This window comes from Streptomyces sp. NPDC016459, from assembly GCF_040632845.1.
In the GTDB taxonomy this organism is placed as follows: domain Bacteria; phylum Actinomycetota; class Actinomycetes; order Streptomycetales; family Streptomycetaceae; genus Streptomyces.
This window is the reverse complement of sequence record NZ_JBEYCR010000003.1, coordinates 335,555-393,225: the sequence shown is the minus strand read 5'-3', so window position 1 is coordinate 393,225 and position 57,671 is coordinate 335,555. Positions and strand designations below refer to the sequence as shown.

Sequence of the window (57,671 nt, the reverse complement as noted above, 5' to 3'; positions counted from 1 at the left end):
GGTTCACGGCACCCTGCGCGGCCCAGGAATGGAACAGATGGGCCCGGTCGTCGGCGACGACGCGCGCGCCTGCCTCCGGGTCGGGCAGACCGGCGGGGACGGGGGCGGCGGAGCCGGATGCGGTGCTCGTCATGGGTACCTCGATCGGTGGTTGGGAGAACGATGTGCGAGAGGGGTCGGGGGGCGGGAGCCGGCGGTCGGCGGTCTGCGGCCGGCCGGGGAACAGGGATCTCTCCTTGCCGACGAAGTGGTGGATGTCGGCGTGGACCGCCGCCATCCGGCTGCGCGGCGGGGTCCCCTCGGCCTCGCGCAGCAGCGCGGCCTGGCGGCGCAGTACCGGCCCGGAGAAGGGCAGGTTCCCGCTGCTTCCGTACCGGACCGCGCCGTGGGCGTCGCGGCGCGGCACGATCGCGGAATGGGCGTGGACGCTGGCGCTGAACGGGATGTCGAGCCTGCCGTCACGGAAGGCCCGCTCGATCCCCTCGAAGAGGGCGTCGGCCGCGAGGACCGGCTCGACGAGTTCGGCCACCTCGCGCTCGATCCAGTGCTGTTCCTCCGCCACGCGGTCCTCGTCCACGCGGACGAAGTCCAGCAGGTCCGACGCTCCGAGGATCGCGGTGCGCAGTCCGGAGGCGTTCGCGGCGGCGTCGGGGATCCCCCGCGCCTCCTGCACCGTCTTGGTGATCACCTTGGTGGCGCCGCCGAGCCGGGCGGTCAGACCACCCAGCAGGATCAGCCCGCCCGCGAACTCGTGGGTGGTGGGGAACACGCCCATGAACTCGTGGAGGACGGGATACACCTCCACGTCGGGGCCGAGGTAGCGGCGGGCCAGGGTGCGCGTCGCCCGCAGGGCCGCGATGTCCTGGTGGGCCTCCCCGCTCTGGGGATAGGCGATCGACAGGCAGCGGACGCCTTCCGCGACGGCGGCGATCCCTTCCAGGAGCGTCATGGCGAGGCTCACCGACGGCGGGACGAGCACGGCGGTGAGCGTCCCGAAGAGCTCCCGGTCGACGACGACCCCGGAGCGGGCAAGCGCGCCGCACACGGCGTCGACCCGCTGCCACGCGCGCAGGGATCGGGCCAGCGGGACGTCCTTGGAGTAGGGCAGGTTGTAGCCGATGCCGCCGCCCTCGAACGAGGTGATGCCCGACGCCAGGGAGACGGCGAACAGTTCGCGCGGGTCGGGTGAACCGTGGCGCACCTCCAGGGGCACGCCCACCGTCTCGACGAGCTGCCGGCCCCGCAGCCACCCGTGGGTGACCAGCGGATAGCCGTTGAGTTCGGCCGGGTCGCGGAGCAGGACGTCACGGGCCGCGCGGAACTTCCGCAGCCGGGTGTGCGAGTCGATGGTGACGGACAGGATGTCCGGTCCCGCGCCCTCCAGTTCGCGCAGGAGCTCCCTCATCGGCGTGTGCCCGCCCACCCCGCAGCGTGGCTGCACGGCGGGGCGCCCCCGGGCCTCCGCGGCACGCAGCACGTCGACCACCCGCGGCAGGAGCGGAGAGGCGAGGTGGGCCAGGACGTCGGACCAGTCGGGCAGCGAGGCGGCGACGTCCGGGGCGAGTTCGAGTGCGTCGAGCTCAGTCATGCTGGAGTTCGGCCGCCTTGCCCGTGCTCCGCAGCCGGTCCAGCAGCAGCACGATCTCGTTGCCGTCGGTCAGGATGTGGTCGACCCCCAGGTCCCGGAGGCGCCGCAGGTCCGTGTCGGTCGTGCGGCTGCCGACGGACAGGTTGCCCCCGACGACGACGGGCGGGTGGAGCCGGCCCGCGGCCCGCAGTGCCGGCAGCTCGCGGAGGTCGTGGTGGGCGTGACCGTTGAGGCTGCCGATGAGCACGGCCTCGGCCTGCGGGTGTGCGTCCACCGCGTCGGCGAAGTCGCCGAGCGGGGTGCAGACGCCGAGGTTGACCACGATGAAGCCGTAGTCCCGCAGTTGGAGGGCGATGAGCTGGTTGGCGACGGCGTGGGCGTCGCTCTCGGCGACGCCGAGGACGACGAGGCGTTCGCCCCGGCCTGGCAGCGCGTGCATCGGCAGTTTCCTCTCGGATTCCGGTGTCCTTGGGACCCGTGGGTGGTCGGTCAGTCCTCGAACGCCATGAACAGCGCCCGGTGGTTGACCTCGGCGAGGCGTTCGGGGTCGAACTCCTCGGGATCGGCCGTCCGCAGCGAGTCGAGGACGTGGTCGATGGCCGGGACAAGACCCCACACCTCGTGGTACGGGGGCCAGCCGGGCGCTCCGCGGCGGTGGTCCTCCTCCCTCGCGAAGAGGTACGAGGCCCATTCCCGGCTCATGGGATGGCGGTGGTGGTAGTCGTGCACGACCGTGTCCCCGGTGAGGACCAGGTAGCGGGTGGGGAAGTGGACGAACAGCAGGCGGAACCACCAGCGCGCCCAGGCGGCGTGGCGCCGCAGCACGGGGAGCCGCCGCGAGGGCGCTGCCTCCCCGACGAAGATCGCGTTGGTGAGGCTCGCGAAGTACTCCCTGCCGCGGCGGGGGGCCTGGCCCGGTTGCGGGAAGCTGTGCTTCACACAGAGCCGGAAGACGTTGCTGATCTGGAAGAACAGGGTCATCGGCAGGACCCAGGCGACGAGGACCGGCACCCACAGGTCGAGCCGGGTGACGAGCGCGGCGAGGAGCGCGTACCCCAGGGTGGTGCCGACCCGCCAGGCGGGCGGGGCGTAGGTGTAGTACGAGCGGATCCGGGCGACCAGGAAGCGGGCGTGGAACCAGGGGGAGACGCAGGCGCCCAGCACCCTGCGCCACATCCGGCCGCGGCTCATGCCGGGCCGCAGCTTCAGTGTCACCAGGAAGGCCTGGACGGTCGGGTCCCGGGTCGTCATGTGGTGCAGGGCGTGGTGGTCGCCGACGTGCTCGGCGCTGTAGCGGTCGAAGTCCTGGATCACCAGCGCGGCGGCGATGAGCCGACCCACCAGTACGTCGCGCTGCCGTTTGCGCCACATGTTCTGGTGGGCGCACTGGTGGTAGATCATCATCCGCAGGTTGCGGGCGCCGTGCAGGGCCGCGGCCCAGCCGGGCACCAGCAGCACGAGGAGCGCGCCGCCTGCGGCGAGCCCGGTCGCGCCGAGGGCCACGCCGAGCACGCAGGAGACGAGGGCGTTCACCAGGTGCCGGGTGGGCGTGTGGCGGACGGGGCGCTGCCCCGCGTACGGCCGGCCGGTCAGCAGGGTGAGCGGCGCGGCGAACACTCGCGGCAGCACCTGCATGGATTCGCGTACGGGGTCCGGCTCGCCGGAGCCGGCCGCGGGCACCGTACGCGGGGCGTTCACCTCGGACATGGCCGGTCTCTCTCCACTGGTCTCTCCCGGGGCGTGCGGCGCGGTGTCACGCGTGCTCTCCGGTCCGCAGCTCCTCGGCGGCGGCGAGGAGGTCGTCCAGGACGTGGTCGAGCTGCTCCGGGGTGGTCTCCGGGTTGAGCAGCATCAGCTTCAGGTAGACGCGGCTGACGCCGTCCTCGCCGGTGAGGTGGGTGCGGGCGATGAGGGAGCGGCCCTGCTCCATGAGGCGGCGGCGCAGGCGCCCGTTGAACGCGTCGGCCTCCGCGTCGCCGCCCTGCGGCGGGAGGTGGCGGAAGAGCACCGAGGTGAGCGGCGGCTCGGCGAAGAGCTCCAGGCGGGCCTCGCGGTCGATCCGCTCCGCCGCGTACCGGGCGAGGTCGTGGCACGTGTCCACCATGGCCGCCATGGTCCTGGCGCCGAGGGTGCGCATGGTGACCGCGATCTTCAGCGCGTCGGACCGGCGGGTGGTCTGCAGGGAACTGCCCTGGAGGCCGATGAAGCCGGCGCAGGTGTCGTCGTCCGCGCTGAGACAGGTGGTGGGCTGGAGCCCGAAGGACAGCAGCGTCTCGGCCCGGCGGACCAGGAGCACGGCCGAGGACGCCGGGGACCAGCCGAACTTGTGCAGGTCGACCGTGATCGAGTCGGCCTCGGCCAGGCCGTCGAGGAGGCCACGGAGCCGGGGGGAGAAGAGGGCGCCGGCCCCGTACGCCGCGTCGGCGTGCAGCCAGACGCCGTGGCGGCGTGCGATGGCCGCGAGTTCCGGCAGCGGGTCGACGATGCCGAGGTCGGTGGAGCCCGCCACGGCGACCATGGCGACGGCGATCCTGTCGTCGGGCAGCTCCCGGAGGATGCGGTCGGCCTCCTCGGGGATCATCCGGCCGGCCTTGTCCACCGGCACGGTGACGATGTTCTCCTCGCCTATGCCGAGGAGGCGCACCGCCCGCTCGATGGAGAAGTGGACGCCGACGGGGCAGAGCACCACGGGCTGGCCGGCGCAGGCGCGCATGCCGCCGAGGAAGGGGTACTTGCCGGTCTTCTCCGCGAGGACGGTGTCGCGGGCCATGGTCATCGCCATGAGGTTGGACACGCTGCCGCCGGGCGTGAGGGTGCCTCCCGCCTCCTCGGGGTCGTAACCGGCCAGCTCTGCCAGCCGGGCGACGACCCAGCGGTCGAGCTCCAGGGCGAAGGGGCCGCTCTCCCAGGCGTGGAGGGACTGGTTGAGCACGGCGGCGACCAGTTCGGCGACGGCGGCGGCGTCGATCGGGGGCGGCTGCATACGGGCGAGGGCGGCCGGGTGGGTGAGGTCGGCGGACCACTGCGCGTACGGGCGGATCAGGTCGGACAGGACCGTCTCGGGAGCGCTGCCGTCCTCCGGGAGGAGGGGGCCGGTCAGTGCCTTCCGGGCGGCGGCTCTGGCGCCCTCGGGGCCGCCGGGCGCCACCGGTCCTGTGCGCTGTGCCGACACTTCCTGGAGGATGTCGAGGGCCGCGTTCATCAGGGTCCGGACGCTCTCCAGACCGGCGGCGGTACCTGCGGTCCGGAACTGGGGTCCGGGTGCGGACGTGGACACGAGGGGTCTCCTCTGCGATGGGGGTGTGCCGCGCTCGGGACGAGGACGGCGTACGGCGGTGTCGGAGCCGGGCGGGGCTCCCGCGCGGGCGGGGCGCCCGGGAGCGGTGGGGAGAACGGGGCGGGTCACGCGCTCTCGTCGACCGGCTCCCCGATCGGCTGGGCCGGGAAGTCCTTCAGGCGTGGCACGGGCGAGAAGACGATCCACAGCATCGCGGTCAGGAAGGCGAAGGCCGTCGCGTACAGGGTGCTGCGCAGGCCGATCGCGTCGCCGAGGAGTCCGCCGGCCAGGGCGCCGAGCGGCAGCGGTCCCCATGCGATGAACCGGCAGCCGGCGTTCACCCGGCCGAGGAGGCGGTCGGGGGTGATCGCCTGGCGCAGGCTCACGACGTGGATGGTGGACATCGTGGAGCCGATGCCGCAGCAGGCGAAGGCCGTCACGTACATCGCGTACGACAGCGGTCCCGTCCCGGGGGCCAGCGGGATGAGGAGCGGGGCCGCGCAGCACAGCGCCAGTTCGGCGACGACGGCACGGCCGAGGCCGAGCCGGTTCTTCAGCCAGGTCGCGGCGACCGCTCCCACCAGCGAGCCAATGGCGCCCACGCCCAGGACGAGGCCGATGGTGCCGGGGCTCATCCCCAGCTCCCTTGCCGCGTACAGCACGAAGACGGTCTGGAGGGACATCCAGCAGAAGTTGTAGGTGCCGGCTTCAAGGGCGATGGCCCGGATGGAGCCGTTGCGCAGCACCACGCGCAGTCCCTCGGCGATGCTCCGGGCGGTGGAGGTCTTCTCGGCGGGGACCTCCGGGGCGGGCTCCGGCTGCCGGATGGCGAGCAGGCTCGCCACGGAGACGGCGTACGAGAAGGCGTTGGCGAGCAGGGCGACCGGGGCCGTCAGCCAGCCGACGAGCAGACCGGCGAAGCCGGGTCCGCCGATCTGCGCCAGGGAGTTGCTGGCCTGGAGCTTGCTGTTGCCCTCCACCAGGTGCTCCCGCTTGATGAGCGAGGGCAGGTAGGACTGGTAGGAGACGTCGAACAGCACGGTCAGCACGCCGACGAGCAGCGCCGTCACGTACAGGTACTCGATCCTCAGCAGGTCCAGGTAGGCGCACAGCGGGACGCTTCCCACCAGCAGGCCCCGCCCGACGTTGCTCCAGATCATGAGGGGCTTGCGGCGGCGGCGGTCGACCCAGACCCCGATGAACAGGGTCGCCCCGAGGAAGGGGGCGAAGCCGGCCGCGTTGAGCAGTCCCAGCTGGGTCGACGACGCCTGGAACTGGTAGACCGCCGCCAGCGGGAGCGCCAGCTGGGTGATCTGGGCCCCCATCAGCGAGACGGACTCGCCGCCCCACAGCTTGAGGAACTCGCCGTCCCGCCACAGGCCGCCGGGTCGCCCGGCCTTCACGCCTCGCTCCCCGGTTCGTCGGTGACGTGGTAGCAGCAGCCGATCTGGGCCCCGTTGGACATGCTGACGATGCCGACCCGCGGGTCGGGCGTGCCGCGCACCAGCATGCCGGAGTAGGCGCCGCCGACCATGAGCACGCCGTAGGCGACGACCATGCGCTCGAAGCCGAGGCCGTCCTCGGCGAGGAAGCGTTCGGCGACGGGCAGGACCCGCTCCTGGACGACGAACGGTCCGCCGACCGCGCCCCTGATGTGCTTCTCCCATTCCTCCTGGGTGACGGACCAGCCCGGTATGACGCCGACCCCGCCGTACAGCAGGGTGGGCTTGAGCGCGAGGGAGTCCTTGTGCGCGAGGACGTACGGGAGCAGGTCGACGGTGTCGCCGTCGTGGTGCACGGGCTCGTCGCGCAGGAAGCGGGTCCAGGGCAGGATCCGTTCCACCAGGTCGAGTTCGTCGGCGGTGAAGGCGTCGCGGTTGCGCTCGTCGCTGAGCATGGCGAGGCTGCCCTTGTTGCCGTACAGCTCGCAGTCGAGGCCGGCGAACAGGAAGGTGTCCCCGGCGTGGAGCGCGTCGAGCAGGGGGTCGACCAGGTCGCGGCTGCGCTGCTCGTCGGCCATCTCCCCGGGCAGGAAGATCCGGTACACCACGTCCACCTTGCGTCCGTGGACGTGGGGGACGCCGTCGCGGTAGTCGAACTCGGCGAGGCTGCACACGACGGCGTCGAAGCCGTGGCGGAGCCAGTCGGGGACGACGAAGTCCAGCCACGGCTTGGTGTACGCGTATCCGTCGGGCCATTCGGTGAGGGCGAGGACCGGGCGTACGGGCAGTTCGAACCCCGCGTCGGCGGCCTCCGCGCGCAGCACGTCGGCGATGCGCCCGATGGGGTCGGGGTGGGTCAGGCGCTCCTGGTGGGCGAAGTCCTGGAACGCCCTGTTGCGGTCCGCCGGGCGGGAGAACTCGCCCATCTGCCAACCGCCGAGCGAGCTGCCGGTGTTGAGCTCCATCAGCTTGAAGCCGCCCGGCTCGCGGTACATGTCCGCCCGGGACATGGCGGGCATCCGGCGGCCCGCGCCCCGCATCACCAGGTCGACCTGGGTGTCGGTCATGCCGACGGCGCGGGCGAAGGCACGGCGGTCGCCGTCGAAGAGCCGGTCGGGGATGGTGGTCAGCAGCTCGAACAGGCCGTTGAGGTCGGCTTCGAGCCGGACGCGGTGCGAGGAGTCGAGGAACACCGGCCGGTTCAGGGCCTTGCCGCCGCCCGCCCCGTAGCTGTTCCAGTCGTTGCGCAGCTCCGGGACGACCATGTGCGCCGTCTCCCGCTCCGTCGCCAAATAGCGCCGGGTCACCGGGTTCTCCAGGAGCGCCCCGAGGCCGTCGAGGGGGGACCCGCCGAGGACCGGCAGGATCTCGGCCTCCGCCCGGTCGAGCGCGGTGGTGAGGGACGTCTCGTCGTCACCGGTCGCGATGACGGCGGCGGTCCGGGGGGTGAGCGCCCGCGGCGGCAGCAGCAGTGCGTCTCCCGGCGCGGCCAGCGGCACCACGTCGGTCACACCGGGGACCTCGTCCGCCCGTCCGAGGTCCAGGCGCTCCAGGACGCCGTCGTGCGGCGGGTACAGGAACCGCACCTCGGCGTAGCGGTCGTGCCGGGGGGTCAGGTCCGGGGTGCGGCCCGACGCCAGCGCCGCGCCGGCGAGCGTGAGGTCGATGCCGCGGGCCAGGGTGCCGACGTACGGGATGAGGTCGCCGCCGAGCCGGCCGTTGAGCTCGATGAGGCGGCAGCCGGAGGGGGTCAGGCGGATCTCGGTGTGGGTGAGGCCCCGGTCGACACCGAGGGCCCGGTGGGCCGCCCTGACGAGGGCGTCGACCTCGTCGGCCCACGGCTCGTGGCGCCAGGGGCCGACCAGGTGGCCGACCTCCTCGAAGGCCGGGTCGTAGCCGAGGCGCTTGTGGGCGACGAACACCGGTTCCGCCTCGCCGTCGACGACGCAGCTGTCCACGCTGATCTCCGGCCCGGTCAGGTACTCCTCGACCAGGACGCCCCGCTCCGTGCGGATGCCGGGGAAGGTGGTGTCCGCCACCCGGGCGTAGGCGTCGGCCAGTTCGGACGCGGCACGCACGAGCGTCACCCCCATGCTCCCGGCGAGGGAGCGGGGCTTGAGCACGACCGGGTAGCCGATCTCGGCCGCGGCGGCGGACGCCTCCTCGGCGCTGTCCACGAGACGGTGCCGTACGCCGGGCAGGCCGGCCCGGTCCAGCAGGGTCCTGGTGATGAACTTGTCCCGGCAGGCCTCGGCTGCCGCGGTGGAGAGGTGCGGCAGCCCGAGCTGCTCGGCTACCCGGGCCGTGGCGATCAGCGAGAGTTCGTCCCAGGTGAACAGACCGGCCGGGGAGCCGGTCCCGTCGGTCTCCTTCGCCTCCGCGTGCAGCTCCTCGACCGCCTCGCGCAGGGTCTCCGCCCGGGTGGTGTCGGCGATGCGGAAGGACGCGACGTAGGGCTTCTCCCAGGTGAGTTCCTGGGAGGTCACCAGCGAGATCTCGTATTCACGGGCCAGGGAGGCCATCGCGTACTCGCGGTAGGCCTTCAGTCGGCTGCCCACGACGACGAGTCGGGGTCGGCGCTCTTGCATCCGGGTTTCACACTTTCTGTCGTGGGGGGTTCAGCAGGGCCGGGGTCGGCAGCTCATGGCGAAGGACTCCGCGGTCTTGCGGATCGCCGCCTCCACCGAGCGGCTGGACGTTCCGCGGAAGCGGAACCGCGCGGCGACGTGTTCGTAGCCGCCCACGGCGGGCAGCACGTGGCCCGGCTCGGGCACCACCCGCGCGTACGGGCCGTCCTCGCCGTCTCCCGCGGCCCAGCTGACGGCCGTCACCTCGCACGGGGGCGGGACGGGGAGCGGCAACAGCAGCCAGCCGGCGGTCGTGTACCGGTCCGCGCCCGTCGTGTCCGGTGCGGACGCCGCTGACGGAACGGACGGAGCGGACGGAGCGGCGGGCTCCCGGTCGACCGCGGGCACGGTCGGCGGGCGCCCCAACTGGATGTCCGCGGCCGCGGACATGAGGTCGAGACCGTGCACCTCACGCCACACGAACGGTATCTCCCCTCCCCCGACCCGGGCCCCCGCCTCCAGGAAGACCGGCCGGGGCGAGCCGTCGGGGTCCCTGCCGAGGAACACCTCCAGGTGGAACACCCAGGGGCGCCCGTCGCCGAGCGCCTCGGCCGCCGCGGCGGTGAAGTCGGCCAGCGGTCCGAGGACTTCCGGATCGTCGACCTCGACCGATCCCAGGAAGCTGCCCTTGGTGAACTCCTCGCAGTTGTTCACGTAGCGCGAGACGCGCCAGGCGCCGAGCGTGCCGCCGGTCCAGAGTCCGTCGACGTGCAAGACGGGGTCGGCCACGAAGGACTGCACGATGCGCGGCTCGTGCCGGTCCGGCAGGAAGATCCCGGCGTGGGCGTCGAGTTCGTCCTCGGCGTGCAGCAGGAGCACGCCCCTGCTGGCCGTGCCGCGCCGTGGCTTGACCACCACCGGCCAGCCGTGGTGCCCGGCGAAGACCCGTACGTCCTCGGCGGTGTCGGCGTCGGCGTACTCGGGGACCCGTACACCTGCGGCGTCGACCAGACGGACCATGGTCAGCTTGTCGCGGAAGCGCTCCAGCTCCGCCGGGGTCTGCCCCGGCAGCCCGAAGGCGACGCGCAGCTCGGCCGCGGTGTCGAGGTCTCCCTCGTTGAGTGCCACCAGGCGGGTCACCGGACCGAACCGCTCGGCCAGCTCGGCGACCGCGGCCCGCGTCTCGACGGGGTCGTCGGTGGCGCGGACGATCCGCACCGCCGCCGCCTCCTCGGGGACCGAGGACCGGCCGAGGTCCGTCGTGACGTAGGTGACGCGGTGGGCCCGGTGGTCGAGGTAGGCGGCGTACCGGGCGTGCCGGTCCCGCCAGCGGTGCAGGACCACCACGTGCTGCGGACCCGTCCCGTCGCGTCCGCTCGTCCGCTCGCGTCCGTTCATCCTCGCGGCTCCTCGTCGGGCGCCGTGAGCCGGGCGTGGGCCACCATGATCTGCCCCAGCGCGATGCCCCCGTCGTTGGTGGGCACCTGCTGCTGGCAGTACGCGCGGAATCCGGCGCGCCGCAACTCCACCAGGCAGTTCACGAGCAGGAACTCGTTGAGGAAGACGCCGCCGGAGAGCACCACCTGGTCGAAGGCGCCCGTGCCCTCGGTCTCGTGGACGGCCCGGCAGCGGTCGACGACCATGTCGACGACACCCGAGTGGAAGCGCCTGCTGATCTCCGCGCGGTCCACGCCGTCGGCGAGGTCGCGGGCCAGGGCACGCACCACGGGCCTGGGGTCGATCTCGACGGTCTCCGTGGTGGTGCCGAGGGCGAAGCGGTAGCGCCGGTCCGGGGCCGTCATGGAGAGGTCCCGGGCGAGGAGGCCCTCCAGCTCGATCGGCCCCTGCGCCTCGTACTCGGCGTGGGTGGTGACGTCGAGCAGCGCGGCGACGCCGTCGAACAGCCGGCCCATGCTGGAGGCGAGCGGCGCGTTGATCCCGCGCCGGGCCATGGTGGCGAAGACGTGCAGCTGCTGCTCGTCCCACTGCCCGAGGACCGGGAAGGCGCTCACGGCGGCCTCCGGATCGCCCAGCGCGTCCAGGGCCAGGGCGAAGCCCGTCCTGACGGGTTCCTTCACCGCGCGGTCGCCGCCCAGCAGGGGAACGGTGCGCAGGTGCGCGACCCGGCGGGCCTCCCGGTAGCTCCCGAGGAGGAACTCACCGCCCCAGGTGGTGCCGTCCGGGCCGTAGCCGGCCCCGTCGAACACGACGCCGAGGGTGGGTCCGGTCAGCCGGTTCTCGGCCATGCAGGAGGCCATGTGCGCGTGGTGGTGCTGCACCTGGACGACCCGGTCGTAGCCCGCCCCCTCCTCCTTGAGAGCCAGCCGCGTCGCCCGGAACTGCGGGTGCAGGTCGACGGCCGCGTTCTGGGGCGTCAGCGCGTGCAGGGCGGCCAGATGGCGTGCCGTCTGCTGGTGGGACTCCCAGGTCTCGTCGTTCTTCAGGTCGCCGATGTGTTGGCTCAGGTAGACCCGGGTGCCCCGGGAGAGCGCCACGGTGGTCTTGAGCTCGGCGCCGAAGGCGACCATCGGGGCGAGCTCGACGCCGACCTCGACGGGGTAGGGGGCGTAGCCGCGGGCCCGGCGCAGGAAACTGACCAGGGGACCGTCCAGCTCCGGGTGGGCGGAGCACCGTACGAGCGAGTCGTCGACCCTGGTCTCGATGGCGCGGTCGTTGTACAGGATCAGGTCCGCGATGGCGAAGAGGTGCTCCAGCGCGTCCTCGTCGCGGTACGCGATCGGGTACCCGGAGATGTTCCCGCTGGTCATGACCAGCGTGTCCAGCCCCTCCTCGGCCAGCAGCAGGTGGTGCTGGGGGGCGGAGGGCAGCATCACGCCGATGTTCGGGTTGCGGGGTGCGATCGCCTCGAGCAGTCCGCCCCGCTTCTTGCGGACGAGCACGATGGGCCGCGAGGACGAGGCGAGCAGTTCCGCCTCGGCCGGTCCGATCTCGGCGAAGCCCGTCGCGGTCTCCAGGTCACGGGCCATGACGGCGAACGGTTTGGAGTCGCGGCGCTTGCCGGCCCTCAGGCCGCGTACGGCCGCCTCGTCGCGGGCGTCCACCGCCAGGTGGAAGCCGCCGACGCTCTTGACGGCGACGATCCTCCCCTCGCGCAGTGCCGCCACCGCGGCCGCCAGCGCCTCCTCGCCCTGGAGGGCGTGTCCCGCCGCGTCGGCCGACAGGAGCCGGGGGCCGCAGTCCCGGCAGGCGTTGGGCTGGGCGTGGTAGCGCCGGTCGAGCGGGTCGCCGTACTCGCCCGCGCAGGCGGCGCACATGGTGAAGTCGGACATGGTGGTCTGCGCCCGGTCGTACGGCAGCGCCTGCACGATCGAGTAACGCGGTCCGCAGTTGGTGCAGTTGATGAACGGGTAGCGGTACCTGCGGTCCGCCGGGTCGCGCAGTTCGGCGAGGCAGTCCGCGCACACGTGGCCGTCGGCGGGGACGATGGTGTTCTTGCTACCCGTGTGGACGCTGGTCCGGATGACGAACTCGGTCGGCGGGTCGGCCGGTACGGGCAGTTCCTCGACGTGCACTCCGGTGACCCGTGCCTGCGGCGGCGCCTGGTCGGTGAGTTCGGCCAGGAAGGCCTCCACGGCGGCGAGGGGGCCGGTGACCTCGGTGAGCACGCCCTCCGGGTCGTTGAGGACCCATCCCGTCAGACCGTGCGCGAGTGCCGCCTTGTAGACGAAGGGCCGGTATCCGACGCCCTGGACCACTCCGGTGACACGGGCGAGGCGGCGTACGGGCGTCGCGCCGGGGTCTCCGGCGGTCCCGCTCGCGGTCGTGGCGGAGTCACCCCGTGGAGGGCCTCCGCGCACGTCCTGTTCGGTGGCGGTCATGGGTCAGCAGAGCCGGGGGAGTTCGGCGCCGAGCAGTTCCTCGACCACGGAGTCGCGGCCTTCGGCGTCCCGCATCAGGACGAGTGCGCCGTCCTGCTCGGTGACCTCGCCGATGGCGACGGCGCCGGTTCCGTAGGTGTGGGCGCGCAGGGCGTCCAGGACCTTCTGCTCGGCGGAGGGGTCGACGAACAGGCAGACGCATCCCTCGTTCGCCGAGTGGATCGGGTCGATGCCCAGCATGTCCGTGGCCATGAGGGTCTCGAACTGGATCGGCAGCGCGTCCTTCTCGATGCGGATGGTGTGGTCGACCGCCTCCGCGTACTCGTGCAGGACCGCGGCGAGGCCTCCGCGGGTGACGTCGCGCACGGAGCGCACGTCGCCCTCGTCGACGGCGGCGAACAGTTCGTCGAGCATGCCGTTGATCGGGGCGCAGTCGCTCAGGACCCGCTGCTCGAAGCCCAGTCCCTCACGGATCGAGAGGAGGTGCACGGTGTGGTTGCCGATCGGGCCGCTGAGGATCACCCGGTCGCCAGGCCTGACGTTGCGCATCCTCAGCGGGGTCCGCTCGAACACCCCCACCCCGGCGGTGTTGAGGTAGATCTGGTCGGCTTCGCCCTTGCGGACGACCTTGGTGTCGCCGCAGACGATCTGGACGCCGGCCTCGCGGGCGGTCTCCCGGATCGAGGTGAGGACCTGCACGAGGCGGGCGATCGGCAGGCCCGTCTCCAGGATCATGCCGAGGGTGAGGTAGAGCGGCCTGGAGCCCACCACCGCAAGGTCGTTGACGGTTCCGCAGACCGCGATCTTGCCGATGTCCCCGTTGCCGAAGAAGGGCGGGTCGACCACGAACGAGTCGGTGGTCATGGCTATCTGCCCGGTGGTGATGGGCAGCATCGCGCTGTCCTCCATCTCGCCGATGTAGACATCGCCGAGAGTCTCCACGATCAGTGCGAGCAGTTCGTGGCTGAGCTGGGTGCCACTGCCGTGGTCCAGGACGACTTCACCGAGTTCGGTTGCCGGGGTGGTCATCGGGTTTCCCTTCGGGGCGTAGGGGGTGGGGTGTGTCCGCGCGGTGGAAGGGAGGTGTTACGGGAGGATCTTGACGACCTTGCGGGGCAGTTCGCCCTCGCTGTCCAGCGTGGCGAGGATCTCCTCGGAGTCCGCGACGGTGGCGCAGTAGCCGCTGAGCCACTCGAGGGACCGGTCGCGGGCCTCGGGGTCGCCGGACACCACGCAGTCGGAGGGGACCCAGATGTTGTAGCCGCGGAAGAAGGCGTCGGCGGCGGTCGTCTGGACGCAGATCTGCGTCTGCAGGCCGGTGACGAGGACGGTGTCCACACCGTCCTTCTGCAGCAGGTCGTGCAGCTCCGTCTCGTAGAAACCGCTGTCCTTGTTCTTCTCGACGACGGCGTCGGAGGGGTCGAGGAAGTCCTGCAGGATGGCCGCGCCCTCGCTGCCGCGCTGCAGCGGGAGGGTTCCGTCGAAGTCCCGCTCCACGTTGGGGTCGTCGGGCAGGTTCACCAGCTGGAGGTGGTAGATGCCGTGCCCACGACGGCGCATCTCCTCCAGGAAGTTGACGAAGCGGGGCTGCGCCTCGGCCATGGCGGCGGTCCGCTCGGGCGTCTTGTGGACGACGTCGTGCTGCAGGTCGTTGGTGAGTACAGCGATCTTGCCCATGCGATTCCCTCGTGTGGTTCGGAGCACGACTGAGCGCGGCCGGCGCGTCCCCGGGTGACGGAGGGCAGGCTGGCGCAGTCGATGAGTGCTGCTGGAGAATGGGGGGGTGACGCTCTTCCAAGAGCGTTCTGGACACTGCTGGTTGAGAGGGGCGGCCCTTCCCGGCGCAAAGTGTGGTCGGTCACGTGCGACCCGAGGCGGAGTGTCGGAGATCCTCAGGCGGGCCGAGATTTGCACACCCTCCATGAACCCGTCAACAACAACACGCATTTGGGGATTCTGTGAAGCTTTCGCGAGCGCCCCGATGTCGGCGTCACGGCGACGGACGAGGGCCGGATTCCGGGCCGGGCACCCGCGCGCACGGAGCGTCGTGAGGGCATCGCCCGTCGCCACCAAGGGGCTTGACCTGCGGGCCTGCGCCGCGTGATGATCTCGATCGGTTCGGCGCGCGTCGTGTCCGGCCCTCGTCCTCGCACCGTTCTGCCGCGCACTCGCCCGGGGGAAGCCCTCACCTACCACCGGAAAGCGTGTCCACGCTTGTTACCTGCTCCGAGCGAGTCGCCACCCACGATCTCCTCGGTCCCTGACTCCGTGTCGGTGCTCCATGGCTCCGCCAGGCTTCCGAGAACGATCGAGGGGCCGTTCCGGATTTCTCCGGAACGGCCCCTGATCCGCGACGTCGACCGGTCTCAACCTCTGTTCGGGTGGAGGGTGGCCTCACCGGTCAGACGGATGCCGACCCTCCGGCCGAGGCCGACGCCGAGCGGGCCGGGGGCGCGGACGTCGACCGTCCGGTCCAGACCGTCCACGGCGACGGTGACCATGGCGTCGTGACCGAAGAAGCGCACGTCGGTGACGACGCCTTCGGTCATGACACCTCCGGCGCCGAGGCCTTCGGCGTCGGAGGCGCCCGGCTCGGCGAGCCGGAGCTGCTCGGGCCGCAGGAGCACGAGACCCTCGCGCAGGCCCTCCGGAGCGGCGGCGAGGGGGACACGCCCGAGCGCGGTGGTGGCCGTGCCCCTGTCGGCCGTTCCGGGTACGAGTACGGCGTCCCCGACGAACGACGCCAGCCAGGGGTCGACGGGCCGGTGGTAGAGGTCCTCCGGGGTGGCGCACTGGGCGACGCGCCCCTCGCGGAGGACGGCGACGAGGTCGGCCGTGGAGAGCGCCTCCTGCTGGTCGTGGGTGACGAGCAGGCCGGTCGCGCCGCTCTCCCGCAGCACGGCACGGACCTCCGCCCGTACGGCTCCGCGTAGCCCGCTGTCGAGCGCGCTGAACGGCTCGTCGAGCAGCACGAGATGGGGCCGGGGGGCGAGCGCGCGGGCGAGGGCCACGCGCTGCTGCTGGCCGCCGGAGAGCTCGTGCGGCATGCGGTCGCCGTAGCCGGGCAGCCCCACCAGGTCCAGCATCTCCCCCACGCGGGCGCGCCGGATCGCCCGGTCGCGGTCCGTGATGCCGAAGGCGATGTTGCGGGCCACGCTCAGGTGCGGGAAGAGCGCGCCCTCCTGGGGCACGATCCCGATGCGCCGCCGCTCGGGCGCCAGGTGGACTCCGGGGCCGCCGAGGAGCCGGCCGGCCACGGTCACGGTGCCGGCGTCGGCCTTGAGGAAGCCGGCGATGACCCGCAGCAGGGTGGTCTTGCCGCAGCCGGAGGGGCCGAGGACCGCGGCGAGGGCGCCTCCGGGAACGGTGAGGTCGAGGCCGTCGAGGACGGGCCCCGCGGCGCCGCCGTACGCCTTGACGACCCCGCTGACCAGAAGGTCGTCCATGTCCTGATCGCTCATGTGCGGTGCCTTCCGAGGAGGTACGAGGGGACGGCGGCCAGCAGGATCAGCGCGGCGGCGTAGGGCGCGGCCGCCGCGAACGATCCGGTGCCGGTCTCGGTCCACAGCCGGGTCGCGAGCGTGTCCATGCCGGTGGGGCGCAGGAGCAGCGTGGCGGGGAGTTCCTTCATGCAGACCACGAAGGTGAGGGCGGCGCCGGCGGCGACACCGGGGGCGGCCAGCGGCAGGGTGACCTCGCGCAGTACGCCGAGGGGGGTGCGGCCGAGGGAGCGGGCGATGTCGTCCAGGACGGGCGGCGCCTGGAGGACGGCGGCGCGGGTGGCGGCGACCGCGACGGGCAGGAACAGCACCGCGTAGGCGCAGATGAGGAGCGGGGTCTCCTGGTAGAGGGGGCGCGCGTAGCGGACGGCGAAGAAGACCAGGGCGAGTGCGACGGTGATGCCCGGCACGGCGTGGCCCGCGTAGGCGGCCTGTTCGAGGAGGTGGGCGAGCCGGCCGCGGTGGCGGGCGGCGATGACGCCCACCGGCAGCGCGAGCAGAGTGGTGAGGGCGGCGCCTCCGGCGGCGACGCCCAGCGTGGTGAGGGCGGTGGTCGTCAGTGTGGCGGGGTCCCAGGTCGCGGAGGTGCCGACGGCGAGCCAGTACCCGAGGGTGGCGAGCGGGAAGACGACGGCGAGGGCCACGATGGCGCCGCACCAGCTCAGGGCGAGGGTCCGGAGCCGCCCGAGGGCGACGGGGACGGCCCGTCGGGCGGTGCCGGTGCCGGTGCGGGCGTAGTCGGCACGGCCGCGGGTGCGTGTCTCGGCGGTCACGAGCAGCACCGTCATCAGGACCAGGACGGCGCTCAGCGCGGCGGCCGGGGTGCGGTCGAAGCTGGCCCGGTAGGAGGTGTAGATGCCCCGGGTGAAGGTGTCGTACCGCATGAGGGAGACGGCACCGAAGTCGGAGAGCACGTACAGGGCGACGAGGAGTCCGCCGCCGGCCGCGGCGGGCCGCAGCTGGGGCAGGGTGACCCGCAGGAAGGTACGGAGGGGGCCGTGGCCGAGGGAGCGCGCCACCTCCTCGTGCCCGGGGTCGGTGCCGCGCAGCGCAGCGGCGACCGGCAGGTACACGTACGGGAAGCTCACCAGGGTGAGCGCGAGGGCGGAGCCGGTGAACCCGGCCAGCGAGGGCGCGGCGGACAGCCAGGCGAACGCGGTGACGTAACTCGGCACGGCCAGCGGCAGGGTGACGAGCACGGACCAGGCGCGGGCGCCGGGCAGCGCGGTGCGGACCGTGAGCCAGGCGAGCGGGACGCCGATCAGCAGGCAGGCGGCGACGACCGTGGCGGTCAGGCCGAGGCTGCGCAGGAGGAGTTCGCCGGTGCGGCCGTCGGCGACGACGTCCCAGGCGTAGGCGGGGCCGCGTTCGAGGGCGCGGACGGCGAGGTAGCCGAGCGGCAGGACGGCGAGGGCCGCGGCGAGGGCGGCGGGCACGATCAGTATCCAGGAGGGCCGGGAACCGGCACGCCTGCGCCCGGCGGGTGCGGGGGCACCTGCCGGGCGAAGGACGTCACCGGGCCGGACGGGGGTGTCCGGTGACGTCATGTCAGACGAGCCCGACGTCCTGGAGCATGGCCAGGGTCTGCTTGAGGGAGTCGAGCCTGCCGAGGTCGATCTTCGGCGGCTGGAGGGTCTCCAGCGGCGGCACGCCGTCGGCCGTCTTCACTCCGGCGGCCAGCGGGTACTCCTTGGTCTCCTGGGCGAAGTACTCCTGGGACTCGGCGGAGAGGAGGTAGTCGACGGCCTTCCGCGCGAACGCGGCCTGCTTCTCGTCCGCGCCCTTGAGGACGCCGACACCGGCGACGTTGACCAGGCCGCCCGGGTCGCCCTTGGGCAGGTAGTGGATCCGGGCCTTGAGCTTGTCCTCGCCCTTCTCGGCCGCCTGCTCGTACCAGTAGTAGTGGTTGAGCAGGCCGAGGGAGACCTCGCCCCGGTCGACGGCCTCGAGGACCTTGAGGTTGTTCTCGTACGCCTTGGGCTCGTTGGCCTTGAGGCCCGTGAGCCAGGTGCGGGCGGCGTCGTCGCCCTCGAGGACGCGCATGCCGGTGACGAACGCCTGGAAGGAGGCGTTGGTCGGGACGAAGCCGATCCTGCCCTTCCACTCCGGCTTCACCAGCTCGTGGACGCTGTTCGGCGGAGTGGGGACCTGGGCCGGGTCGTAGCCGAGGACGCGCACGCGGCCGCTGACGCCGGTCCAGTCGCCGGCCGAGCCGCGGTAGGCCCGTGCGACCTTGTCCAGGGTCGTCTGCGGGAGCGGCGCGAGGCGCTGCTCCTTGGAGAGCGCGCCGAGCGCGCCCGCGTCCTGGGAGAGGAAGAGTCCGGCCTCGGTCTTGTCGCCCTCCTCCAGGAGCTGCGCGGACAGCTCGGCGCTGTCGCCGTAGCGGACCTCGACGGTGGTGCCGAGGTGCTTCTCCAGCTTCTCGATGAGCGGCTTCACGAGGTTCTCGTTGCGCCCGGAGTAGATGACGAGCCCCGCGGGGTCGTCGCTTCCGCAGCCGGCGATCGGCAGGAGCAGGGCGGCCGCGGCGAGCGCGGTCAGGGTGCGGGCCAAGGGGCGGCGCATACGGGTGAGGCCTTCCTGCCGTCAGCTGTCAAGGAAACCTGTGAATACGGTATTAATAAGGTAAAGCTAACCTAAGGGTCAAGTCAGGATTCGGTAACGGCGGGGACGCGAATCGACATCCGGAGCCCCCACCCCCTCTTCCGCTAAGGCCAGGCTTACCTACGATGCGCCCGTGACGCTCCTCCCCGCCCCGCCCGTCGGCGGCCACGCCCTCCCGCTCGCCCGCGACCTCGCGCACCACGGCGACCGCACCGCCCTGGTGACCGCCGAGGGCGAGGTCTCGTACCGCGAGCTGTCCGAGCGGGTCGAGGAGACGGCACGACGCCTCGGCACCCACCGCCGACTTGTCCTGCTGCCCGGTGCCAACACCGCCGGCGCGCTCGTCGTCCACCTGGCCGCGCTGTCGGCCGGTCACCCGGTGCTGCTCGTGCCCGGCGACCACCCGGAGGCGGTGGCCGCGCTCACCGCCGCGTACGACCCGGACGTCGTGGTCCATCCGGAGGACGGCGACGTGTGGCGGATCGAGGAGCGGCGCACCGCCTCCGCGCACACCCTCCACCCCGACCTGGCGCTCCTGCTCAGCACCTCGGGCTCCACCGGCTCCCCCAAGCTGGTGCGGCTCTCGCACGAGAACCTCCAGGCCAACGCCGAGTCGATCGCCACGTACCTCGGCGTCCGCGACACCGACCGGGCCGCGACCACCCTGCCGATGCACTACTGCTACGGCCTGTCCGTGATCCACAGCCATCTGCTCCGCGGAGCCGGACTCGTCCTGACCGGCCTCTCGGTGGCCGACGCCTGCTTCTGGGACCTCTTCCGCACCGCCGGGGGCACCTCGCTGGCCGGGGTCCCGTACACCTTCGACCTCCTCGACCGCGTCGGCTTCGCCGACATGGACCTCCCGGACCTGCGGTACCTGACCCAGGCGGGCGGGCGCCTCGCGCCCGAACGCGTCACGTCGTACGCCGAGCTGGGCGCGCGGCGAGGCTGGGACCTCTTCGTCATGTACGGCCAGACCGAGGCGACCGCACGCATGGCGTACCTGCCGCCCGCCCTGGCCACCGAACACCCCCGTGCGATCGGGGTCCCCGTCCCCGGCGGCTCGTTCCATCTGGAGCCCGTGGAGGAAGCCCCCGGGGCCGGCGAGGTGGGGGAACTCGTCTACACGGGCCCGAACGTCATGCTCGGTTACGCCCACACCCCCGAGGACCTCGCCCTCGGCCGTACCGTCGACGTCCTGCGCACCGGCGACCTGGCCCGCCGCACCGAGCACGGCCTGTACGAGATCGTGGGCCGGCGCAGCCGCTTCCTGAAGATCCTCGGCCTGCGCATCGACCCCCAGCAGATCGAGGCCATGCTCGAACGACACGGTCTCGACGCCCTGTGCGCGGGCGACGACGAGGGCCTCGCCCTCGCCGTCGTCCGCCTGCCCGGGTGGGACGAACGCCGGATCCGACGACGCGTGGTGGACGAGTGCGGTCTGCCCGCCCGCGCCGTCCGGGTCCACCTGCTGCCCGAACTCCCCCGCCTGGCCACGGGCAAGCCCGACTACCAGGCCGTACGCGCCCTGGACCGCCCGGCCGACGCGCCCCCGCCCGGCGGGGACGGAACCCCGGAGGAGCTGTGCGGGCTCTACGCACGGATCCTGGACCGCCCCGACGTGACGCCCGACAGCTCCTTCGTCTCCCTCGGCGGCGACTCCCTCTCGTACGTCGAGATGTCACTCCACCTCGAACAGCGCCTCGGCCACCTGCCTCACGGCTGGCACACGACCCCGATCCGCGAGCTGGGCCGGGGCGCCAGGGCCGGCCGGGGCAGGCGCCCGTGGAGCCGGACGGTCGAGACCACGGTCGTCCTGCGCGCGATCGCCATCCTGTGCGTCGTCGGCTCGCACATCCGGCTCTTCGAGATCCGCGGCGGAGCCCATCTGCTGCTCGCCGTCGCGGGCTTCAACTTCGCCCGCTTCCTGCTCACCTCCGCCGGACGCCGGGAGCGGGTGGGGCGCACCGCACGCAGCATCGCGCGCATCGCCGTCCCCACCATGGCGTGGACCGCGTTCGCGCTCCTCATCAGCGACGACTACGACCTGTCCAACGTCCTGCTCCTCCACAACGCGCTGTGGCCCGAGGACATGGGCCCCGGCCTCCACCTCTGGTTCGTCGAAGCACTCGTCTACATCCTGCTCGTCCTCCTGGGCCTCCTCGCCCTCCCTCCGGTCCACCGCCTGGAGCGCCGCTTCCCGTACGGGCTGCCGCTCGCACTGGCCGCGCTCGGTCTCCTCACCCGCTACGAGCTGGTGGGCCTGCCCGCCCGCGCCCAGATAACCGACGCGGTCACGGTCTTCTGGCTCTTCGCCCTCGGCTGGGCGACCGCGCGGTCCCGCACCCTGCCGCAACGTCTCCTGGTGACGACCGCCGTCCTTGCCACGATCCCCGGGTTCTTCCCCGGCGAGCCGCGCCGTGAGCTGTTCGTCATGGCGGGCTTCGTCCTCCTGATCTGGTTCCCCACCCTGCCGAGCAGCCGTCGGCTCAACCGGCTCGCCGGTCTGCTCGCCGGCAGCTCGCTCGCCATCTACCTGACGCACTGGCAGGTCTACCCGGTCTTCGACGACCTCTCGAAGCACCTGGCGTTCGTCGTCTCCCTGGCCTTCGGGGTCGGCTACGCGACGGCCGTCACCTGGCTCGTCCAACGGCTGTCGGTTTTGCGCCCGGTGAAGGGGAGGGAACGCTTCGACGGGCAGGCCCGTCCCGACAGACACGAGGAACCTCGATGAGCGACGACCCCTGGAACACGATCCGCACCCTCGCCGCGCACTTCGCCCGGCTCGACTCCACCCGCGGCCTGACGCCGGAGGAGCAGTGGACCCTGCAGGTCCTGAAGATCACCGAGGAGGTCGGTGAAGCCGCCCAGGCCGTCATCGGCGCCCGGGCGACGAACCCCAGGAAAGGACTCAGCCACACCTGGGACCACGTGCAGGAGGAAGTCGCCGACTGCGTCATCACCGGGATGGTCACCCTGGCCCGGATGCGCCCCGACGACGCCGCGGACTTCTTCGCCGCCGTCCTCGCGGAGAAGGCCGCGAAGTTCCTGCCGGCGACCGACTGAGCGCCTCGGGGGCACCGGCCCGGCCTGGACGCACCTGGCGGGCCGGAAGGCCGGACGCCCCTGGGAAAACGGTTTTCCGTGGTTCCGTCAGAACGCGAAAACCGCGCCGTCCGCCGTGCGGGCCCGCAGTTCGCACGGGTTGCCGTAGGTCGCCGACCAGGTGACGCGCCGGCCCTGCCAGACGCCGTCACCGGTGATCGTGACCGGGTTCCACTCGCGCGTACAGGGGTTGCCATCCTCTGAGTCCGTCAGGCTCGTGAAGTCACCGTCCGCAGCCTCCAGTTCCGCGCAGGCCTCTTCCGGCGCGGGGTGGCTGCCGGACGGGGTCGGGGCGCAGGTCAGGGTGACCGCGCGGGTGACGGAGGCGGACGCCGGGTCCTCGCCCTCGCCGATGGTGAGGACGAGCGCCGACGGAGCGTAGAGGCTCGCGGGCGCCGCCTGGGCGGTGCCGGTGAAGGCGCTTCCGATGAGCGCGAGGCCGGTCGCGGTCGCGAACGCGGTGGCTCCGAGGGTGTGGAAGTAGCGCACGGGGGTGTCCCTTCGTGAGGTGACGGGGTGATGTGGGCCGATCGGCCGCACACCGGAGTCTTGTCGAGGCGGTGGGTGATCGCACACGTGGTCGCACCTTTCCGGCCGCGACGTCCGACGGGCCCCTACCGACTGGTCGTTCGGCCAGTTGGGAGGCGGTGCTCCGGTACTCCGCAGCGCCTCCCGGGGCGCGGACGCGCCGGACCGTCCAAGCTCGAACGATCCGCTGACCTGCGTCGTCGCCGGAAAGGTTCCGGATTGGACCGTTCCCACCCGCTCATGGACGTCCGGAACCGAGGGCCCCGGTTCGGTCCGGCCAGGCCCCGGTTCAGTCCGACCGGGCCCCGGCGGAGAGCATCAGCCCACCGGCCGGTCCGGGAGGCGGAAGCCGTCGAACAGGTCGTCCAGGCCGCGCAGGGCCAGCCGGTTCGGGGTGGCACGGACCGCGAGGTCGCGGGCCGCCACCGCGAGCGGGTGCCCGAGGGCGCCGAGGCGGCCGACCCGGCGGGCGCGGACACGCACGGCGTCGGTCCGGTCGAGGCGGGCGGCGGTGTACGCGGCGAGGGCTGCCGGGACGCCGTCCGAGCCGTCACCCCGGTCCCCTGCGGGCAGCAGGTGGGCGAGGACCACCGCGTCCTCGACGGCCTGGCAGCCACCCTGACCGAGGTTGGGGGCCATGGCGTGGGCGGCGTCGCCGAGCCAGGCGATCCGGCCGTGGTGCAGGCGCGGGAGCGGGGCGGCCAGCTCGTAGAGGTCGTGCCGGAGGACGTCGGCGGGGGCGAGGCGGTCGACGCGGTCCAGCAGGGCGGGAATCGGTTCGTGCCAGGAGCCGAAACGACGGCGGAGTTCGGCGCGGGGGTCGGCCGACCGGGTGCCGGCCGGGACGACCGCGGTGGCGTAGAGGTAGAACCGGCCGTCGGACAGCGGGGTGACGCCGAACCGCTCGCCCCGCCCCCAGGTCTCGCTCATGGCCTCGATCCCCAGGTCCGGGGCGCCCACGAGGGCCCGCCAGGCGGTCTCGCCCAGGTAGCGCGGACCCGGGTGGGCGGGGAAGTACGCGCGGCGCAGGGGGCTGTGGATCCCGTCGGCGGCGACGACCATCTCCGCGGGAAGGTCCGGGCCGGCCCGTGTGCGCAGGACCGGGCGGCCTTCGGCGTCGTCGACGGCGGTCACGGCGGTGCCGTAGCGGAGGGCCGCCGTCGGCAGGGCGGCGGCCAGAGCGGCGGCGAGGGACGGGCGCGGGACGGCGATCGGGGGCATCCCGTAGCGGGCCGTCAGATCGGCGGTACGGATCCGGGTGAGCCACCGGCCGTCGGAGCGGCGCACACCCATCGCGGCGGGTACGGCGCCGCCGGTGACCCGGGTGACGTCGACCCCGACGGTGTGGAGGGCACGCAGCGCGTTGGGGGCGAGACCGATACCGGCGCCGGTGACGGAGGGTTCGGCGGCGCTTTCGCAGACGGTGACGTGCCAGCCACGGCGGTGCAGCGCCACCGCGGCCGTGAGGCCGCCGATTCCGGCCCCGACCACGACCGCGTGACGACCCGGCATGGAGCCTCTTTCCCCTCGGTGCGGGCCCTCGCCGTCGCTGTGGAAGGGCACTTGGTCCCTGCGGGCCCGGCCACCACGCGACTGCCGCACGCGTACGGCACCGGCTGTCGCATCGTACGCACGGATCGCCGGTGACCGAGTGGGGGCGGTGTGATGTGCGTGCCGCCCCTGACGCGGGCGGGGCAGCGAGGCGTCGGTTACCTGTGCGTAACGCATAGGCGGAAGGTGACAGCGGTGACTGTCGGGGTCCGTGGGGGGCATGACAACGTCGTCCTTGTCACCGACCGGAGGGAGTGCGTTGTGAACAAGGGGTACGCGGTCTTCTGCGACGCCGACCGCCACTTCTACGACGCCCCCCACCGTCTGGTCTTCGCCGACGGAGCGGGCGACTCCCTCTACCCGGCCGCCGCGCTCCCCGTCCCCGAGGGCTGGACCCGCAACCGGACCGGCGACTGGCTCGCCCTGCGTCCCGTGGGCAGCGTCCTCCCGGCGCAGGGCTGGAAGATCCACGTCTCGGCCGGACTCGACAACGCGGAGACGGTCCTCGCCACGGTTCGCGACTACTGCCTGCGTCACGACGTGGCCTTCAAGTTCGTTCCGAGCCGCTACCTGCTGCACCAGCGCAACGCCAAGTACGCGGACCGCGCCGGAAGCGGCAAGTTCATCACGGTGTACCCGGCCGACGACGAGCAGTGCGAGCGGGTGGCCACCGACCTGGCGGGTCTGCTCGACGGCGAACCCGGCCCGTACATCCTCAGCGACCTGCGGTGGGGCCGGGGGCCCGTGCACCTGCGGTACGGCAGCTTCGTCCGCCGTCACTGCTACGACGAGCACGGGGAGCTGCGGCCGGCCGTCGAGGACGGCTCGGGCACCCTGGTACCCGACCGACGCGGTCCCGTCTTCCACGTGCCCGAGTGGGTGACGCCGCCGGCCTTCCTGCGCCCGCACCTCGACGCGAGGGCCGCGGTGACCGTCCAGGACATGCCGTACGAGATCGAGAAGGCCCTGCACTTCTCCAACGGCGGCGGGGTGTACGAGGCCCGGCACCGGCAGACCGGCAGACGGGTCGTGCTGAAGGAGGCGCGCCCGTACGCCGGGCTGGCCGCCGACGGGGCCGACGCCGTCACGCGGCTGCACCGCGAACGCAGCGCGCTGGAGCGGCTCTCGGGGCTCGCGTGCACTCCGGAGGTCCTCGACAGCTTCACCGTCGGCGACCACCACTTCCTGGTCCTCGAATTCGTGGAGGGCAAGCCGCTCAACACCTTCTTCGCCCGCAGGCATCCGCTGATGGAGGCCGATCCGTCCGCGGAACGGCTCGCCGAGTACACGGAGTGGGCCCTGCGCGTGCACGGCCTCGTCGAACAGGCCGTGGCCGCGGTGCACGCACGCGGAATCGTCTTCAACGACCTGCACCTCTTCAACATCATGCTGTCCGAGGACGAGTCCTCCGTGGTGCTGCTGGACTTCGAGGCGGCGCAGCCGGCCGCCGAGGGCGGCCGCCAGACCGTCGCCAACCCGGCCTTCGTCGCACCCGCCGACCGGCGCGGCGTCGACGTGGACCGCTACGCCCTCGCGTGCCTGCGGATCGCCCTGTTCGTCCCGCTCACCAGCCTGCTCGCCGTGGACCGGGCCAAGGCCGCGCACCTGGCGCAGGTGGCGGCGGCGCAGTTCCCGGTACCGCCGGAATTCCTGGACGAGGCGGTACGGGAGATCACCCGCGATCCGGCCGGAGCCCCGCCACCCGACGGTTCCTCCGCGTCCGGCGCACCGGTGTCCGGCGCGCCCGCGGCCGGCCGGCCGCCGGCCCGCGCCCGGTTCCTTCCCGAGGAACCCGGGAACTGGCCGCACAGCCGTGACTCGATGGTCGGCGCGATCCTCGCGTCGGCGACGCCCGACCGGGAGGATCGTTTCTTCCCCGGTGACATCGCGCAGTTCGCCACCGTCGGCGGCGGCCTGTCCTTCGGCTACGGCACCGCGGGAATCCTCCACGCCCTCCAGGAGAGCGGCGCCGAGCGATGTCCGGCGGCGGAGGCCGGACTCCTCCGGCACGCCAAGGAGCCCGAATCCGGCACCCCGCTCGGCTTCTACGACGGGCTGACCGGCATCGCCTGGACCCTCCAGCGGCTGGGCCACACGGCCTCCGCCCTCGAACTGGCCGAACTCGTCCTCGCCGAGGACCACGACGCCCTCGCCCCCGACCTGCACGGCGGAACGGCCGGCATCGGCCTGGCCCTGGACGCCCTGGCCGGCGCCACCGGCGAGACGGGCCTGCATGACGCGGCCCTGCGGTGCGCGGAACTGACGGCCCGTCCGCCGGTCGCGGCCTCCGGGGCTCCGGGGGCGGCGCCGGGCCGGACGCGGACCGGACTGCTGCACGGTGGGGCCGGCCGCGCGCTGCTGTTCGTACGGCTCTACGAACGCACCCGGGACACCGCCCTTCTCGACCTCGCCGCCGAAGCGCTCCACGACGACCTCTCCCGCTGTGTGCGCGGAATCTCCGGCACCCTCCAGGTCGACGAGGGCTGGCGCACGATGCCGTACCTCGGCGCCGGCAGCGTGGGCATCGGCATGGTGATCGACGACTTCCTCCTGCACCGCCGCGACGACGCCCTCGACCGGGCCCGTCACGAGATCGTGCGGGCGGCGCAGGCCACCTTCTACGCCCAGCCGGGACTCTTCCGCGGTGCCGCCGGGATGGTGCTCCACCTCGCCCGCACGAACGCCGGCGGACCCGGCACGACGCCCGCCGACGTACGCCGCCAGATCGGCTGCCTCACCTGGCACGCGATGTCCTACCGCGGCCGTCTCGCCTTCCCCGGCGAACAGATGATGCGGCTCTCCATGGACCTTTCCACCGGCACCGCGGGCGTCCTGCTGGCCCTCGCGGCGGCGCTGGGCGACCGCCCGGCCCACCTGCCGTTCCTCCCGCCGCTTCCGCGGCCCCAGAACCGGCCCCGTACCGGGGTCGTCCATGCACCACCGTCCCCACACGAAAGGAAACGATCATGAACCTGTTCGACCTGCAGTCGCTGGAGACCCCCAAGGACGAGGCCATCGGCGACGTCGAGACCGGCAGCCGCGCGAGCCTTCTGCTCTGCGGCGACAGCAGCCTCAGCGTGACGACCTGTAACTGACCCGGTCCGGCTCCGCGCACGGCCGCCGTTCAGGCCGTCGCGGAGCCACGGTGCCCCTGGAGCGTGTCTCCCGGGGCACCGGCCGTCGGGGGCCGATCGCGGGCGACCCGGCGGCGGGACCACACCCGCCAGGAGAAAGGGATCGGATGGCCCCGCCGACCGGTTCCGACCGACTGCTGCGCGGCGCCGTACGGCACACCGCGGGCACCACGGTCGCGCTGTTCGCCTGCTCGGTCGCCGGCGCGGCCTGCTCGCTCGCCGTCCCCGCCACGGCCGGCCGGACCCTCGACCTGCTGCTGCACCAACGCCCCGGCGCCGGAACCTGGTTGGTGTGCGTCGCCGTACTGCTCGCCGCGGAGGTCCTGCTGGAGACCGCTTCGGTCCTGCTGACCCAGCTCACCAACGCCCGCGCCACCGCCTGGATCCGCACCCGCGCGCTGACCGGACTGCTCCGTACCGCCCCCCACCGCGCCGCGGCCCACTCGGGCGGCGACGTCGCCGCCCGGCTGTGTGTCAACGCCTCGGACAGCGGCACCGCACCGGCGGCGCTCGCGACCTTCGTGTCCTCCGTACTCGCCCCGGCGGGCGCCCTCGTCGCGCTCGCCCTCATCGACCTCCGGCTCGCCCTCGTGTTCGTCGCCGGCCTGCCCCTGCTCCTGCTCCTGCTGCGCGCGTTCGCACACCAGTCGTCCGACACGGTCGGCCGCTACCAGCAGGCGCAGGGCGCCGTCGCCGCCCGGCTGGCCGAGGCGCTGCGAGGCGCGCGTACCATCGCCGCCGCCGACACGGTGCGCCGCGAGGAGGAGCGCGTCCTCGCCCCCCTGAAAGACATGGCACGGCACGGCACGCGCATGTGGGTCGTCCACGGCCGTGCCGTGGCCCGCAGCGGGGTGCTGCTCCCGCTGCTCACCACGGCCGTCGTGGCGGTGGCGGGGACCAGGCTGGCCTCGGGGGAGCTCAGCGTCGGCGAACTGCTGGCCGCCTCCCGGTACGCCGCCCTCGCCGCCGGCATCGGAGGCATCGCGGCACCGCTCGGCACACTGGTCCGGGCCCGCAGCGCCGGACGGCGTACCGCCGAACTGGCCGACCTCCCGGCGATGTCGCACGGCTCCGCCGTCCTGCCGGCCGACGGGACCGGCGGTCTGGAGCTGAGGGGAGTCGGGGTGGCGCGCGACGGCGTCCCGCTGCTCACGGACGTGACGCTCACGGTCGACGGCGGATCGACGGTCGCCGTCGTGGGCCGTTCGGGCGCCGGCAAGTCCACCCTGGCCGCCGTCGCCGGCCGGTTGACGGACCCCGACGCGGGACGCGTCCTCCTCGACGGTGTCGACCTGGCCGAGCTGCCCCACGCCGCACTGCGCGGGGCGACCGCCTACGCCTTCGCCCGGCCCGTCCTCGACGGCGGCCCCGCCGCCACGGTCGGCTCCGCCGTCGCCGCCGGGATCGGCCCCGGCCGGGGCCCCGCCACGACCGCCGAGATCGTGCGGGCGGCGACGGCGGCCGGGGCCGACGCCTTCATCCGTCTGCTGCCGCGCGGATACGACACCCCTCTGGACGAAGCGCCGTTCTCCGGTGGCGAGAGCCAACGCCTGGGCCTGGCACGGGCGTTCATCGGGGCGGGGCGCCTGATGATTCTCGACGACGCGATGTCCAGCCTCGACACGGCCACCGAGCGACAGGTGGAGCTCGCCCTCTCCACCCTTCCGCGTCCTTGCACCAAGGTGATCGTGGCCCACCGGGTGTCCACCGCGGCCCGTGCGGACCGGGTCGTCTGGCTGGAGGCGGGCCGGGTACGTCGGTACGCACCGCACCATCGGCTGTGGGAGGACCCGGACTACCGCGCCGTGTTCCTGGCGGAGGCGCCGACGCCCGCCGGTGGGGCGGGTACGGGCGCCGCCACGGAGGCCGCGGCGGCATCGGCCCCGCATCCGCCGTCGAAGCCCGCGGCGGTACCGGCGCCCGTGGCGCGACCGTCCCGTTCCGCAGACCGCTCCGCCCCCGAAGTCCTCGGGGCGGGCGAATGACGACGGAGGAGAAGACGGGCCCGGCCGCGGCCCGGGACACCCGGGCAGCCCTCCGCTCACCAGGGCCGGCCGCGGACCAACCCGGCACCACCCGGCGTCTCATGTCTCTCGCGAAGGTCTTTCTCGGACGCCGCACGGGCGTCCTGGTCAGACTGGGCGCGTGGTCGGCCGCCGAGTCCACGCAGACGTTCCTCGGCGGCTACTGCGTGGCCCGGTCCCTGGACGACGGCTTCCTGCGCGGCGCACCCGCGACCGGGCTGCTCTGGCTGGCCGGCGCCGCCGTGGCCATCCTCCTCGGCGCTCCGGTCGTCCGCGGGGTCTTCGCCCAACTCGCCCACCTCACCGAACCGTTGCGCGACCACCTCGTACGGCGGTCGGTGGAGCACGCGCTGCGCCGCGCCACCGCCGAACGCGGCACCGTGGACACGACCGCGGTGTCCCGGCTGACCAGCCAGACCGAGATCGCCCGGGACAGCTTCGCCGGACTGGTGCTCGCCGCCCGCTCCTTCGTCTTCGTCGCCGCGGGAGCCCTCGTCGGTCTGCTGTCCCTCGCGCCGCAGTTCCTGCTCGTCGTCCTCCCGCCGCTCGTGCTGGGCCTCGCCCTGTTCACCGCCTCGCTGCGGCCCATGGCAAAGGCCCAGCACCGCTACCTCGACGCGGACGAGGCCGTCGGACGGCGCGCCGAGATCACCTGCTCCGCCCTGCGCGACACCGTCGCCTGCGGCGCCCAGGAACCGACCGCCGCGCACAACCGCCACGCGATCGAGGAGGCCGCCGCCGCCCAGCGGGCCATGGCCCGCTGGGCGGCGGTGCGCACGCTCTCCGTGGCGACGGCGGGCCAGCTGCCGGTGCTCCTGCTGCTCGCCGCGACCCCGTGGCTGCGTCGTCAGGGCGTCACGACGGGCGCCCTGGTGGGCGCGCTCACCTACGTCCTCCAGGCGCTGCTCCCCGCCCTGCAGACGCTGATGACGGTCCTGGGCGCCGCGGGAGCACGCCTCTTCGTCATCCTCGACCGACTCACCCGGCCGCTGCCCGCGCCCGTTCCTCCCGCGGCCCCGCACGGCCAACTCTCCCGTACCGGCCGTGCGGCTGGGGCCCTCGAGCTGAGCCGGGTCCGGGCCGCGTACGGGCCCGGCACCCGCGCCGTCCTCGACGGTCTGGAACTGACAGTCGAGGACGGGGAGCACCTCGCCGTCGTCGGCCCGAGCGGCATCGGCAAGTCGACCCTGCTGCAGGTCGCGGCCGGATTGCTGACGCCCGACCAGGGGGACGTACGCCTCTCCGGCCGCCCCGTCGGACAGTGCACCCCGCCGGAGCTGGCGGCCCTGCGCGTGCTGATCCCGCAGGAGGCCTACGTCTTCACGGGCACCCTGCGGGACAACCTCCGGTACCTACGGCCCGACGCAGGCCGGTCCGACGTCGACGAGGCCGTCCGCGTCCTGGCCCTCGAACCGCTCGTCGAACGTCTCGGCGGACTCGACCGGCCGCTGACGCCGGAGACCCTGTCCCTCGGCGAGCGCCAGCTGATCGCCCTGGGGCGCGCACACCTCTCCCCCGCCCCGCTGCTGCTGCTCGACGAGGCGACCTGCCACCTGGATCCCGTCGCGGAGGCCACGGCCGAGCACGCCCTGCGCGCCCGGCCCGGGACCCTGGTCGTGGTGGCCCACCGGCTGTCGTCCGCTCTGCGCGCGGACCGCGTCCTCGTCCTCGACGGCACCCGGGCCCAGTACGGCACCCATGAGGACCTGCTCGCGTGCTCGGCGCTCTACCGCGACCTGGTGGGGCACTGGAACGACGTCCCGCGGTGAACGGAGGGCGTCACGCGACGGCGGTCAGGTCCATCCGGCGCCCTGGGCGATCCGGATGGCGTCCACCCGGTTCCGCGCGCCGACCTTGCGGATGACGCTCGCCATGTAGTTGCGGACGGTGCCTCGGGACAGATACAACGCCGCGGCGATCTCGGCGACCGGTGCTCCCTTCGCCGCCAGCGAGAGAACCGCCAGCTCACGCCGGGTCAGGGGCATCTCCGCGGCCTGGAGGAACCCGAGGGCGAGCGTGTCGTCGATGAAGCGCTCACCTGCGGCGACACAGTGCACCGCCTCCAGTAATCGGCTCTTCGAACCGTTCTTGTCGACGAATCCCGTCGCGCCCGCGGCGTAGGCCCGACGCAGTACGCCGGGCCGCTGCGCGGGGATCAGCGCCAGCAGCGGCGACCCATCCGGAGCGGCCGACGTCGCCGGTGCCGACGCGGTCGGGGACGCGGCCTCGGTGGGCGGCAGACATTCGGCATCGGCGACGTACACGTCCGACGCCGTCGTCTCGTGCGTCGGGCCCAGCGGCCAGTTCGGCAGCGAGGACACCACCGAGCACCCTCCCGACCGCAACAGGTCCACGAGCGCAGCACGTAGGAGCTGTGCTTCGTAGACCACCGTCACTCTGAGCATTCCCACCCCTTCGGTCCTCCGTCATGCCATGGGGGCCTGACGTGAGCAGCCACCCCACCCCTCTGCCCCTGCCACGGGAGAGAGAACGCGGCAGCGGGCGCACAGGGGGCGCACAACGGCGCGCTGGGGCCGGATCCGTTCCCTCGTTCCGACCGATCCGCAGGTTGCCGGGCTGCGCCGTCGAACGGAGCACATAAGGAATGTCCAGATCACATGCTCGCCCGTCGCCCGCCCAGGCGAGTTGGCTCCCGACTGGACCCCGGAAACGACCAAGGGGCCGTTTCAGATTGCTCTGAAACGGCCCCTGATCCAACGACTTCGAAAAGTCGGGACGACAGGATTTGAACCTGCGACCCCTTGACCCCCAGTCAAGTGCGCTACCAAGCTGCGCCACGTCCCGGTGCGCGTCTCCGCCGGGTTTCCCCCGCGTCGGCGTGCAGGGAAAACACTACCTCACTCCGGAGGGCGGGATGACGCACGGGCTGTCACCGGGTCCGTGGCGGCGGGGTCGGCGCCGCAGGTGGCCGCCAGGGCCCTCGCCTCGGCGAGGGTGGTGGCGGAGCCCGTGGCGTGGGCGAGGTCCAGACGGGCTCGGGCCTCCTCGTAGCGGGAGGGGGACGCCGCCAGGTGCTCGACGGCCCGGGTCAGGAGGCGGCGGGACTCCTCGGGCTCGGCGAAGAGGGCCAGGCAGCGGAGGGCTTCGCCCAGGACGGTCGGGGTGCCGAGGCGTTCGGCGCGGGCGTGCGCCTCGGTGGCGATGCGGGCGGCGCGGTCCGGATCCGTGGCGGCGAGGGCGCGGGCCAGGTCGAAGGGCCAGGGCGCCCAGAGGCCGTGGTGCCTGCCGCGGCCGGCCAGGGACTCCGCCGCCGCTTCGAGCGTGGCCACCGCCTCCTCGCTCCGGCCCTCGGCGAGCAGCAGCCGGCCGAGGACGCTGGGGCCGTCGGGCAGGACGATCGCGCCCGGCCAGGGCGGGCCGAAGGCGTAGCGGTCGGCGACGCTCCGCGCCTCGGCGGTACGGCCCCGGGCGACCAGGGTGTCGATGAGGAGGCAGGCGGTGTCCCAGTGGACGGGGAGCCCGGTGCCGACCCGGTCCGCGAGCCGGAGCCCTTCCTCCAGGTGGTGCTGCGCCCGGGGCAGGTCGCCGCGCCGTCGGTGGACCAGGCCGAGGAGGGTGTGGGCGAAGGCGAGGTGGGCGCCGCTCCAGCCGGAGATCTCGAAGGCCCGGACCGCTTCGCCGAACAGTGCCTCGGCCCGGTCGGGACGGTCGGAGAAGGCGTACGCGATGCCCGTGAGCGCCGGGATCTCGAAGCCCCAGGTGGTGTCGGTCCAGCCGAGTCCCCGGGCGGGTGCGCCGTCGACGAGGGTGCGGTCGCAGAGCCGTACGATCTCGTCGGCGGGTTCGCCCCGCATCATCCCGTCGAAGGCCCGTACGGCGACGAGGGCACGCTCGGAGTTGTCGGCGCAGGTGAAGTGCTCGGTGAGTTCGGCGAGGCGGCGGGAGCGGCCCTGCCCGTCCTCCTCGGCGGCCTGGAAGCCCTCGAACATGAAGTGCGCGGCCTGGAGGCGTCGGCGGCCGGTGCCGGGCGGGGTCCGGGTCGCCGCCGCGCCGGCGGTCCTGGCGGCCTCCTGGAGCTGGTTGTCGTGGGCGAGGGCCTGGGCGAGCCGGTGGGTCGCGTCGATGCGCAGTGCGTCGTCGAGGCCGGGCAGTTCGAGCGCGGACCGCAGGTGGCGGACGGTGGCGCCGGGTGCGGTGAGCAGGGACGCGCAGCCGAGTTCGTAGAGGACCCGGCGTACGTCTCCGCGCCCGGCGGTTCCGCGAGGGCGCGCCCCAGACAGCGGCGGGCGGCCTCGGGGGCTCCGACGGCGAGGTGCTCCACGGCGGCGGCCCGCAGTTGGCGGACGACGTCCTCGTCGTCGTCCGGGTGGACTTCGAGGAGGTGGCGCGAGACGGCGGCGGGGCCGAGGCCCGCCGAGGTGAGCGCCCAGGCGGCGCGCCCGTGCAGGGCGGTCCGGAAGGCGGGCGGCACGGATCCGTAGACGGCGGTCGCGATGAGCGGGTGCGCGAACTCCAGCCGGTCGGTGGAGGAGGGCGGCACCGCCTGCCTGGTCTGCACGATCCGGGCGTGGCGTAGCCGGTCGGTGTGTTCGGCGACCTCGGTCGGGGGCATGCCGGTGAGTTCCGCGAGGAGCTTCGGTGTGCTGTCGGAGTCGAGGACGGCGATGGCCCAGGCGAGGCGGGTGGGTCCGGGGCCGAGCGCTTCCAGACGGGAGACGAGGCCTCCGCCACGCGCGGCCGCGCCGAGGTCGCGGAGGAGCGCGGCCGATCCGGCGACGGGTTCCAGCATCCGGTCGCGGACCTTGGCGAGGAGTTCGACCGTCTCGTACGGGTTGCCGGAGGTCACGGTCCACAGTTCGTGGCAGAACGGTTCGTCCGCGTGCCCGCCGAGCACGTCACGGGCGAGTGCGGCGGTGGCGGTGGGCGTGAGGGCGTGCAGACCCAGGGTCAGGACGGCGCGGTCGCCGATGTCGGCGAGGGTGGCGGGCACGCCGGCGCCGTTCGGTTCCGTCTGCAGGGGGCGGTGGGCGAGGATGACGAGGGCGGGCAGCCGGCCCTCCCTCGGGATCCGCGTGAAGGTGTCGAGCCAGTCGAGGGATTCGGCGTCGGCCCACTGCGCGTCGTCCACGAGCAGCACCAGCGGCCGGTCCCGCAGCCGCTCGGCGAGCCGGTCCAGGAGCCTGGCGAGTCCGTCCCGTACACCCTGGGGGTCGGCGGGCGCCGCCGAGGGCGGCGGCGCGAGACCGAGCGCGGGCGCGAGGAGGTCGAAGTGGCCGCCGAAGAGGTGGCGGACCTCCTCGGCACCGAAGCCGTCGAGGGCGGGCTGGAGGAGCTGTCGGGCGAGGTGGAAGGGGACCGAGGTGAGGGTCTCGCCGCCTCGGGCGGTCAGGACGGTGCACCGGTCCTGGGCGGTGCGGCGTATCTCGGCCAGGAGCGCTGTCTTGCCGATTCCCGGCTCGCCCCGGTAGACGAGGATGCCGCCGCGCACGGGTCCGCCCGCCGTGGCCGCGGCGACGAGTTCGTCGACGGCGTGGACGGCGGCGGCGAGCTCGGGGCCGCGTTCGAGCAGCCCGTCGTTCCGTGCGGCGACGGAGGCTGCCGCACGGCCGGGACCTGCGGGGGTCTCGAAGGGCCTGACGGGCGGCGACTGTTCGGATTCCGACGGCACCGGTGACTCACTCCCCACACGAGCAACTGCCTTGATGTGACCCGCGTGACCCACGCGGACCAGCGACCCACTGGATCGTTGAGCCTAGCGGTCCTGATCGTCGGAAGGGCGACAATGAACGGGTGAAGCGGACAGCGAGTGACCGTGGGAGAGACCGTGATGACGAGGGGCGGGCCCGCAGCGCGCGTCCCCGGGACGGTCTCGGCCGGCCCCTGCCGTACGGGGAGGAGGGTGTGCCCCGGCAGCCGGAGGGCGTGGTGCGCGGGCCCGCCGAGACCCTGCGGGAGGCGCAGCGGCTGTTGGACGCCGGGATGCCCTTCCACGCGCACGAGGTCTTCGAGGACGCCTGGAAGTCCGGTCCGGAATCGGAGCGGGAGCTGTGGCAGGGCCTCGCGCAGCTCGCCGTGGGTCTGACGCACGCCGCCCGGGGCAACACGGCGGGCGGGGCGCGGTTGCTGCGCCGTGGCGCCGACCGCCTCGCGGGCGGGCCGGCCGGGAGCGCGTCGGCCGCCGGCGCGTACGGCATCGATGTCGGCGGGCTCGTGTCCTGGGCGCGGGAGCTGGCCGACCGTGCGGAGGCGGCGGAGGCGGCGGCGCTGGTGGCGGGGACCGGTGGCGCGGTGGTCGACGCGGTGGGTGAGGCACCCCGGTTGTGCCGGGGGACGACGTAGGGCGGTTACGTCCCGGCCGGGTCGAGGGCGCTTCGCAGCACCGCGGTGTGGGCGGCGGCCGGGTCCCTGGCCGCGGTGAGCAGGGTGACGGTCTGTCCGTTCGCGAGGTCCCGCAGCCGGTCGAGAGCGGCGGCGGCCTCGGGCGCGGCGAGTTCGGCCTCGTAACGGCGGCGGAACTCCTCGTACTCGCCGTCCGGTCCGTGGTACCAGTGGCGGAGTTCGGTCGAGGGGGTGAGGGCCTTGGGCCACTCGTCGATGCGGGCGTCGGTCTTGCCGAGCCCGCGCGGCCAGAGCCGGTCGACGAGCACCCGCACGCCGTCGTCGGGTGACGGGGCCTCGTAGACCCGGCGGACACGGACGTCATGGCGGTGCGCGGGCATGCTCCCAGCGTGCCGGACGGGCCGGGCGGTGTCGTGGCGGTGGGGGCCGACCGGGGGGGGGACGGGGAGCGTCCTCGGGCGTCAGGCCCCGGTGCGCAGGGCCGGGAGGAGGACGGCGTCGACGAAGCCGCGCATGCTCGACGCGTCGGTGAAGCGTTCCTCGAAGAGGCGCTCGACGCGGAGCATGCCCAGGAAGCAGGGCGCGACGAATCCGATCGCCGGGTTGTCGGCGTCGACCTCGCCCCGCTCGACGGCCCGCGCCACGACCGCGTCGATGGCCGCGACCTCGGGGGCGATGACGGTCTCGCGGAGTGCGGCGCGCAGGTCGGGGTGCTGGATGAAGGCCTGGGCGACGGCCTCCATGAGTTCGGCGTCGCGTTCGTGGTGGGACGCGGCGATACGGGCCGCCTCCCGCAGGTCCCCGGCCAGGGTGCCGGTGTCGATGCCGGCGAAGACGGTGCACCGGCGCTGGGCGAGCGCGGCGGTGACGAGCTGCGGTTTGGTGCCCCACTGGCGGTAGAGCGTGGCCTTGCCGCACTTGGTGCGGGCCGCGACGCCCTCCATGGTGACCGAGTCGTAGCCGCCTTCGCGCAGGAGGCAGAGCACGGCGTCGTACAACTCCGTCTCGCGCTCCGGCGTGATCTTGCTGCGGCGGGCTGCGGCGGTCGCGGCCTCTGTGGACATCGATCCCTCCCGGACACCTGGTCGTGCACATACGAGAGTAGGGGGTGCACAATCGAGACGCAACCGTATCGAGACGCTTGCGTCTCGATGAAATCGGATCTAGGCTCACTCCGTTTGTTGCCGATGGGACGGATTAGAGGGCCGCGCGATGGCTGCCGGGATACGCGGGATACGAGGACCACGTCCTGCAGGAACGGGGCTGACGCCCACCCCGGGCCCCTCCGGGCACGCCGGCGGAGGCGGCGACGGCAGCCCCGCACCGGCGGCGGAAGCGGACGGCGAGCGCTCCGGCGAGTCCGCCAGACCGCCCCTGCTGCGCGAGCTCGCCCTCGTGACCGCGCTCTTCCTCGTCTACAAGTGCGGCCGCCTCTTCGCCAACGGCCACGAGACCCGCGCCTTCCGGAACGCCGACCGCGTCTGGGACGCCGAGCGCGCGCTCCACCTCCCCGGCGAGGGAACGATCCAGCAGCTGTTCCTGCACGGTGAACCTCTGATCCGGGCGGCGAACACGTACTACGCGGCCGTCCACTTCCCCGCCACCCTCGCCTTCCTCGTCTGGCTCTACGCGCGCCGCCCCGCCCACTACGTGTGGTCGCGCCGCGTCCTCGCGCTCGTCACCGCCGCCGCGCTCGCGCTGCACCTGCTGATGCCGCTCGCCCCGCCCCGGATGCTCGCGGCCGGAGGACTCGTCGACACCGCGCGGATCTACGGACCCTCGGTGTACGGCGCGACGCCGGAGACGGACTCGATGGCGAACCAGTTCGCGGCCATGCCGTCGCTGCACTTCGGCTGGGCGCTCATGGTCGCGATCGGGCTCATCGCCGCCACCCGGTCCCGCCACCGGTTCCTGTGGCTGCTCCATCCGCTGGTCACCCTGCTCGTCATCGTCGGGACCGCCAACCACTACTGGGCCGACGCGCTCGCCGCCGCCGCGCTCCTCGGCGCGGCGCTGCTCGTCGTACGCGCCCCCGGCCGCCGAGCGGCCTCCCCGCCGCCCGTGCAGCACGCGCCCGGGACGGCCCCTCTCCCGGCAGGAGCGCTCCGTTGAACGCCGCCCTCGGCACCGTCATCGCGGTGCTGCTCTCCCTCGTCTCCGCCGCCGGATACGCGCTCGCCGCCGTCGCCCAGTCCCGGCTCGCCGCCGCCTCCCCCGTCCAGGGCGGGCCGGGGGCGCTGCGCTCGCTGCTCACCCACGGACCCTGGTGGTCCGCGGTCGGCCTCAACGCCGCCGGAGCCCTCGCCCACGTCGCCGCCCTGCACTACGGGCCGCTGACCCTGGTCCAGCCGCTCGGCGCGCTGACGCTGGTGGCGGCGCTGCCGCTGGGCGCGTACCACGCGCGACGGCGGGTGACCCGTACCGAATGGCGGGGCGCGCTGTGGACCCTGGCCGGGCTCGTCGGACTGGTCGCCATGACCGGGCCCGCGGCCCCCGGCGAGGCACTCAGCCTGCGCGAGTCCCTGGTCGTCGCCGGGGCGACCATGGCCCTGATCGCCGCGCTCGCCTCCAGCCGGTCGCACGGTCGCGAGGGCCGGGCGGGTGCCCGGGGCCGCAACGGGCTCGGGCACGCCACGGCCTCCGGCATCGCCTCCGGGGTCGCGTCCGCGCTCACCCAGACCCTGACGGCCGCGTTCGCGCGCGACCTGCCGGGCGGCGCCCCGGCCTGGTGGCAGACGGCCCTCCTCGCGCTCCTCATATCGGGCTTCGCAAGCGGTGGACTCCTGCTCTCGCAGGCCGCCTACCGGGGTGGTCTCGCCGCCCCGCTCGCCGTGGTCAACCTCTCCAATCCGGCGGCCGCCGCCGTGATCGGGGTGGCCCTGCTCGGCGAGACGTTCCGGGCGGGCGCCTGGGGCTGGCTCGTCGCGGCCGCCGCCTCCCTGGTCGCGGCCCGGGGCGTGGTCCTCCTGACGAAGGACGGCTCGGGGGGTGGACAGATGGCCGGACCGGAGGACGGCCCCTCTGCCGAGCCCGCCCCGGCGCCGGGGCCCGGCCCCACGCGCGCGCGTGAGGGCCGGCGGACCCGAACGGTACCGCCGCGCGCCATCGTGGGGTCCGACGCGGAAGCGGCCGTGGTCGTGACCCCGGCACACCCGGCACGCGCCCCCGGTCTGGCCCCCGCCGAGCCGTCCCCACGTCCGGCGCCGCCCAAGACCGAGCCGCTGCCCGCGACGGTCGGAGGCTGAGGACGCTCGTCCCGGCACAGGGGGCGGGGCCACCCCTCCCTAATTCGTCACCTTGACGACAAGGGAGAACACCCCCTATCGTCAATTTGACGACAAGGGGGTTCCTCTCATGGCAGACATCACCCGCCGCGCCGGCTGGCGCCACCTGCGCTCCGCGCCCACCGCGCACATCCGCCACCAGCGCCGCGGCCGGCTCGTGCACGACGGCGAGGGGCTGAGCTTCTGGTTCCGGCCGCTCACCGCCGCCCTCTCCGAGGTGCCGGTGAACGACCGCGAACTGGCGATGGCCTTCCACGCCCGTACCGCCGACTTCCAGGACGTGAGCGTCCAGTCCACCGTCACCTACCGGATCGGCGACCCGGCGGCCGCGGCCACCCGGCTCGACTTCTCCATCGACCCCGACACCGGCGCGTGGCGCGGCGCCCCGCTGGAGCAGATCGCCACCCTCCTCACCGAGACCGCCCAGCAGCACGCCCTCGACGTCCTCGCCCGTACCCTCCTCGCCGAGGCGCTCATGGACGGGGTGGCGGCGGTGCGGGACCGCGTGACGGCCGGACTGGCGGCCGAGCCCCGCCTCCCGTCCACCGGCATCGAGGTCGTCGCCGTCCGGGTGGTGGCCATCCGCCCCGAGCCCGAGGTCGAGCGCGCCCTGCGGACGCCCGCCCGGGAGCAGATCCAGCAGGAGGCCGACCGGGCCACGTACGAGCGGCGCGCCGTCGCCGTGGAGCGCGAACGCGCCATCGCGGAGAACGAGCTCGCCAGCAAGATCGAGCTGGCCCGGCAGGAGGAGCGGCTCGTCGAGCAGCGCGGCACCAACGCACGTCGCGAGGCCGAGGAGAACGCCGCCGCCGACGCGGTACGGGCCGAGGCCGAAGCCGTACGGAAGGTCCGTCTCGCCCGCGCCGAGGCCGAGGCGGCACGCGAGATCGGGGAGGCGCGCGCCGGCGCGCAGTCCGCGTGGCTGCGGGCGCACACCGAGGTCGACGCCGCAACTCTGCACGCGCTCGCCGTGACCCAAGCGGCCGAGAACCTGCCCCGGATCGAGCACCTGACGCTCTCGCCCGACGTCCTGACGGGGCTGCTCGCCAAGCTGGGCGAGGGCGGGGCGCGGCCGTGAGCCTGGCGCCGCGCGCGGTGCTCGTGCACCGGACCACGGAGTACGAGGAGCTGCTCGCCCGGCACGGTACGCACGGCCAGGCCGCGTTCTTCCTCGCCGCGCGCGGCCGTTCGGTCGACCCGGTGCGCGAGCGGCACGAGCGCAGCCACCGGGCGCTCGCCGAGGTGGCGGGCGCGGTGCCGCTGACGTGGCGGCAGACCCGGGTGGAGCGGGCCGACCTGGACCGGTTCCTGTTCGGTCCGGAGGACGTGGTCGTGGTGGTCGGACAGGACGGCCTGGTCGCCAACGCGGCCAAGTACCTGGACGGGCAGCCGGTCATCGGGATCGACGCCGACCCCGGGCGCAACGCCGGCGTCCTGGTCCGCCACCGCGCGGACCGGGCGCGGCGGCTGCTGCCGTACGCGGTGGGTGCCGGGGCGACGGTCGACGAGCTGACGATGGTGGAGGCCGTCACCGACGACACCCAGCGGCTGCTCGCCCTGAACGAGATCTACGTCGGCCCCCGCGGCCACCAGACGGCGCGCTACACCCTCGACCTGGACGCGACGGCGGTTCCGCCCGAACCGCAGGCCTCGTCGGGGGTGCTGGTCGGTACCGGCACGGGGGCCACGGGATGGCTGCGGTCGCTGTGGGAGCAGCGCTCCAGCGCGCTCGCGCTGCCGTCGCCGGTGGACGCCCGGCTCGCCTGGTTCGTCCGCGAGGCCTGGCCGTCGCCGACGACCGGTACGAGCCGGGTGGAGGGGCTCCTCGATCCGGGCCAGGGTCTGTGTCTCACGGTCGAGTCGGACCGCCTCGTCGCGTTCGGCGACGGCGTCGAATCGGACGCCCTCGATCTGACGTGGGGGCAGACCGTCCGTCTCTCGGTGGCCGGTCCGCGTCTGCGTCTCGTCCACTGAGGAATGCCGGGAATGTCCCCTCCGGGCCCGCGGCCGGAATCGATCGCCCGTCAACCGGGCCGGTCCCGCGCGACGCTAAGCTCACCGCGCTTTTGCCGGTGTTCCGGGTCGTCCGTGCGCCGCGGCCGATCCGCGCGATCCCCGCGGCCGGACATCCCGCCCCCGCCTGCCCCCGCCCGCCCCGGCCGTCGAAGGAATCCCCATGGTCTCCGTCTCCTCCGGCTCCTCCGGCTCGCTGTCCGTCTCCCCCGCCTCGGCCCGGGACTGGGAGCTTGTGCGTTCCTGGGCCGCCGAGGAGGGGTGGAATCCCGGTCTCTCCGACGCGCGGGCGTTCTTCGCGCAGGACCCCGGGGGGTTCTTCCTCGGGCGGATCGACGGGGAGCCGGTATCCGCCATTTCCGTCGTCACCTACGACGACGCGTACGCGTTCCTCGGCTTCTATCTGGTCCGTCCCGGACTCCGTGGTCTCGGTCACGGTCTCGCCACCTGGCGGGCGGCCCTCGCCCACGCGGGCGACCGGTCCGTCGGGCTCGACGGAGTGCCGGCGCAGCAGGACAACTACCGCCGCTCGGGCTTCTCCACGGCGTACCGCACGGCGCGGTACGTGGGCGAGGTCCCCGCCCCCGACCGTCCCGTGCCCGGTGTGGTGGCGGCCTGGCGGGTCGATCCGGCCGTCCTCGGCGCGTACGACGGCGGCTGCCACCACGCCGACCGGCCGCGTTTCCTCGCGGCCTGGCTGACCACGCCCGGTCACCGCGCCCTGGTGCGGGTCGTCGACGGGCGGGTGACGGGATACGGGGTGGTCCGCCCCGCGCAGGACGAGGCGCGCGTGGGGCCGCTGTTCGCCGACACCCCGGCCGACGCCGCCGCCCTGCTCGACGGGCTGGCCGCCGAGGCGCGGGACTTCGGTGCGGTCCGGATCGCGGTCGACATGCCGGAGTCGAACCCGGCGGCGGCGCGGCTCGCCGAGGAGCGGGGGCTGGAGCCGACGTTCGAGACGGCCAGGATGTACACGGGCCCGGTGCGGCCGGTGGCGCGCGAGCGTGTCTACGGTGTCACCACGCTCGAACTCGGCTAGTGCCTCTCGTCCGGATCAGTCCTCGCGAACCCGGCGTGATCCGAACGAGCGGCATGGGGACACGGCCCGGCCGGCGGACCCTCAGGCGTGATCCCAACGACAGGCCCGAGGGAGCCGGCCCGGCCGACGGACCCGTCCCCCCCACCCCGCGAGGGTCCCCGGGGACGGCCCGGCGGCGGAGAACCGGGGTGCGGGGGGAGCGGGACGCGCGCGGGGGCGGTGCCCGTCGCCCGTCCCCCTCACCGACCCCCCGCAGGCCCCTGAGGGGTGACAAGGGTTTTCCCCGTATCGGGTTCACCCTCCCGTTCCCTACTGTCCTCCGCACCGGCAGATATCATCCCCCGAACGCACCCTGACAGGTGCATGAGGAGGGTGGCGTCCGCCGGGGACGGCCTTGACCCGGGCCGTCGCGCCGGTGGCGGCGCACGGGCTCCCCAAGCCCAGGGACCGACGGACAGCGACCCCACTTCGCCCCGTGTGTCCCGCGCCGCCGCCACTGCTCCGCAGTTACGTCGTACTTGAAAGGGCCACACCTTGAACGGTTCCAGGCGGAGAGTCATATCCGTGGTCGCGAGCGCCGCCATCCTCGGCGCCGCTGCCACCACCTCCGGGGCGTTCGCCGCCGCCCCGGGCGCTGCCACCCCGAAGCCCGCGCCGGCTTCGCAGACGATGCGGGCGATCCCCAGCGCCCCGGTCGAGAAGGTCATCGTCACCTACAAGAGCCAGGCCGCCGAGGCCGGCTCCAACACCGCCGCGAAGAACGACACCGCCGAGAAGGCCGCGAAGACGGGCGAGAAGCTCTCCTTCGAGCGTCGCCTCGCCGGCGGCGGCGCCCTGGTCGACCTGGGTGACAGCGCCACCAAGCAGGACCTGACGGAGGTCATGGACGCGTTCCGCGCCGACCCCGCCGTCGCCTCCGTCGAGCCCGACATCCGCGCCTACGCGATGGCGGCCACGCCGAACGACACCGACTACGCCAAGCAGTGGGACCTCTTCGAGCCCACCGGCGGCATGAACGTTCCTGCAGCCTGGGACAAGACGACCGGTTCCGGCGTCACCGTCGCCGTCATCGACACCGGCTACGCCGCCCACTCGGACCTGGCGACCAACGTCGTCTCCGGTTACGACTTCATCTCGGCCTCCGCCGACGCCCGCGACGGCAACGGCCGCGACGCGGACGCCAAGGACGAGGGCGACTGGAACGCCACCGACAACGAGTGCGGCACCGGCTCCAAGGCCTCCAACTCCTCCTGGCACGGCACCCACGTGGCCGGCACCATCGGCGCCGTCACCAACAACGCCAAGGGCATCGCGGGCATCGCGTACAACGCGAAGATCCAGCCCGTGCGGGTGCTCGGCAAGTGCGGCGGCTCGTCCTCCGACATCGCCGACGCCATCACCTGGGCCTCCGGCGGCACCGTGCCCGGCGTCCCGGCCAACGCGAACCCGGCGAAGGTCATCAACCTGAGCCTGGGCGGCGCCAGCGCCACCTGCCCGAGCGTCTACCAGACCGCGATCAACGGCGCCGTCCAGCGCGGTGCCACCGTCGTCGTCGCCGCGGGCAACAGCAACGCCAACGCCAGCGGCTTCACCCCCGCGAACTGCTCGAACGTCATCAACGTGGCGTCGACCAGCCGTGAGGGCAACCGGTCGTACTACTCCAACTACGGCACGATCATCGACGTCTCCGCGCCCGGTGGCGAGACCCGCCGCTCCACCGACACGCCCGGCACCGTCACCACCCCCGAGAACGGCATCTACTCCACGCTGAACTCGGGCACGACGACCCCGTCGACCGAGAACTACAAGCCCTACCAGGGCACCTCGATGGCCGCGCCGCACATCGCCGGCCTCGCCGCCCTGCTGAAGTCGGCCAAGAGCACCCTCACCCCGGCCGAGATCGAGTCCGCGATCAAGTCCAACGCCCGCCCGCTGCCCGGAACCTGCACCGGCGGCTGCGGCACCGGCATCGCGGACGCCACGAAGACCGTGAACGCGGTCACGGGCACCCCGCCGACCGGCTCCGTGTTCACTAACGACACGGACGTCACGATCGCCGACAACACCACCGTGTCGTCCTCGATCGCCGTCACCGGCCGCACCGGCAACGCCCCCGCCGCCCTCAAGGTCGGCGTGGACATCAAGCACACCTGGCGCGGGGACCTGGTCATCGACCTGGTCGCCCCCGACGGCACGGTGCGCAACCTCAAGGCCTCCTCCTCCTCGGACAGCGCCGACAACGTCCTGACCACGTACACGGTCGACGCGTCGAGCGAGGTCGCCAACGGCACCTGGAAGCTCCAGGTCCGCGATGTGGCCTCGGGTGACACCGGCTACATCAACTCGTGGAGCCTCACCTTCTAAGGCACCACCGCTCCACCACAGACCCACCCCCCACAACAGCATCACTGCTGGTCAGCGGCGCGCTCGTGGTCTACACCACGGGCGCGTCCTGGCGTCCGGCCGCACCGCTCCGCCGGGGTGCCCTGTCCGTATGCCGGACAAGGGGCCTGGACTCCGCCCGATGGCTCCGTATTCTCTGCCCACGGGGCTCTTGGGCCGGGGGCCCGGAGCGGCGGAGGTGGTGGACAGTGACGACAGCCCCGTATGCCGCCCTGCGCGCTGCGGGCGCGGGGGCACCCCTGGCGCCGGTGGGCCGCGAGGAACTCCTCTGCCGGCTGGAACGCGCCCTGCACACCCGGGGCCGCGCCCTGCTCACCGGACCCGCCGGTGTCGGCAAGACCGAACTGGCGCTCGCCGAGGCCGGCCGCGCCGAGGCGCGCGGCGAGACCGTGCTGTGGCTGGCGACCCTGCCGTCCGACCGCGAGATACCGGGCGCCTCCGCCGCCGCGCTCGTGGCCTCGGTGGCGGCCACGGTGGCCTGGCCGGACCTCGGCATCAGCCGGCCCGAGGCGGCCTGCTGGGTCTTCGACGAACTGCCCGGCCCCCAGCGCACCGCCGTCGCCATGCTCTGCCGCGAGGCACCGCTCGACGCGGGCGGCTGGGACCCGATCGCACTCCGCCTCGGCATCGCCCAGATCCTGCGCACGCTCACCGGCCGCGGCCCCGTCCTCCTCGTCGTCGACGGCGTGCAGCACGTCGACGCGGACAGCGCGGACCTGCTGCGGTTCGCCTTCCACCTGGCACCGCCCGCACTGCGCGTGGTCGCCGTCGAGACCCCGGAACCGTATGGCGAGGCCAAGGAACCCCACCGCCCCGAGGACCCCCACGCCACCCACCTCTGGGTGCCGTCCGAGGCGGACGTGCTGCTCGTCCCCCCGCTGCAGGCCGACGAGATCGCCGAGCTCCTCATCCACCACCGGCTCCCCTCCCGGATGGCCGGCCGCATCCACCGCGCCAGCGGCGGCAACCCCCGGCTCGCCCTCGCCGTGGGCCGCTCGCTCGCCGACGCGCGGACCCCCGTGCACCACGCGGAGGCGCTGACGCTCTCCGGGCGGGCCCGCGATCTCGCCCGTCAGCTCCTCGGCGCCGCACCCCTCGCCGTACGCGAGACGCTGCTGCTCGCCGCCCTGGCCCTGCGCCCCTCGTCCACGCTGGTACGGCGGGCCGGGCGGCCCAACGCCGAGGCGGACCTCGCGGCGGCCGAACGGGCCGGACTCGTGTCGCTCGCCGAGGACGGCTCGGTCACCTTCACCGCGGGTCTGCTGCCCTCCACCCTGGTGCACGACGCCTGCTGGGCCGAGCGCAGCGCCGGGCACGCGGCGCTCGCCGAGGTCGTGGACGACACCGTCGAAGCGGTACGCCACCGGGCGCTCGCCACCGACAGTCCCGACGAGGACCTCGCCGCCGAGGTCGCGGCCGCCGCCGATCTGGCCCGGAGGCGCGGGAACAGCGCCCTCGCCGCCGAACTCGCCCTGCTCGCCGCCGAGTCGACGCCCGGCCGACACGGCACACGGCGGATCGCGCGGCTCGTCGACGCCGCCGAGGAGGCCGCCCGCGCCGCCCGCGCCGACCTCGCGATGCGGGCCGCCACCGACCTGCTCGCCCGCGACGCGGCTCCCTCCGACCGGGTCAGGGCGCGGCTCGCCGTACTCGACACGGCGGGCCAGGGTCTGACCGGTCTCGACGAGATGTACGTCCACGCCATGGAGGACTCCGAGGGGGACACCGCGCTGCGGGCGGCCGTCCAGCTCCGGCTCGCCGTCAAGTACGTCCTGGCGGACGGCGATCCGCAGCGCTCCCGTGCGGCCGCCGTCGAATCGGCCGCGCTCGCCGCCTCCATGGGCGATCCGCGTACGGCCGCGCAGGCCCTGACCGTACAGGCGCGGATGGAACGGGCCCTGGGGTCCCCGGACGCGGAGGCGGTGCTCGCGCAGGCACGTGGCCTGGAGCTGGCCGAGCGCCCGCTCGGGATCCGCAACGCGGCCCAGATCCTGACGATCCGTCACGCCCTTTTCGACGACCGGCTCACGGACGCCCGCGACGAGCTGAACGCGCTCCTCCCCCTGGTGCAGCGGCGCGGCTCGGTGGAGGACGCCATCGAGCTGTTCGCCACGCTCGCCGCGATCGAGTCCCGCAGGGGCGCCTGCCCCGCGGCCCTCGCGCACGCGGGGCAGGCCCTCGCGCTGACCCTGGAGGCGGGCCTCTCCCCCGGACCCGCCTGGTACACCCTCGCGCTCGCCGAGACGGCCGGCGGCAGCTTCGCCCGGGCGGCGAGCTACGCGCGGCGCAGCATCCAGGCCTCGGAGGAGGAGGGCGACCGGGTCTTCCTCTCCCGCAGCCGGTACGCGCTCGGCCGGGTCCAGCTGATCAACGGGGACGTCGCCGCCGCCCTGGAGACACTGCGGCGCGTCCAGGCCGACGAGCGCGCCCAGTCGACCGTGGACCCCTCCATGCTGCGCTGGCACGAGGAGCTCGCCGAGGCGCTGCTCGCCCAGGACTCCGGCGACGAGGCGCTCGCGGTGCTCGACGAGGTACGGCCGGTGGCCGCCCGGCTCGGACGCTCCACGGTCCTCCTCGGCTGTGACCGGGCGTACGCCCTGTGGCTCGCGGCCGAGGGCCGGACGGACGAGGCGGTGGAACTGCTCACCCGCACGGCCGAGGCCTTCGGGCGGGCAGGGCTGCCCCTTGAGCGGGGCCGGGCCCTGATCGCGCTCGCCCGGGTGGAGCGCCGAAGACGTCGCCGGTCGGCGGCGCAGAACGCGCTGCACACGGCGGCGTCGGTGTTCGAACGGGCCGGGGCGGCTCCCTGGCTGGCCCTGGCGAGCGAGACCCCGGCGGGCCCGGCGGGCGAGACCTCCGGCGGCGGCTCCGGGGGCGAAGAGGCTCCGGCGGCGCTCTCCACGCTGACGGAGGCGGAACTGCGCCTGGCCCGCCTGGTGAGCCAGGGAGCCAGCAACCAGGAGGCGGCGGCGAAGCTGTACCTGAGCGTGAAGACGGTCGAGGCGCGGCTCACCCGGATCTACCAGAAGCTCGACGTCCGTTCCCGAGCCCAACTGGCGACGGCGCTCAGACCGTGAAGGACGCCCCGCACGGGGCGGGGGCGCAGGCGCAACCGGCCCCGTAGCCGAATCCTCGGTGCGGCTGGACCGGCCCCCGCCGCCACGTACGGAACCGGCTTCGGCGGGAGTACTGGCGCTGCCACTGCGGGACCGGGTACGAGAGGACCGGCCCCGCCCGCACTAGGCGACCCGCCCCGTACGGAACCCCGTGGCCGCGCTCAGCCCTTCGCGGCGCCGAACCACTCGGTCAGTCGGCCGCGCAGCCCTTCCTGGTCCTCACCGACCCACGCCACATGACCGTCGGGCCGCAGCAGCACGGCCGGCACGTCCAGTTCCTCGCCCGTGTCGACGACGTGGTCGACCCGGTCCGCCCAGCCCTCGACGGAGAGCCGCCCGGTCCGGTCGAGGAGGAGCCCCCGGCCGCCGCGCATCCGCTCGTAGAGCCTCCCCTCCTTCAGCTCCACGTCCCGCATCCGCAGGCCGAGCAGTTCGTGCCCCTCGCCCAGGTCGTAGCGGACGTCTATGGCGGTGATCATCCCCGTCACGTAGCGGTTGACCTCCTCGAAGTCCATCAGCTTCGAGAACAGCTCCCGCAGCGCCGTCGCACCCGCGTCGCCGCCGAGCAGCATCATCTGCGCGCGGGTGTTCTCCACCACGCGGGCGCCGGCCGGGTGCCGTTCGGCCTCGTAGGTGTCGAGCAGCCCCTCGGGCGCCCAGCCGTCGACCGCGGCGGCCAGCTTCCAGCCGAGGTTGAACGCGTCCTGGATGCCGAGGTTCATGCCCTGCCCGCCGGTCGGCGGATGGATGTGCGCCGCGTCGCCGGCGAGGAACACCCGGCCGACCCGATAGCGCTCGGCCTGGCGGGTGGCGTCGCCGAACCGGGAGAGCCAGCGCGGTGAGTGCACGCCGAAGTCGGTGCCGGCGAAGGCCCGCAGCTGCTGCCTGAACTCGTCGAGGGTCGGCGCGGCCCGGTCCTCCGACACCCCGTCGGCGGGCACGACGATGCGGAAGACCCCGTTCTCCCCGGGGACGACGCCGAACCGCATCTGGGTCTTGCGGACCTCCTCGACGACGGCGGTGATCGTCGCCTGATCCGCGGTCACCTCCATGTCACCGAGGAGCGTCTCCACCGTGGCGGGCTCGCCGGGGAAGTCGACGCCGATCAGCTTGCGTACGGTGCTACGGCCGCCGTCGCACCCGACGAGGTGGCGCGAGCGCATCCGCGTGCCGTCCGCCAGCTCGACGCTCACCCCGTCCTCGTCCTGGCTCAGTCCGACGACTTCGCAGCCGCGCCGGATCTCGGTGCCGAGTTCCCGCGCGCGCTCGTCGAGCAGCCGCTCGGTGACCGGCTGCGGAGTGGCGAGGCCGTACGGGTGAGCCGTGTCCAGGCTCTCGGGCCACGGCTTCATGATGCCGCCGAAGAGGCCGCCGACCTGGAACTTCTCGCTGACCGCGAGGAACCGGTCGAGCATCCCGCGCTGGTCCATCATCTCCACGCTGCGCGCGTGCAGGCCCTGCCCCCGGGACTCGCCGCTCGGCTCGTCCCGCTTCTCCAGCACGACGACGTCCACGTCGTGCAGCCGCAGTTCGGCCGCCAGCATCAGACCGGTCGGTCCGCCGCCGACCACGATCACGTCATGCATTCAAGAGCCCCGTTCGATGAACTGCCAGAGTCACTGGCTTCGAGCGGAGATTCTGCAACACGACGGGGGCCTTGCGGCAAGGCCCCCTGTGCGCTATACCTTGAGAGTGGCAAGGAGTGGTTGACCCTCCTTGCCTTTCTCTTTGCCCTCCGACGTCATGTCCTCGGATGCGATGCCGTGCCCTCAGGTGCCCTGCCGTGCCGTGCCCCGCCCGGATGCCGTGCCTCAGATCGTGAAGGGGCGCTGGCTCAGGAAGTCCGGCGACGGCGTGCCGGTCAGGTAGAGGTTCGGGCTCTGGGTGGGGGGCAGTCTGCGCTGGACCGCCCGGTGGAAGTCCCGGTAGCCGCCCCGGAAGGCGCCGTCGTCCCACACCTTGAGCAGGGCCGCGGTGAAGGCTCCGTTGGCGTCGCCGTCGAGGGCAACCTGGTTGTCCTGGCAGGCCGACACGAGGAGCGCGTCGGGGCCCGCTCCGTCGGACGGCGCGTCCTTCGCCAGCGAACGCCGGAGCTCCTCGAAGAAGCCGCGGTCCCGGTCGTCGAGCTGCCTCCGCTGGGGTTCGGGCAGATGGCGGGGCGTGCCCTCGGCCGCGACAGCGCCCGGGATCTCGATGCTGCTGCCGCTGTGGCAGCAGTCGAAGAGGGCGACGATCCGTACGTCGTGGGCGAAGGCGCGGAAGGCCCGGTGGACCTCGTCGTCGAGGAACTGGCGGTCGTAGAGCACCAGGGTCTCGTCGAGCGCGTCCGGCTCGTCGTCGGAGCCGGTCGCGTCCACCTGCCCGCCGTGGCCCGAGTAGGTGCAGAGCAGGATGTCTCCGGGGCCGAGCCGTGCGGCGGCGTCGCCGAGCGCGGCGGTGACCTTGTCGACGGTGCCGTCGGGGGTGAGCAGGACGGTGGTGTCGAATCCGGCGGTGCGGGCGAGTCGCTCCATGTCGTGGGCGTCGTTCTCGCAGGCGTTCAGGGTGCCGTCCCAGCCGTCGTAGCGGGCGGGGTCGACCTGGTTGAGCCCGATGTGCAGCGAGAGTCCGGTGGCCATGGGTTGCCTCCTGGCGGGAAGCGGAGGGGAGACCGCCCGGGGCGTCTGATCGAGTGGCGTGTGGTCCGGCGCCGAGCGCGACCCTCTCCACGCGGTACTTACATCGTATGAACCCTTCGGATCTCCCGCCCCCTCCGGGCGAGAACGGCGTCCCCCGTGATCTGCTCGCCGACCGCACCGGCTACGACGAGGGTTTCCTCGGCCCGGTCGTCCCGCTGCCGCTCCCGGCGCGGGAGGCGGTCGAGACGGTGATCCTGCCGTACACCCACTTCACCGTGGTCTTCCGGCCCGACCGCCGCCTGGCGGCGTCGACGGCGGTGTGCATCGAAGGGCGCGAACTCCAGGAGGACGTGCCCCGCGACGACGTCTGGCTCTTCGATCCCCGGCTGCCCGACGAGCACCAGGCGGGCAACGACGTCTACCGGAACAACAGCCTCGACCGCGGCCATCTGGTGCGCCGGCTCGACCCGGTCTGGGGACCCATGGCCACGGCGCTCCGCGCCGACGCGGACACCTTCCACTACACCAACGCCGCGCCCCAGGCGGACGTCTTCAACCAGGGCAAACAACTCTGGCAGGGCCTGGAGAACCACCTCCTCGACCACGCCGCCGCGTTCGACCGGAAGCTGACGGTCCTCACGGGCCCGGTGCTTCAGGACTCCGACCCGCCGTACCGGGGCATCCAGGTGCCGATGCGCTTCTGGAAGGTGGCGGCGTTCCTCCAGGACGGGGCGCTCGCCGCCGCCGGGTACGTCCTCGACCAGAGCCCCGACCTGAGCCGGGACGCGGAACGGGCCCGCGCCGGAGCGGAGGCCGGGGCGCCGCCGCCGCTCGGCCCGTTCCGGACGTACCAGGTCCCCGTGTCGGACATCGCGGAGATCACCGAGCTGGAGTTCGGACCGCTGCCGGACGTGGACGTGATGCCTCCGACCCGGGCCCCCGAGGATCGCTGGCGGCGCCTCGAGTCGTACGAGGACATGGTCCTGCACCCCTGACCCGCGAGGCCCCTCCTCCGCGTCCGGCCGCGATTGCGGCCCTTCCGGGCCGGTGGAACGATGGGAGGGATCGGTCGCCACGTCCGATCCGTCACGTTCCCGGCGCCGGAGCGACCGGCGCTGAGCGAAGCTCGCCGGACAGGTGCGGTATGCCGCTCACCGAGACCGAGTGGGGGCTCGTCGTCAGCTGGGTGCGGGACCATCTCCTCGACACCCCGGAGCCACGCGACCGGTTGCTGCGCGCGGGCCTCCCCGCCGACTTCGTCGAGGACCTGCCCCTCACCCCGGACCCCGACCGCAACGCCGTGCTCGTGGTCGTCGCCGCCCGCCGGGACATCGCCCACCAGCGCCGGCTGCTCTCCGTCCTCGCCGGTCTCGACGCGCTGTCCGCCATCGACGAACCGCGCGCCTTCGAACAGGGCGCCGAGGCCCGGAACCTGCTCACCCGCCTGCGGGAGGACGAACACCTCGGGCGCTCCGCGCGGGACCCGTTGGACAGCCGTCTGTTGAAGCACGGCACCGCCGTGTTCCTCGACCGGTCCGAGCTGCGCGAGAAGCTCCGGGGGTTCCTCACCGACCCGGAGCAGACGGTGCTGATCGTCGACGGCCCCCCGGACAGCGGCCGTTCCTACACGTACGAGCTGATCCGCCACCTGGGGCAGCACCACGGCTTCCGTCCGGTACGCGTGACCCTGTCCCGCACGTCGACGGCGGCGCGGCTGATGGAGCGGCTCTCGGCCTTCCTCGTGGGGCCGGAGGCCGACGGGTTTCCGTTGAATCCCACACGGTTGAACGATCCGCTGCCGTCCTTCGAGGACGCCGCCCACCGTATCGTCGCCCGCGCGACCGCCGCCGAGGTCCGCTTCTGGCTGGTCCTCGACGACTGCGACCGGCTCGACCCGCACGCGGACGTGTGGGACGCCATCGGGGTCCTGGCACGGGCGATCTACGAGCACACCCCGGTACGGGCCGAGACCGTGCCCCGGCTCGTGCTGCTCGGCTACGCCACGACGATGCGCCAACTCCCCTACGAGATACGCAAGAACGAGTGCCGGGACACCACCCGTCTCGCGGACGAGGGGGATGTCCGGGACTTCCTCCAGGAGTTCTTCACCGACACGGTCGCCCCCGGACAGGAAGGGACGGTCCGCGAGCTGACGGAGACGGCCGTGATCGAGGTCCTCCGTGCCGTCGACTCACCCTCGGGCGACGAGAGTTACATGCGGCGCTTGTGCACGGCTGTGGAGGATGTCATACGGATCCACCGGACGCTCCCGCCCTCGCCCCCGCCGGGCGAGGCGGGCCGGCTGCTGCGGGACGCCCTGCGCGCGACCGGCTCCGCCGCCGTCGCCCTGCCCGACCCGCGCCGCTCCTACCGCGAGGCGGCCTGCCTGCTCCAGGAGTTCGACCCTTCGCTGCTCCGCCTGCCCGGTGAGGAACGGTCCACCGGGCGGGCGGTCCTGGAGCTCGTCGACGACTGCACTGCCCTGCCCTCCTCCGGGGCGTCGGTCTGGGCGCTCAAGCCCGAGATCCGCGACGCGGCGCTCGCGGGGCTCGCGGGGCCCTCGGCCGCGTGGGACGTCCTGCGGACCAACATCGGGCTGCGGCCCGAGGGACCCGGTCCGGAACGCGCCGCCCTGGCTCTGCTCGCCGGCACCGACGCCCCACCCACCCACGTCGGCTCCCCGCGGCCCTCGTCACCCTCGTCACCCTCGTCACCCTCGTCACCCTCGTCGCCCCCGTCGCCCTCGGAGGCCCCAGCGTCCCTGGCGGACGACGACGACGTCGAGGCGCTGTCCGACACCCTCCAGGCCGTGCTCTGGCTGAGCCGTGTGCCGGGCGTGACCGGGCTGCCCTCCGTCGACGAGGTCCAGCACCGCCTGGAGGAGGCCCGGCTGCTCCAGCCGATGCGCCGGCTGATCCGGGGGACCTTCCACGGCCGCACCGCCGAACTCGACTCCCTGCACGCCTACCTGGCACTTCCCGAGGAGCCCGCGGAGCCCCCGGTGCTCCTCCACGGCCTCGGCGGCATCGGCAAGAGCACCCTGCTGGCCAAGTTCCTGGTCGACGCCCTCGCCGCGTCCCCGACCGGCTTCCCCTTCGCCTACATCGACTTCGCGCGTCCCACCCTCTCCGTCCACGAACCCGCCACCGTGATCGCGGAGACGGCACGACAGATCGCCGTCCACCACCCGGGCCTCCGCGCCTCCTTCGAGGCGCTCGCGGACGAGTGCGAGCGGACGGCCGCGGGCCAGCGCGGGGAACGCAACGAACTCGACGAGCTCCGCGGCCTGGCCGGCACCCGGGCCACGCTCGCCCGCGACTACTCGTCCGACTTCCACGCCCGGGCCAGCGCCCGCGAACAGGAACTCGCCCACCGGCTCGCGTCCCTGGTCGCCGAGGCGGTCCGCCCGGCGCCCGGCGGGACCGCGCCGCCGTTCGTCATCGTGATCGACTCCTTCGAGGAGGCCATGTACCGCGGCTCCCCCGTCATCACCCGGATGTGGGCCATCTGGACGGCGCTCCGCGCGGCCTACTCGCGGCTGCGGTTCATCGTCTCGGGACGCGCGCCGATCGACCACCCGGCCCGGGTCCTCACCCCGCGCACCATGGAGCTGACCGAGCTCGACCACGAGGCGTCCGTGGACCTCCTGATGTCGTCCGGGGTCCTCGACGAGGCGCTCGCGGAGGACCTCGCGGACCGCATCGGCGGCCATCCGCTGAGCCTCAAACTGGCGGCCCGGACGGCGGTCGCCCTGGGCACCGGCTCCCCCGCACTCGGCGGGCTCCTGCGCGGACTCCCCTCCCGACGCCGCTACTTCGACCGCCAGGTCGACCAGATGCTGATCCAGGGCACTCTGTACGACCGCATCCTCAAGCACATCGCGGAGGACGACGTCCGGGCCCTCGTCCAGGCGGGGCTCGCACTCCGCTTCATCACCCCCGACCTGGTCCGGGAGGTGCTCGCCGGTCCGGCGGGGCTCCGTGTCGCGACCGCGGGAGAGGCCAGGCGGCTGTACGGGCTGCTCACCTCACGGGTCGACCTGATGGAGTCGGCGGGCCCCGACGCCATCAGGCACCGGGCCGATCTGCGCGCCATCATGCTGCGCCTCTCGGACAGCGCGCGGACCGATCTGATGCGGGCCGTGGACCGCAGCGCCGTCGCCTACTACGCGGTCCGCGAGGGAGCCGGGAACCGTGCCGAGGAGATCTACCATCGGCTACGGCTCGGCGAGAACCCCCGTACGGTGGAGGAACGCTGGGAACCGGGAGTCGCCGGATACCTCGGCGGGGAGACCCACCGGGAGATGGCACCCCGCTCGGCCGCGTTCCTGCTCGGCAGGATCGGCGGCCACGTACCCGACCAGATCATGGTCGAGGCCGCCCAGGAGGACTGGGAGCGGATCGCCGCGCGCGAGGTCGAGGACCTGCTCACCCAGGGGTACGTGGAGGCCGCGGCCCAGCGGCTCGCGGAGCGGCGCCCGTGGACACCGTGCAGCCGGCTGCACGCGCTGCTGGCGGAGACCCTGGCCCGGTCCGGACGCACGGCGGAGGCGCTCGCGAGCGCCGAGCGGGCCGTGGACGGGGCGACGGAGGCGGGCTGCGCGGAGACCCAGCTCGAACTGCTCCAGCTGTCCGCGCGGCTGGCGCAGGACACGGGTGACTTCGCGGCCGCAGACCGGAACCTCCAGGAGGCGGAGGAGATCGCGGCGGGCCTCGGGCTGCGGTACGAGTCCCTGGGCGTACTGGTCGCACGCTCCCGGCTCGCGGCCCTCGCGGACGTCGACGCGGCCCCGGCGCGGGACCGGCTCGCCCGCACACTGCGCGGGATGCCGGACGCCGACCTGGCGCGACAGCCTTCCCTGGCCCGGACGGCGGCGGCCGCCGCCTGCCGTTCGGATCCCCAACTCCTGGAACACACGCTGAGGTTGGTGGGTCTCCCGGCGGACGAGGAGACGGTGGTGACCGAACTCGCCCACTGGATCGACACCACCCTCACCGACGAACCCGCACTCCGCGAGCCGCTGACCCGCATCCTGGAGTCGGCGGCGGGCGAGACGTACCCCCCGGTTACCGGAGTGGCCTACCCGTCGGCGCCCGGGGAGGCGTCGGGGGTGGCCCCTCCGTCGGGGGCGGGCGAGGCGTACCCGGCCCCGGCGGCGGGTGCCCGGCTGGACCTCGCCCGGATCGAGCGGGACCTGCGGGCGGCGCGGCGGCGCGGCACCCTGGACGGTGTCGCCCGGCAGGTGCTGACGCTCCGGGACGACAGCGGGGACCTGCTGCTCGGGGTCGCCGCGGCGATGGACTCCGGCCCGCTGCCGCGCGGCGCGGCACGGCGGGCCGTCGCCGCCGCCGGCGCGTCCGCCCGCGGTCTCGCCCCGTCCGGCGGGGAGCCGGGCCCCTGGGCGGCCTCCCGCCCCGGCCACGGCGGCGCAGGGCTGTGGACCCGGCCGCCTCCGAACGCCGCCGGAGCAGCGGTCCGCGCGGAACCGTTCCTGCCGCAGCGGGACCTCGTCCGCCTCCGCAACGCCGCCATGGAGGCGGGACTCGCGGACCGGTCCCTGCGCGCGGCCCTCCTCAAGGGCGTCCCCCGCTACTTCACGGCCACGCTCGAACCGCTGGACGACCCGCGGGAGCAGGTCCACGCCGACCTGAACGCGATGAACCAGGTCGAGCGCCTGATCGACGGCCTCGTCCCTCTGGAGATCTGGCTGCACAACGCGATCGAGAACACCCGTGAACCCGGCCCGCGCGCCGTCCTCCAGGGCGCCCTCGACACCGTGGCCCGCGCGATCACCGGCGAGGCGGAGCTGCCGGCGGAGATGATGCCCGGGGAGATGAAGGAGGAGATCATCCTCCAGGACGACACCGTGCCGTACGAGTTCCTCCACGGCGGCATCCGGGCCGGCGCCTGCGTCGCGCTGCTGCGGATCCCCCCGTACGAGGCGGGCGCCCCGCTCCTCCCCTCGTATCCGCACGGCGGTACGGGGTGGATGATCGCCCCCGGTCTGCTGATCACCAACCACCATGTGGTGATGGCCCGTTCCCACGAACCTGGGGTCCGGCCGTACGTGAGCGACGAGGATCTACGACTCCAGGCGCTCATGTCCCGCTCGCGCTTCGACTTCGTCGAGAACGCGGCGGCGGCGCCGGAGGCGACGGCCGGTGAACTCGCCGCGTGGGACGCGACTCTCGACTACGCGATCGTGCGGCTCTCGCCCGACCAGGTGGAGCGCCCCATGCTCAGGGTGTCCACCCGACCACTGCTCGTCCGGGAGCGGCAGCGCGTGCCGGTCAACATCATCCAGCACCCCGGCGGCATGCCGAAGCGGGTCGCGCTGCGCAACAACCTGGTCTACCGGGCGGACGAGCACGACATCCTCTACTTCACCGACACCCGGGGCGGCTCCTCCGGCTCACCGGTCTGCCTCGACGACTGGACGGTGGTGGGGCTGCACCGCGGGACGCGGAAGGTCGACGACGTCGAGTTCCAGGGAGCACGGACACGGTTCGTGAACGTCGGGACCCAGATGAGCAGCATCCTCGGGCATCTCCGTGAGTTCCGGACGGAGTTGTACGAGGAGGTCATGGCCGCCCAGTCGGGGCGGCCCGGCCGCGCGGACGCGACGAACGGAAGACCGAGGTGAGGGACCATGCCGAACGGACCACGGAGGGTGTCACCGGTCGAGACCGCCACCGAGCAGATCTTCGGTGATCTGCGGGAGGTCGCCGCGCGGGTGCGCGGCGACCTGGAGGCCGAGATCGCGGAGTCCACGTTCGAACTCCCCGCCGACGCGGCACCGGCGGCCGAGTTCTCCCGCTTCGCCCGTGAGGAGCGGGCCCGTGTGCTCGAGGCCGGGGTCAGCGGCCTGGAGAAGCTGGCCGCACACCGGGAGGACGAGCTCGACGGCGACGAGGTCTTCGGGGTGGAGGCGATCGTCCTCCTGGAGGGCCGCCCCGCGATCCTGGTCCAGCGCCAGGACTTCGCCCCGCAGCATGACGAGTGGGCGGTCCTCGACGGTCAACGACCCTCCATCCGCGAGTCCCTGGCACGGGTCGGCCGGGTCGAGGTCACCGGGCACCCGCGACTCGACTGGGTCGGTACGGCCTTCCTCGTCGGCCCCGGAACGGTCATGACGAACCGTCACGTGGCGGTGGAGTTCAGCCGGTCCCGGGACGACGGCGGCGCCCCCTGGGCCTTCGAGTACGGCATGTCGGCGCGGGTGGACCCGGCGGAAGAGCAGCCGGTCGACGGCGTGTCGCCGGGGGCCTCCGCCCCGTACGAGATCACGGGGATCATCGGCATCCACGAGGACGTCGACATGGCCCTGTTGCGGGTCGAGCCCTCCGCCGACGGCGGGCTGCCCACCCCGCTGGCGGTCGCGGCGGACGCCCCGGCGAGCGTCCCCGGCCGCCCCGTGTACGTGGTCGGGTATCCGGCCTGGGACGGCCGGCGCAACGAACCGGAGTCGATGCGCCGGATCTTCATGGACGTCTACAACGTGAAGCGGCTGCAGCCGGGCATGGCGACCGGGTTCACCCCGGGCGGCCTGGTGATGAGGCACGACTGCTCGACCCTCGGCGGAAACAGCGGCTCCCCGGTCTTCGACCTCGGCGACCACCGCGTCCTCGGCCTCCACTTCGGCGGCCGCTACCGGACGGGAAACCTCGCCGTCCCGCTCTGGGAGCTGGTCGACGATCCGCTGCTCGCCGCGGCGGAGGTCAACTGGGTCTGATCACCCC

37 protein-coding genes, 1 tRNA gene and 2 pseudogenes (1 of these 40 cut by a window edge) are annotated in these 57,671 nt (G+C 73.5%); 17 read left to right on the top strand and 23 right to left on the bottom strand.

Translation table 11 applies throughout. From position 1 onward, the window contains the following. The 14 genes and pseudogenes from ABZ567_RS11945 to ABZ567_RS11880 all read right to left on the bottom strand — a co-directional run. Nucleotides 1-133, bottom strand: the start of a protein-coding gene (locus tag ABZ567_RS11945) for an aspartate aminotransferase family protein (RefSeq protein WP_360787649.1). It extends 1,268 nt beyond the left edge of the window; only the first 133 of its 1,401 coding nucleotides appear in the window; its start codon is at nt 131-133; the stop codon falls past the left edge of the window. 189 nt (nt 134-322) lie between these two features. Beyond that, nucleotides 323-1,588 (bottom strand): annotated as a pseudogene (locus ABZ567_RS11940) (methylaspartate mutase); the annotation flags it as partial. Next, complete coding sequence (locus tag ABZ567_RS11935) at nt 1,581-2,027, bottom strand: cobalamin-dependent protein (protein WP_360787303.1); 447 nt, start codon at nt 2,025-2,027, stop codon at nt 1,581-1,583. The pseudogene ABZ567_RS11940 and the gene ABZ567_RS11935, both read right to left, overlap by 8 nt. Nucleotides 2,028-2,077: 50 nt before the next feature. Further along, a complete protein-coding gene (locus tag ABZ567_RS11930; RefSeq protein ID WP_360787299.1) occupies nt 2,078-3,295 on the bottom strand; it encodes a fatty acid desaturase in 1,218 nt (405 codons plus the stop codon). Between the two features lie 46 nt (nt 3,296-3,341). After that, complete coding sequence (locus ABZ567_RS11925; RefSeq protein WP_360787296.1) at nt 3,342-4,865, bottom strand: pyridoxal-dependent decarboxylase; 1,524 nt, start codon at nt 4,863-4,865, stop codon at nt 3,342-3,344. 125 nt (nt 4,866-4,990) lie between these two features. Beyond that, a complete protein-coding gene (locus ABZ567_RS11920; RefSeq protein ID WP_360787294.1) occupies nt 4,991-6,268 on the bottom strand; it encodes an MFS transporter in 1,278 nt (425 codons plus the stop codon). After that, the gene (locus ABZ567_RS11915) at nt 6,265-8,895 is read right to left on the bottom strand and encodes an ATP-grasp domain-containing protein (RefSeq protein WP_360787291.1); all 2,631 of its coding nucleotides are present in this window, start codon (nt 8,893-8,895) and stop codon (nt 6,265-6,267) included. The genes ABZ567_RS11920 and ABZ567_RS11915 overlap by 4 nt, the downstream gene beginning before the upstream one ends. 30 nt (nt 8,896-8,925) lie before the next feature. Beyond that, on the bottom strand, nt 8,926-10,272 hold the full coding sequence (locus tag ABZ567_RS11910) for a biotin carboxylase (RefSeq protein ID WP_360787288.1): 1,347 nt from the start codon (nt 10,270-10,272) through the stop codon (nt 8,926-8,928). Next, complete coding sequence (gene hypF, locus ABZ567_RS11905) at nt 10,269-12,713, bottom strand: carbamoyltransferase HypF (protein ID WP_360787285.1); 2,445 nt, start codon at nt 12,711-12,713, stop codon at nt 10,269-10,271. The genes ABZ567_RS11910 and hypF overlap by 4 nt, the downstream gene beginning before the upstream one ends. 3 nt (nt 12,714-12,716) lie before the next feature. Next, nucleotides 12,717-13,742, bottom strand: coding sequence for a hydrogenase expression/formation protein HypE (gene hypE / locus ABZ567_RS11900; protein WP_360787283.1), 1,026 nt, complete (start codon nt 13,740-13,742; stop codon nt 12,717-12,719). A 57-nt stretch (nt 13,743-13,799) separates the two neighbouring features. Beyond that, nucleotides 13,800-14,390 carry a cysteine hydrolase gene (locus ABZ567_RS11895; protein ID WP_360787279.1) on the bottom strand — a complete coding sequence of 197 codons (591 nt, stop codon included), beginning with the start codon at nt 14,388-14,390 and terminating at the stop codon, nt 13,800-13,802. 689 nt (nt 14,391-15,079) lie between these two features. Next, nucleotides 15,080-16,159, bottom strand: a complete 1,080-nt coding sequence (locus ABZ567_RS11890) for an ABC transporter ATP-binding protein (RefSeq protein ID WP_360787646.1) — start codon at nt 16,157-16,159, stop codon at nt 15,080-15,082. An 11-nt stretch (nt 16,160-16,170) separates the two neighbouring features. After that, entirely contained in the window at nt 16,171-17,760 is a 1,590-nt protein-coding gene (locus ABZ567_RS11885; RefSeq protein ID WP_360787276.1) for an iron ABC transporter permease, read from the bottom strand. Nucleotide 17,761: 1 nt separating this feature from the next. Continuing rightward, nucleotides 17,762-18,778 carry an iron ABC transporter substrate-binding protein gene (locus ABZ567_RS11880; protein WP_360787273.1) on the bottom strand — a complete coding sequence of 339 codons (1,017 nt, stop codon included), beginning with the start codon at nt 18,776-18,778 and terminating at the stop codon, nt 17,762-17,764. A gap of 172 nt (nt 18,779-18,950) precedes the next feature. Here ABZ567_RS11880 and ABZ567_RS11875 point away from each other — a divergent pair, with 172 nt between their 5' ends. Continuing rightward, on the top strand, nt 18,951-21,551 hold the full coding sequence (locus ABZ567_RS11875; RefSeq protein WP_360787270.1) for an AMP-binding protein: 2,601 nt from the start codon (nt 18,951-18,953) through the stop codon (nt 21,549-21,551). Next, nucleotides 21,548-21,883 carry a MazG-like family protein gene (locus tag ABZ567_RS11870; protein WP_360787267.1) on the top strand — a complete coding sequence of 112 codons (336 nt, stop codon included), beginning with the start codon at nt 21,548-21,550 and terminating at the stop codon, nt 21,881-21,883. Before ABZ567_RS11875 ends, ABZ567_RS11870 begins: the two co-directional genes overlap by 4 nt. An 87-nt stretch (nt 21,884-21,970) precedes the next feature. Here the strand turns inward: ABZ567_RS11870 and ABZ567_RS11865 are convergent, their stop codons facing one another. After that, on the bottom strand, nt 21,971-22,411 hold the full coding sequence (locus ABZ567_RS11865) for an SSI family serine proteinase inhibitor (RefSeq protein ID WP_360787264.1): 441 nt from the start codon (nt 22,409-22,411) through the stop codon (nt 21,971-21,973). A 357-nt stretch (nt 22,412-22,768) separates the two neighbouring features. Next, nucleotides 22,769-23,962, bottom strand: coding sequence for an FAD-dependent monooxygenase (locus ABZ567_RS11860; RefSeq protein WP_360787261.1), 1,194 nt, complete (start codon nt 23,960-23,962; stop codon nt 22,769-22,771). 300 nt (nt 23,963-24,262) lie between these two features. Here ABZ567_RS11860 and lanKC point away from each other — a divergent pair, with 300 nt between their 5' ends. From lanKC to ABZ567_RS11840, 4 genes are all read left to right on the top strand, one after another. Next, nucleotides 24,263-26,971, top strand: a complete 2,709-nt coding sequence (gene lanKC / locus ABZ567_RS11855; RefSeq protein ID WP_360787258.1) for a class III lanthionine synthetase LanKC — start codon at nt 24,263-24,265, stop codon at nt 26,969-26,971. Further along, nucleotides 26,968-27,096 carry a SapB/AmfS family lanthipeptide gene (locus ABZ567_RS11850; protein WP_015037662.1) on the top strand — a complete coding sequence of 43 codons (129 nt, stop codon included), beginning with the start codon at nt 26,968-26,970 and terminating at the stop codon, nt 27,094-27,096. The genes lanKC and ABZ567_RS11850 overlap by 4 nt, the downstream gene beginning before the upstream one ends. Before the next feature lie 146 nt (nt 27,097-27,242). Continuing rightward, a complete protein-coding gene (locus tag ABZ567_RS11845) occupies nt 27,243-29,120 on the top strand; it encodes an ABC transporter ATP-binding protein (protein WP_360787255.1) in 1,878 nt (625 codons plus the stop codon). 101 nt (nt 29,121-29,221) lie between these two features. Continuing rightward, on the top strand, nt 29,222-30,928 hold the full coding sequence (locus tag ABZ567_RS11840; RefSeq protein WP_360787253.1) for an ABC transporter ATP-binding protein: 1,707 nt from the start codon (nt 29,222-29,224) through the stop codon (nt 30,926-30,928). Between the two features lie 24 nt (nt 30,929-30,952). On the opposite strand, the gene ABZ567_RS11835 is transcribed toward ABZ567_RS11840, so the two are convergent. From ABZ567_RS11835 to ABZ567_RS11825, 3 genes and pseudogenes are all read right to left on the bottom strand, one after another. Continuing rightward, nucleotides 30,953-31,564, bottom strand: coding sequence for a response regulator transcription factor (locus ABZ567_RS11835; protein WP_360787251.1), 612 nt, complete (start codon nt 31,562-31,564; stop codon nt 30,953-30,955). 326 nt (nt 31,565-31,890) lie between these two features. Beyond that, nucleotides 31,891-31,964, bottom strand: a tRNA-Pro gene (locus tag ABZ567_RS11830). 53 nt (nt 31,965-32,017) lie between these two features. Further along, a pseudogene (locus ABZ567_RS11825) lies at nt 32,018-34,689 on the bottom strand (AAA family ATPase). A 221-nt stretch (nt 34,690-34,910) separates the two neighbouring features. On the opposite strand from ABZ567_RS11825, the gene ABZ567_RS11820 reads away from it, so the two are divergent. Beyond that, on the top strand, nt 34,911-35,459 hold the full coding sequence (locus ABZ567_RS11820) for a DUF309 domain-containing protein (RefSeq protein WP_360787249.1): 549 nt from the start codon (nt 34,911-34,913) through the stop codon (nt 35,457-35,459). 5 nt (nt 35,460-35,464) lie between these two features. Here the strand turns inward: ABZ567_RS11820 and ABZ567_RS11815 are convergent, their stop codons facing one another. Then, nucleotides 35,465-35,839 (bottom strand): DUF488 family protein, encoded by a 375-nt coding sequence (locus ABZ567_RS11815; RefSeq protein ID WP_360787246.1) that lies wholly within the window; start codon nt 35,837-35,839, stop codon nt 35,465-35,467. Between the two features lie 81 nt (nt 35,840-35,920). After that, nucleotides 35,921-36,523: a TetR/AcrR family transcriptional regulator gene (locus ABZ567_RS11810; RefSeq protein WP_360787244.1), complete on the bottom strand. Its 603-nt coding sequence runs from the start codon at nt 36,521-36,523 to the stop codon at nt 35,921-35,923. A gap of 148 nt (nt 36,524-36,671) precedes the next feature. Here ABZ567_RS11810 and ABZ567_RS11805 point away from each other — a divergent pair, with 148 nt between their 5' ends. The 7 genes from ABZ567_RS11805 to ABZ567_RS11775 all read left to right on the top strand — a co-directional run bounded on the left by ABZ567_RS11805 (nt 36,672) and on the right by ABZ567_RS11775 (nt 47,275). Next, entirely contained in the window at nt 36,672-37,571 is a 900-nt protein-coding gene (locus ABZ567_RS11805) for a phosphatase PAP2 family protein (RefSeq protein WP_360787241.1), read from the top strand. After that, a complete protein-coding gene (locus ABZ567_RS11800) occupies nt 37,568-38,704 on the top strand; it encodes a DMT family transporter (protein WP_360787238.1) in 1,137 nt (378 codons plus the stop codon). Before ABZ567_RS11805 ends, ABZ567_RS11800 begins: the two co-directional genes overlap by 4 nt. A gap of 109 nt (nt 38,705-38,813) precedes the next feature. Further along, nucleotides 38,814-39,821 (top strand): SPFH domain-containing protein, encoded by a 1,008-nt coding sequence (locus ABZ567_RS11795; protein WP_360787235.1) that lies wholly within the window; start codon nt 38,814-38,816, stop codon nt 39,819-39,821. After that, nucleotides 39,818-40,717 carry a hypothetical protein gene (locus ABZ567_RS11790; protein ID WP_360787232.1) on the top strand — a complete coding sequence of 300 codons (900 nt, stop codon included), beginning with the start codon at nt 39,818-39,820 and terminating at the stop codon, nt 40,715-40,717. Before ABZ567_RS11795 ends, ABZ567_RS11790 begins: the two co-directional genes overlap by 4 nt. Nucleotides 40,718-40,919: 202 nt before the next feature. Then, on the top strand, nt 40,920-41,795 hold the full coding sequence (locus ABZ567_RS11785; RefSeq protein WP_360787229.1) for a GNAT family N-acetyltransferase: 876 nt from the start codon (nt 40,920-40,922) through the stop codon (nt 41,793-41,795). A 669-nt stretch (nt 41,796-42,464) separates the two neighbouring features. After that, nucleotides 42,465-44,159 carry a S8 family serine peptidase gene (locus ABZ567_RS11780; RefSeq protein ID WP_360787643.1) on the top strand — a complete coding sequence of 565 codons (1,695 nt, stop codon included), beginning with the start codon at nt 42,465-42,467 and terminating at the stop codon, nt 44,157-44,159. Nucleotides 44,160-44,386: 227 nt separating this feature from the next. Further along, entirely contained in the window at nt 44,387-47,275 is a 2,889-nt protein-coding gene (locus tag ABZ567_RS11775; protein ID WP_360787227.1) for a LuxR family transcriptional regulator, read from the top strand. Between the two features lie 200 nt (nt 47,276-47,475). On the opposite strand, the gene rox is transcribed toward ABZ567_RS11775, so the two are convergent. Beyond that, a complete protein-coding gene (rox, locus tag ABZ567_RS11770; protein WP_360787224.1) occupies nt 47,476-48,900 on the bottom strand; it encodes a rifampin monooxygenase in 1,425 nt (474 codons plus the stop codon). Nucleotides 48,901-49,125: 225 nt separating this feature from the next. Continuing rightward, nucleotides 49,126-49,932: a caspase family protein gene (locus ABZ567_RS11765; RefSeq protein ID WP_360787222.1), complete on the bottom strand. Its 807-nt coding sequence runs from the start codon at nt 49,930-49,932 to the stop codon at nt 49,126-49,128. Between the two features lie 107 nt (nt 49,933-50,039). On the opposite strand from ABZ567_RS11765, the gene ABZ567_RS11760 reads away from it, so the two are divergent. From ABZ567_RS11760 to ABZ567_RS11750, 3 genes are all read left to right on the top strand, one after another. Continuing rightward, nucleotides 50,040-50,927 carry a DNA/RNA non-specific endonuclease gene (locus ABZ567_RS11760; protein ID WP_360787219.1) on the top strand — a complete coding sequence of 296 codons (888 nt, stop codon included), beginning with the start codon at nt 50,040-50,042 and terminating at the stop codon, nt 50,925-50,927. A gap of 149 nt (nt 50,928-51,076) precedes the next feature. Next, entirely contained in the window at nt 51,077-56,575 is a 5,499-nt protein-coding gene (locus ABZ567_RS11755; protein ID WP_360787216.1) for a trypsin-like peptidase domain-containing protein, read from the top strand. A 6-nt stretch (nt 56,576-56,581) separates the two neighbouring features. Next, nucleotides 56,582-57,664: a serine protease gene (locus ABZ567_RS11750; RefSeq protein ID WP_360787214.1), complete on the top strand. Its 1,083-nt coding sequence runs from the start codon at nt 56,582-56,584 to the stop codon at nt 57,662-57,664. The last annotated feature ends 7 nt before the right edge of the window (nt 57,665-57,671 follow it).

What these genes read in the sequence shown, in the direction of transcription:
- ABZ567_RS11890 (WP_360787646.1), bottom strand. Translation starts at nt 16,159, where the DNA reads ATGGACGACCTTCTGGTCAGCGGGGTCGTCAAGGCGTACGGCGGCGCC.
- ABZ567_RS11760 (WP_360787219.1), top strand. Translation starts at nt 50,040, where the DNA reads ATGAACCCTTCGGATCTCCCGCCCCCTCCGGGCGAGAACGGCGTCCCC.
- ABZ567_RS11870 (WP_360787267.1), top strand. Translation starts at nt 21,548, where the DNA reads ATGAGCGACGACCCCTGGAACACGATCCGCACCCTCGCCGCGCACTTC.
- ABZ567_RS11750 (WP_360787214.1), top strand. Translation starts at nt 56,582, where the DNA reads ATGCCGAACGGACCACGGAGGGTGTCACCGGTCGAGACCGCCACCGAG.
- ABZ567_RS11840 (WP_360787253.1), top strand. Translation starts at nt 29,222, where the DNA reads ATGTCTCTCGCGAAGGTCTTTCTCGGACGCCGCACGGGCGTCCTGGTC.
- ABZ567_RS11915 (WP_360787291.1), bottom strand. Translation starts at nt 8,895, where the DNA reads ATGCAAGAGCGCCGACCCCGACTCGTCGTCGTGGGCAGCCGACTGAAG.
- ABZ567_RS11785 (WP_360787229.1), top strand. Translation starts at nt 40,920, where the DNA reads ATGGTCTCCGTCTCCTCCGGCTCCTCCGGCTCGCTGTCCGTCTCCCCC.
- rox (WP_360787224.1), bottom strand. Translation starts at nt 48,900, where the DNA reads ATGCATGACGTGATCGTGGTCGGCGGCGGACCGACCGGTCTGATGCTG.
- ABZ567_RS11895 (WP_360787279.1), bottom strand. Translation starts at nt 14,390, where the DNA reads ATGGGCAAGATCGCTGTACTCACCAACGACCTGCAGCACGACGTCGTC.
- ABZ567_RS11930 (WP_360787299.1), bottom strand. Translation starts at nt 3,295, where the DNA reads ATGTCCGAGGTGAACGCCCCGCGTACGGTGCCCGCGGCCGGCTCCGGC.
- ABZ567_RS11885 (WP_360787276.1), bottom strand. Translation starts at nt 17,760, where the DNA reads ATGACGTCACCGGACACCCCCGTCCGGCCCGGTGACGTCCTTCGCCCG.
- ABZ567_RS11805 (WP_360787241.1), top strand. Translation starts at nt 36,672, where the DNA reads ATGGCTGCCGGGATACGCGGGATACGAGGACCACGTCCTGCAGGAACG.
- ABZ567_RS11780 (WP_360787643.1), top strand. Translation starts at nt 42,465, where the DNA reads ATGCGGGCGATCCCCAGCGCCCCGGTCGAGAAGGTCATCGTCACCTAC.
- hypF (WP_360787285.1), bottom strand. Translation starts at nt 12,713, where the DNA reads ATGACCGCCACCGAACAGGACGTGCGCGGAGGCCCTCCACGGGGTGAC.
- ABZ567_RS11860 (WP_360787261.1), bottom strand. Translation starts at nt 23,962, where the DNA reads ATGCCGGGTCGTCACGCGGTCGTGGTCGGGGCCGGAATCGGCGGCCTC.
- ABZ567_RS11850 (WP_015037662.1), top strand. Translation starts at nt 26,968, where the DNA reads ATGAACCTGTTCGACCTGCAGTCGCTGGAGACCCCCAAGGACGAGGCC.
- hypE (WP_360787283.1), bottom strand. Translation starts at nt 13,742, where the DNA reads ATGACCACCCCGGCAACCGAACTCGGTGAAGTCGTCCTGGACCACGGC.
- ABZ567_RS11935 (WP_360787303.1), bottom strand. Translation starts at nt 2,027, where the DNA reads ATGCACGCGCTGCCAGGCCGGGGCGAACGCCTCGTCGTCCTCGGCGTC.
- ABZ567_RS11765 (WP_360787222.1), bottom strand. Translation starts at nt 49,932, where the DNA reads ATGGCCACCGGACTCTCGCTGCACATCGGGCTCAACCAGGTCGACCCC.
- ABZ567_RS11835 (WP_360787251.1), bottom strand. Translation starts at nt 31,564, where the DNA reads ATGCTCAGAGTGACGGTGGTCTACGAAGCACAGCTCCTACGTGCTGCG.
- ABZ567_RS11910 (WP_360787288.1), bottom strand. Translation starts at nt 10,272, where the DNA reads ATGAACGGACGCGAGCGGACGAGCGGACGCGACGGGACGGGTCCGCAG.
- ABZ567_RS11755 (WP_360787216.1), top strand. Translation starts at nt 51,077, where the DNA reads ATGCCGCTCACCGAGACCGAGTGGGGGCTCGTCGTCAGCTGGGTGCGG.
- ABZ567_RS11810 (WP_360787244.1), bottom strand. Translation starts at nt 36,523, where the DNA reads ATGTCCACAGAGGCCGCGACCGCCGCAGCCCGCCGCAGCAAGATCACG.
- ABZ567_RS11795 (WP_360787235.1), top strand. Translation starts at nt 38,814, where the DNA reads ATGGCAGACATCACCCGCCGCGCCGGCTGGCGCCACCTGCGCTCCGCG.
- ABZ567_RS11845 (WP_360787255.1), top strand. Translation starts at nt 27,243, where the DNA reads ATGGCCCCGCCGACCGGTTCCGACCGACTGCTGCGCGGCGCCGTACGG.
- ABZ567_RS11880 (WP_360787273.1), bottom strand. Translation starts at nt 18,778, where the DNA reads ATGCGCCGCCCCTTGGCCCGCACCCTGACCGCGCTCGCCGCGGCCGCC.
- ABZ567_RS11815 (WP_360787246.1), bottom strand. Translation starts at nt 35,839, where the DNA reads ATGCCCGCGCACCGCCATGACGTCCGTGTCCGCCGGGTCTACGAGGCC.